Annotated in this window: 72 protein-coding genes and 1 other annotated feature (2 of these 73 only partly in view); of the genes, 19 read left to right on the plus strand and 53 right to left on the minus strand. The window is 41.3% G+C overall.

The window, feature by feature from the left end; genetic code table 11:
• Positions 1 to 386, minus strand: the 5' portion of a protein-coding gene (locus NYE23_RS18010) for a hypothetical protein (protein WP_341079737.1). The gene continues 73 nt to the left of window position 1, outside the view; the window shows 386 of its 459 coding nt (coding positions 1-386); its start codon is at positions 384 to 386; its stop codon lies beyond the left edge, outside the window.
• 35 nt (positions 387 to 421) lie between these two features.
• A complete protein-coding gene (locus NYE23_RS18015; protein WP_341079739.1) occupies positions 422 to 613 on the minus strand; it encodes a hypothetical protein in 192 nt (63 codons plus the stop codon).
• 147 nt (positions 614 to 760) lie between these two features.
• On the opposite strand from NYE23_RS18015, the gene NYE23_RS18020 reads away from it, so the two are divergent.
• Positions 761 to 1228 carry an SRPBCC domain-containing protein gene (locus NYE23_RS18020; protein ID WP_341079741.1) on the plus strand — a complete coding sequence of 156 codons (468 nt, stop codon included), beginning with the start codon at positions 761 to 763 and terminating at the stop codon, positions 1226 to 1228.
• A 36-nt stretch (positions 1229 to 1264) separates the two neighbouring features.
• Here the strand turns inward: NYE23_RS18020 and NYE23_RS18025 are convergent, their stop codons facing one another.
• The gene (locus tag NYE23_RS18025; protein ID WP_035325486.1) at positions 1265 to 1468 is read right to left on the minus strand and encodes a ChaB family protein; all 204 of its coding nucleotides are present in this window, start codon (positions 1466 to 1468) and stop codon (positions 1265 to 1267) included.
• 212 nt (positions 1469 to 1680) lie between these two features.
• Here NYE23_RS18025 and NYE23_RS18030 point away from each other — a divergent pair, with 212 nt between their 5' ends.
• Positions 1681 to 2124, plus strand: a complete 444-nt coding sequence (locus NYE23_RS18030) for a hypothetical protein (RefSeq protein WP_341079743.1) — start codon at positions 1681 to 1683, stop codon at positions 2122 to 2124.
• Positions 2125 to 2133: 9 nt separating this feature from the next.
• On the opposite strand, the gene NYE23_RS18035 is transcribed toward NYE23_RS18030, so the two are convergent.
• The 3 genes from NYE23_RS18035 to NYE23_RS18045 form a co-directional block, all read right to left on the minus strand.
• Positions 2134 to 2463, minus strand: coding sequence for a hypothetical protein (locus tag NYE23_RS18035; RefSeq protein ID WP_341079745.1), 330 nt, complete (start codon positions 2461 to 2463; stop codon positions 2134 to 2136).
• Between the two features lie 36 nt (positions 2464 to 2499).
• Complete coding sequence (locus tag NYE23_RS18040; protein WP_341079747.1) at positions 2500 to 2916, minus strand: hypothetical protein; 417 nt, start codon at positions 2914 to 2916, stop codon at positions 2500 to 2502.
• 248 nt (positions 2917 to 3164) lie between these two features.
• Positions 3165 to 3641 (minus strand): Lrp/AsnC family transcriptional regulator, encoded by a 477-nt coding sequence (locus tag NYE23_RS18045; protein WP_341079749.1) that lies wholly within the window; start codon positions 3639 to 3641, stop codon positions 3165 to 3167.
• Positions 3642 to 3846: 205 nt separating this feature from the next.
• Here NYE23_RS18045 and NYE23_RS18050 point away from each other — a divergent pair, with 205 nt between their 5' ends.
• Positions 3847 to 4779 (plus strand): DMT family transporter, encoded by a 933-nt coding sequence (locus tag NYE23_RS18050; RefSeq protein WP_341079750.1) that lies wholly within the window; start codon positions 3847 to 3849, stop codon positions 4777 to 4779.
• 72 nt (positions 4780 to 4851) lie between these two features.
• Here NYE23_RS18050 and NYE23_RS18055 read toward each other — a convergent pair whose 3' ends face one another.
• From NYE23_RS18055 to NYE23_RS18090, 8 genes are all read right to left on the minus strand, one after another.
• A complete protein-coding gene (locus tag NYE23_RS18055; protein WP_341079751.1) occupies positions 4852 to 6402 on the minus strand; it encodes a BCCT family transporter in 1551 nt (516 codons plus the stop codon).
• 333 nt (positions 6403 to 6735) lie between these two features.
• Positions 6736 to 7827, minus strand: a complete 1092-nt coding sequence (locus tag NYE23_RS18060; protein WP_341079752.1) for a tartrate dehydrogenase — start codon at positions 7825 to 7827, stop codon at positions 6736 to 6738.
• Between the two features lie 18 nt (positions 7828 to 7845).
• Positions 7846 to 9294 (minus strand): aldehyde dehydrogenase family protein, encoded by a 1449-nt coding sequence (locus tag NYE23_RS18065; protein WP_341079753.1) that lies wholly within the window; start codon positions 9292 to 9294, stop codon positions 7846 to 7848.
• On the minus strand, positions 9287 to 10372 hold the full coding sequence (locus NYE23_RS18070; protein ID WP_341079754.1) for an aromatic ring-hydroxylating oxygenase subunit alpha: 1086 nt from the start codon (positions 10370 to 10372) through the stop codon (positions 9287 to 9289). The genes NYE23_RS18065 and NYE23_RS18070 overlap by 8 nt, the downstream gene beginning before the upstream one ends.
• A gap of 32 nt (positions 10373 to 10404) precedes the next feature.
• Entirely contained in the window at positions 10405 to 11424 is a 1020-nt protein-coding gene (locus tag NYE23_RS18075) for an NAD(P)/FAD-dependent oxidoreductase (RefSeq protein WP_341079755.1), read from the minus strand.
• Between the two features lie 402 nt (positions 11425 to 11826).
• Positions 11827 to 12795 carry an acetyl esterase gene (aes, locus tag NYE23_RS18080; RefSeq protein ID WP_341079756.1) on the minus strand — a complete coding sequence of 323 codons (969 nt, stop codon included), beginning with the start codon at positions 12793 to 12795 and terminating at the stop codon, positions 11827 to 11829.
• Positions 12776 to 12928, minus strand: coding sequence for a hypothetical protein (locus NYE23_RS18085; RefSeq protein WP_341079757.1), 153 nt, complete (start codon positions 12926 to 12928; stop codon positions 12776 to 12778). The genes aes and NYE23_RS18085 overlap by 20 nt, the downstream gene beginning before the upstream one ends.
• Before the next feature lie 24 nt (positions 12929 to 12952).
• Positions 12953 to 14515 (minus strand): BCCT family transporter, encoded by a 1563-nt coding sequence (locus NYE23_RS18090; RefSeq protein WP_341079759.1) that lies wholly within the window; start codon positions 14513 to 14515, stop codon positions 12953 to 12955.
• Positions 14516 to 14841: 326 nt separating this feature from the next.
• On the opposite strand from NYE23_RS18090, the gene NYE23_RS18095 reads away from it, so the two are divergent.
• A complete protein-coding gene (locus NYE23_RS18095) occupies positions 14842 to 16230 on the plus strand; it encodes a sigma-54 interaction domain-containing protein (protein ID WP_341079760.1) in 1389 nt (462 codons plus the stop codon).
• A 38-nt stretch (positions 16231 to 16268) separates the two neighbouring features.
• On the opposite strand, the gene NYE23_RS18100 is transcribed toward NYE23_RS18095, so the two are convergent.
• Positions 16269 to 16565, minus strand: a complete 297-nt coding sequence (locus tag NYE23_RS18100) for a hypothetical protein (protein ID WP_341079762.1) — start codon at positions 16563 to 16565, stop codon at positions 16269 to 16271.
• Between the two features lie 270 nt (positions 16566 to 16835).
• On the opposite strand from NYE23_RS18100, the gene NYE23_RS18105 reads away from it, so the two are divergent.
• A complete protein-coding gene (locus NYE23_RS18105; protein WP_035325478.1) occupies positions 16836 to 17276 on the plus strand; it encodes a cell wall hydrolase in 441 nt (146 codons plus the stop codon).
• 558 nt (positions 17277 to 17834) lie between these two features.
• Here NYE23_RS18105 and NYE23_RS18110 read toward each other — a convergent pair.
• The 3 genes from NYE23_RS18110 to spxA form a co-directional block, all read right to left on the minus strand.
• Positions 17835 to 18164 (minus strand): IDEAL domain-containing protein, encoded by a 330-nt coding sequence (locus NYE23_RS18110; RefSeq protein WP_341079764.1) that lies wholly within the window; start codon positions 18162 to 18164, stop codon positions 17835 to 17837.
• Positions 18165 to 18247: 83 nt separating this feature from the next.
• The gene (locus tag NYE23_RS18115; protein WP_341079766.1) at positions 18248 to 18661 is read right to left on the minus strand and encodes an RrF2 family transcriptional regulator; all 414 of its coding nucleotides are present in this window, start codon (positions 18659 to 18661) and stop codon (positions 18248 to 18250) included.
• Between the two features lie 85 nt (positions 18662 to 18746).
• Entirely contained in the window at positions 18747 to 19142 is a 396-nt protein-coding gene (gene spxA / locus NYE23_RS18120; RefSeq protein WP_076260056.1) for a transcriptional regulator SpxA, read from the minus strand.
• A gap of 226 nt (positions 19143 to 19368) precedes the next feature.
• On the opposite strand from spxA, the gene pdxR reads away from it, so the two are divergent.
• The gene (pdxR, locus tag NYE23_RS18125) at positions 19369 to 20802 is read left to right on the plus strand and encodes a MocR-like pyridoxine biosynthesis transcription factor PdxR (RefSeq protein WP_341079768.1); all 1434 of its coding nucleotides are present in this window, start codon (positions 19369 to 19371) and stop codon (positions 20800 to 20802) included.
• 39 nt (positions 20803 to 20841) lie between these two features.
• Here pdxR and NYE23_RS18130 read toward each other — a convergent pair whose 3' ends face one another.
• The 4 genes from NYE23_RS18130 to NYE23_RS18145 all read right to left on the minus strand — a co-directional run bounded on the left by NYE23_RS18130 (position 20842) and on the right by NYE23_RS18145 (position 22478).
• Positions 20842 to 21282, minus strand: a complete 441-nt coding sequence (locus tag NYE23_RS18130) for a GNAT family N-acetyltransferase (protein ID WP_341079770.1) — start codon at positions 21280 to 21282, stop codon at positions 20842 to 20844.
• 155 nt (positions 21283 to 21437) lie between these two features.
• On the minus strand, positions 21438 to 21875 hold the full coding sequence (locus NYE23_RS18135; protein WP_341079772.1) for a YfmQ family protein: 438 nt from the start codon (positions 21873 to 21875) through the stop codon (positions 21438 to 21440).
• A gap of 22 nt (positions 21876 to 21897) precedes the next feature.
• Complete coding sequence (locus NYE23_RS18140; RefSeq protein WP_341079773.1) at positions 21898 to 22089, minus strand: hypothetical protein; 192 nt, start codon at positions 22087 to 22089, stop codon at positions 21898 to 21900.
• Between the two features lie 158 nt (positions 22090 to 22247).
• Positions 22248 to 22478, minus strand: coding sequence for a hypothetical protein (locus NYE23_RS18145; RefSeq protein ID WP_341079774.1), 231 nt, complete (start codon positions 22476 to 22478; stop codon positions 22248 to 22250).
• Between the two features lie 201 nt (positions 22479 to 22679).
• On the opposite strand from NYE23_RS18145, the gene NYE23_RS18150 reads away from it, so the two are divergent.
• Positions 22680 to 23156: a VanZ family protein gene (locus NYE23_RS18150; protein WP_341079775.1), complete on the plus strand. Its 477-nt coding sequence runs from the start codon at positions 22680 to 22682 to the stop codon at positions 23154 to 23156.
• Positions 23157 to 23193: 37 nt separating this feature from the next.
• On the opposite strand, the gene NYE23_RS18155 is transcribed toward NYE23_RS18150, so the two are convergent.
• The 3 genes from NYE23_RS18155 to NYE23_RS18165 form a co-directional block, all read right to left on the minus strand.
• Positions 23194 to 23508 carry a hypothetical protein gene (locus NYE23_RS18155; RefSeq protein WP_341079777.1) on the minus strand — a complete coding sequence of 105 codons (315 nt, stop codon included), beginning with the start codon at positions 23506 to 23508 and terminating at the stop codon, positions 23194 to 23196.
• A gap of 68 nt (positions 23509 to 23576) precedes the next feature.
• Positions 23577 to 24644, minus strand: a complete 1068-nt coding sequence (locus NYE23_RS18160; RefSeq protein WP_341079779.1) for a serine hydrolase domain-containing protein — start codon at positions 24642 to 24644, stop codon at positions 23577 to 23579.
• Between the two features lie 339 nt (positions 24645 to 24983).
• Positions 24984 to 25598 (minus strand): hypothetical protein, encoded by a 615-nt coding sequence (locus NYE23_RS18165; protein WP_341079780.1) that lies wholly within the window; start codon positions 25596 to 25598, stop codon positions 24984 to 24986.
• Positions 25599 to 25759: 161 nt separating this feature from the next.
• On the opposite strand from NYE23_RS18165, the gene NYE23_RS18170 reads away from it, so the two are divergent.
• Positions 25760 to 26215: a YusW family protein gene (locus NYE23_RS18170; protein WP_341079782.1), complete on the plus strand. Its 456-nt coding sequence runs from the start codon at positions 25760 to 25762 to the stop codon at positions 26213 to 26215.
• Positions 26216 to 26357: 142 nt separating this feature from the next.
• Here NYE23_RS18170 and NYE23_RS18175 read toward each other — a convergent pair whose 3' ends face one another.
• From NYE23_RS18175 to NYE23_RS18185, 3 genes are all read right to left on the minus strand, one after another.
• Entirely contained in the window at positions 26358 to 27065 is a 708-nt protein-coding gene (locus NYE23_RS18175) for a DNA alkylation repair protein (RefSeq protein WP_341079784.1), read from the minus strand.
• A 140-nt stretch (positions 27066 to 27205) separates the two neighbouring features.
• Positions 27206 to 27508: a hypothetical protein gene (locus NYE23_RS18180; RefSeq protein ID WP_341079785.1), complete on the minus strand. Its 303-nt coding sequence runs from the start codon at positions 27506 to 27508 to the stop codon at positions 27206 to 27208.
• A 34-nt stretch (positions 27509 to 27542) separates the two neighbouring features.
• Positions 27543 to 28211 carry a hypothetical protein gene (locus tag NYE23_RS18185; RefSeq protein WP_341079787.1) on the minus strand — a complete coding sequence of 223 codons (669 nt, stop codon included), beginning with the start codon at positions 28209 to 28211 and terminating at the stop codon, positions 27543 to 27545.
• Positions 28212 to 28486: 275 nt separating this feature from the next.
• On the opposite strand from NYE23_RS18185, the gene NYE23_RS18190 reads away from it, so the two are divergent.
• The 3 genes from NYE23_RS18190 to NYE23_RS18200 all read left to right on the plus strand — a co-directional run bounded on the left by NYE23_RS18190 (position 28487) and on the right by NYE23_RS18200 (position 31166).
• Positions 28487 to 28741, plus strand: coding sequence for a YiaA/YiaB family inner membrane protein (locus NYE23_RS18190; RefSeq protein ID WP_009335475.1), 255 nt, complete (start codon positions 28487 to 28489; stop codon positions 28739 to 28741).
• A 102-nt stretch (positions 28742 to 28843) separates the two neighbouring features.
• Positions 28844 to 29051, plus strand: a binding site (T-box leader).
• 91 nt (positions 29052 to 29142) lie between these two features.
• Entirely contained in the window at positions 29143 to 30873 is a 1731-nt protein-coding gene (locus NYE23_RS18195; RefSeq protein ID WP_341079788.1) for an aromatic amino acid hydroxylase, read from the plus strand.
• Positions 30870 to 31166, plus strand: coding sequence for a 4a-hydroxytetrahydrobiopterin dehydratase (locus NYE23_RS18200; protein WP_341079789.1), 297 nt, complete (start codon positions 30870 to 30872; stop codon positions 31164 to 31166). The genes NYE23_RS18195 and NYE23_RS18200 overlap by 4 nt, the downstream gene beginning before the upstream one ends.
• 235 nt (positions 31167 to 31401) lie before the next feature.
• Here NYE23_RS18200 and NYE23_RS18205 read toward each other — a convergent pair whose 3' ends face one another.
• On the minus strand, positions 31402 to 32529 hold the full coding sequence (locus tag NYE23_RS18205; RefSeq protein ID WP_341079790.1) for a bifunctional cystathionine gamma-lyase/homocysteine desulfhydrase: 1128 nt from the start codon (positions 32527 to 32529) through the stop codon (positions 31402 to 31404).
• Positions 32526 to 33452, minus strand: coding sequence for a PLP-dependent cysteine synthase family protein (locus tag NYE23_RS18210; RefSeq protein WP_341079791.1), 927 nt, complete (start codon positions 33450 to 33452; stop codon positions 32526 to 32528). The genes NYE23_RS18205 and NYE23_RS18210 overlap by 4 nt, the downstream gene beginning before the upstream one ends.
• A 247-nt stretch (positions 33453 to 33699) precedes the next feature.
• Here NYE23_RS18210 and NYE23_RS18215 point away from each other — a divergent pair, with 247 nt between their 5' ends.
• From NYE23_RS18215 to NYE23_RS18230, 4 genes are all read left to right on the plus strand, one after another.
• Positions 33700 to 34335: a class I SAM-dependent DNA methyltransferase gene (locus NYE23_RS18215; RefSeq protein WP_341079792.1), complete on the plus strand. Its 636-nt coding sequence runs from the start codon at positions 33700 to 33702 to the stop codon at positions 34333 to 34335.
• A 160-nt stretch (positions 34336 to 34495) separates the two neighbouring features.
• Positions 34496 to 34924, plus strand: coding sequence for a MarR family winged helix-turn-helix transcriptional regulator (locus NYE23_RS18220; RefSeq protein ID WP_341079794.1), 429 nt, complete (start codon positions 34496 to 34498; stop codon positions 34922 to 34924).
• Between the two features lie 37 nt (positions 34925 to 34961).
• On the plus strand, positions 34962 to 35597 hold the full coding sequence (locus NYE23_RS18225) for a nitroreductase family protein (RefSeq protein WP_341079795.1): 636 nt from the start codon (positions 34962 to 34964) through the stop codon (positions 35595 to 35597).
• 21 nt (positions 35598 to 35618) lie between these two features.
• Positions 35619 to 35918, plus strand: coding sequence for a putative quinol monooxygenase (locus NYE23_RS18230; RefSeq protein ID WP_341079798.1), 300 nt, complete (start codon positions 35619 to 35621; stop codon positions 35916 to 35918).
• A 56-nt stretch (positions 35919 to 35974) separates the two neighbouring features.
• On the opposite strand, the gene NYE23_RS18235 is transcribed toward NYE23_RS18230, so the two are convergent.
• From NYE23_RS18235 to NYE23_RS18250, 4 genes are all read right to left on the minus strand, one after another.
• A complete protein-coding gene (locus NYE23_RS18235; RefSeq protein ID WP_341079800.1) occupies positions 35975 to 36118 on the minus strand; it encodes a hypothetical protein in 144 nt (47 codons plus the stop codon).
• Between the two features lie 100 nt (positions 36119 to 36218).
• Complete coding sequence (locus NYE23_RS18240) at positions 36219 to 36380, minus strand: hypothetical protein (RefSeq protein WP_169799769.1); 162 nt, start codon at positions 36378 to 36380, stop codon at positions 36219 to 36221.
• Positions 36381 to 36385: 5 nt separating this feature from the next.
• Positions 36386 to 36553, minus strand: coding sequence for a hypothetical protein (locus NYE23_RS18245; protein WP_341079802.1), 168 nt, complete (start codon positions 36551 to 36553; stop codon positions 36386 to 36388).
• A 21-nt stretch (positions 36554 to 36574) separates the two neighbouring features.
• Positions 36575 to 37027 carry a GNAT family N-acetyltransferase gene (locus NYE23_RS18250; protein WP_282173489.1) on the minus strand — a complete coding sequence of 151 codons (453 nt, stop codon included), beginning with the start codon at positions 37025 to 37027 and terminating at the stop codon, positions 36575 to 36577.
• Positions 37028 to 37285: 258 nt separating this feature from the next.
• Between NYE23_RS18250 and NYE23_RS18255 the strand changes: the two genes are divergently transcribed.
• Positions 37286 to 37555, plus strand: coding sequence for a hypothetical protein (locus NYE23_RS18255; protein WP_341079807.1), 270 nt, complete (start codon positions 37286 to 37288; stop codon positions 37553 to 37555).
• A 76-nt stretch (positions 37556 to 37631) separates the two neighbouring features.
• Here the strand turns inward: NYE23_RS18255 and NYE23_RS18260 are convergent, their stop codons facing one another.
• On the minus strand, positions 37632 to 37787 hold the full coding sequence (locus tag NYE23_RS18260) for a DUF1540 domain-containing protein (protein ID WP_163139552.1): 156 nt from the start codon (positions 37785 to 37787) through the stop codon (positions 37632 to 37634).
• Positions 37788 to 37844: 57 nt separating this feature from the next.
• Entirely contained in the window at positions 37845 to 38360 is a 516-nt protein-coding gene (locus NYE23_RS18265) for a GNAT family N-acetyltransferase (protein WP_341079810.1), read from the minus strand.
• A 162-nt stretch (positions 38361 to 38522) separates the two neighbouring features.
• Here NYE23_RS18265 and NYE23_RS18270 point away from each other — a divergent pair, with 162 nt between their 5' ends.
• Entirely contained in the window at positions 38523 to 38870 is a 348-nt protein-coding gene (locus NYE23_RS18270; RefSeq protein ID WP_341079811.1) for a general stress protein, read from the plus strand.
• A 98-nt stretch (positions 38871 to 38968) separates the two neighbouring features.
• Here NYE23_RS18270 and NYE23_RS18275 read toward each other — a convergent pair whose 3' ends face one another.
• From NYE23_RS18275 to NYE23_RS18325, 11 genes are all read right to left on the minus strand, one after another.
• Positions 38969 to 39196 carry a hypothetical protein gene (locus tag NYE23_RS18275; protein ID WP_341079813.1) on the minus strand — a complete coding sequence of 76 codons (228 nt, stop codon included), beginning with the start codon at positions 39194 to 39196 and terminating at the stop codon, positions 38969 to 38971.
• A gap of 317 nt (positions 39197 to 39513) precedes the next feature.
• A complete protein-coding gene (locus NYE23_RS18280; RefSeq protein WP_341079815.1) occupies positions 39514 to 40515 on the minus strand; it encodes an EAL domain-containing protein in 1002 nt (333 codons plus the stop codon).
• 75 nt (positions 40516 to 40590) lie between these two features.
• Complete coding sequence (locus NYE23_RS18285) at positions 40591 to 40866, minus strand: hypothetical protein (protein ID WP_341079817.1); 276 nt, start codon at positions 40864 to 40866, stop codon at positions 40591 to 40593.
• 82 nt (positions 40867 to 40948) lie between these two features.
• Entirely contained in the window at positions 40949 to 41293 is a 345-nt protein-coding gene (locus tag NYE23_RS18290) for a hypothetical protein (protein WP_341079818.1), read from the minus strand.
• A gap of 60 nt (positions 41294 to 41353) precedes the next feature.
• Positions 41354 to 42547: an ABC transporter permease gene (locus NYE23_RS18295; protein ID WP_341079820.1), complete on the minus strand. Its 1194-nt coding sequence runs from the start codon at positions 42545 to 42547 to the stop codon at positions 41354 to 41356.
• Complete coding sequence (locus NYE23_RS18300) at positions 42544 to 43236, minus strand: ABC transporter ATP-binding protein (RefSeq protein ID WP_341079822.1); 693 nt, start codon at positions 43234 to 43236, stop codon at positions 42544 to 42546. The genes NYE23_RS18295 and NYE23_RS18300 overlap by 4 nt, the downstream gene beginning before the upstream one ends.
• Positions 43233 to 44351 (minus strand): efflux RND transporter periplasmic adaptor subunit, encoded by a 1119-nt coding sequence (locus NYE23_RS18305; protein WP_341079823.1) that lies wholly within the window; start codon positions 44349 to 44351, stop codon positions 43233 to 43235. The genes NYE23_RS18300 and NYE23_RS18305 overlap by 4 nt, the downstream gene beginning before the upstream one ends.
• The gene (locus NYE23_RS18310) at positions 44352 to 45017 is read right to left on the minus strand and encodes a Yip1 family protein (RefSeq protein WP_341079824.1); all 666 of its coding nucleotides are present in this window, start codon (positions 45015 to 45017) and stop codon (positions 44352 to 44354) included. It lies immediately after the preceding gene.
• A 101-nt stretch (positions 45018 to 45118) separates the two neighbouring features.
• On the minus strand, positions 45119 to 45850 hold the full coding sequence (locus tag NYE23_RS18315; RefSeq protein WP_341079825.1) for an ABC transporter permease: 732 nt from the start codon (positions 45848 to 45850) through the stop codon (positions 45119 to 45121).
• Positions 45851 to 46561: an ABC transporter permease gene (locus NYE23_RS18320; protein ID WP_341079826.1), complete on the minus strand. Its 711-nt coding sequence runs from the start codon at positions 46559 to 46561 to the stop codon at positions 45851 to 45853.
• On the minus strand, positions 46558 to 47469 hold the full coding sequence (locus NYE23_RS18325; protein ID WP_341079827.1) for an ABC transporter ATP-binding protein: 912 nt from the start codon (positions 47467 to 47469) through the stop codon (positions 46558 to 46560). The genes NYE23_RS18320 and NYE23_RS18325 overlap by 4 nt, the downstream gene beginning before the upstream one ends.
• 131 nt (positions 47470 to 47600) lie before the next feature.
• Here NYE23_RS18325 and NYE23_RS18330 point away from each other — a divergent pair, with 131 nt between their 5' ends.
• Entirely contained in the window at positions 47601 to 47780 is a 180-nt protein-coding gene (locus NYE23_RS18330; RefSeq protein ID WP_341079828.1) for a hypothetical protein, read from the plus strand.
• Between the two features lie 8 nt (positions 47781 to 47788).
• Here NYE23_RS18330 and NYE23_RS18335 read toward each other — a convergent pair whose 3' ends face one another.
• From NYE23_RS18335 to NYE23_RS18360, 6 genes are all read right to left on the minus strand, one after another.
• On the minus strand, positions 47789 to 49156 hold the full coding sequence (locus NYE23_RS18335; RefSeq protein ID WP_341079830.1) for a sensor histidine kinase: 1368 nt from the start codon (positions 49154 to 49156) through the stop codon (positions 47789 to 47791).
• A complete protein-coding gene (locus NYE23_RS18340; RefSeq protein WP_341079832.1) occupies positions 49153 to 49821 on the minus strand; it encodes a response regulator transcription factor in 669 nt (222 codons plus the stop codon). Before NYE23_RS18340 ends, NYE23_RS18335 begins: the two co-directional genes overlap by 4 nt.
• A 158-nt stretch (positions 49822 to 49979) precedes the next feature.
• On the minus strand, positions 49980 to 51434 hold the full coding sequence (locus tag NYE23_RS18345) for a PH domain-containing protein (RefSeq protein WP_341079835.1): 1455 nt from the start codon (positions 51432 to 51434) through the stop codon (positions 49980 to 49982).
• On the minus strand, positions 51431 to 51925 hold the full coding sequence (locus tag NYE23_RS18350) for a PH domain-containing protein (protein ID WP_341079836.1): 495 nt from the start codon (positions 51923 to 51925) through the stop codon (positions 51431 to 51433). Before NYE23_RS18350 ends, NYE23_RS18345 begins: the two co-directional genes overlap by 4 nt.
• A 27-nt stretch (positions 51926 to 51952) precedes the next feature.
• Positions 51953 to 52858 carry an ABC transporter ATP-binding protein gene (locus NYE23_RS18355; RefSeq protein WP_341079837.1) on the minus strand — a complete coding sequence of 302 codons (906 nt, stop codon included), beginning with the start codon at positions 52856 to 52858 and terminating at the stop codon, positions 51953 to 51955.
• A complete protein-coding gene (locus NYE23_RS18360; protein WP_341079838.1) occupies positions 52858 to 53547 on the minus strand; it encodes an ABC transporter permease in 690 nt (229 codons plus the stop codon). Before NYE23_RS18360 ends, NYE23_RS18355 begins: the two co-directional genes overlap by 1 nt.
• A gap of 151 nt (positions 53548 to 53698) precedes the next feature.
• On the opposite strand from NYE23_RS18360, the gene NYE23_RS18365 reads away from it, so the two are divergent.
• Positions 53699 to 53835, plus strand: the beginning of a protein-coding gene (locus NYE23_RS18365; protein WP_341079840.1) for a response regulator transcription factor. Its footprint extends 580 nt past the window's final position; the window shows 137 of its 717 coding nt (coding positions 1-137); it begins with the start codon at positions 53699 to 53701; its stop codon lies beyond the right edge, outside the window.

The raw sequence follows: 53835 nt of genomic DNA on the forward strand, positions 1-53835 counted from the left end.
TATTCACCTTTTTCTTCAGGAAGAGAAAAAGAACGATGGTCATTTAATTCCAATTGAATTTCCTCATCATTTTTCCATAGGGAAACTGATAATTCTTCCACCATAAAATCTTCACTGTCAAACAGCAGATCTATTTTTTGCCCGGCATTATAGGTCAGTGCTTTCTGTTTCTTCGCAAATGATATCATATCATCTGTTTCTTTCTTGATCTGCTTGTTATTTTCTCCTCTCCAATCAACATTTGCTTCCTTTAATTCTGCTGACTGTACACTATCAGTGTTTGAGAGAGTTACAGCTGGCGGAGTGAAATCATATTCTTCCGCTATGCAGCCTGTTAATGCCATAACCAGCCATATACCGGCAGCCAGTTTCCAAAAATATTTCATTTAGCACCCCTATTTTTTAATAATATGGCCTGGATTCAGTCACCGCCGCCTCCGCACCCGCCGCTATCTCCTCCGAAACTATCACAGTTATCCGAGCTGCTGCTATAATCTCCTATATAATGATGGGAGGAGGAATTACCGCTATCATAAGTACGTTTCGTTGGTTTGGAACCACTAAAACCAATGACAATAATAAGAAGCAAACCCATAATAATTATTCCTGACATGTCCATCACCCCTTAATTCTATATACGGATGAAGGTTTATTTAGTTTCAGAAAATTTCAAAAATAAAGCCCCTTATTAATTTCCAGCAAGCTTTGCCGAAAAAACTAGTAAGATGCTTTTGATTAAATAGAAAATGAGGATTTTAAAATGAAAGAAATACTGGTTTACAGATATGAAGATGTCATTCACGCTCCCATTGATCTGGTTTTTAAATACGTTGATGACGATGAAAAAATAAAGCTCTGGAATACCATGCTGATCGAAAACATATATGACAATGAGGAAAATAAACCAATCCCGCAGCCTGGGACTAAGTTTGTCACCGTTCAGAAATTGGATAAAAAAATCCTCAAAATCGATTCCGAGCTGATCGAATATGAGGCTCCCTATAAAGTTGTTATGCACTCTCATTCCAAAGAAGGATTAAGTATTTCAAGGTATCTCTTATCAAGGGAGCATGATGGGACGCGCTTGATTGTAGAAGCAAGCCTGATTCCGAGCAGCCTCTTTTATAAGCTGACAACCAAACTTTTAGGCTGGACGGCTAAATTTGTGTTTGAAGAGCAATACCAGAACTTGAAGAAATATGTTGAGAATGAAGCGGAAGAAGATTGAAAAAAGGTGTCCTCGATGGGGACACCTTTTAACTATTTACTCTTCCTTTTCAACCCATTTATCATCATCATTCTTCTCATATTTCTTCTTCACTGCACTCCAGGCCACCTTAAAGGCCGTTTCTTCTTCGTCATACTCTTCACTTGCAGAATTAAACGCTTCCTTAAAGATTTCCTGAGCGTGATGCGGAAGATTATCTTTAACAGAGTCCGGCAGATCGCTTAGTTTATCGTATGGCATATTTGATTCCTCCCCGCTGCTTTTATGTTTCTTTTTTCCTGATTAGGCGGTTTTTAAACACAAGTACCAATTCTGATATTTATCGGACTTATACAGCATTCCTCATCTCAAAGGTTATGGTGGTAACATTATATTTTCCATTTAAAATGAATTTTGAAACTTTCTACGCGGAGAAATCGTCCATTATTTTACAAACTGAAAGAGGTTATTTCTTGAAAGTGGTAAAGCGGATTATTCTTATAGCTGGTTTACTGATACTGGGTTCTTTTCTGATTGGTCCGAATACAGAGCCTTCAGTGCCTGTTATAAAAGCTGGAAAAGTTGATATTTCTTCAACTCGGGGCTCATACTGCTGGAAGGGGCCATTTTCTGGTACTTGTGTTGATAAAGCACTTTCTTCATCAATGGATATGGCAAGAGAATACAAGCCAGTTGAAGTTGCTCCAAATTCGAAAATAAAGATACACTTAAAAAAAGAACCCATCCAGGGAAGCCTTACGGCAGAACGGTGGACAGACGAAAAAAATAGTCAGACCGCAGAAATAAGCAATGAGGAGTTTATTGTCCCAAACCAAAGCGGCATATACGCTTACCATATATTCGCCCGCTGGAAAAACGGCGATGCCAGCTATGCTTTTTTAATCGAAGTAAAGTAACAGCCAGATCTAAATCACATTGCCATTCAGCGAAATTTTCACATAGTCAATGAAGTCAGGTCTCTTCCAGGCAGTGATGGCATTTCTTTCTCCATTCCGTTCAATCAGACTCTGGAAAAACAAATCTCCTAAATAATATCCCAAACGGCTATAACCAAACCTTTCACCGCCACAGATAGAAAACCATTCAAGAAAAATTGCATCCGCTTGTTTAATAGCAAAATCATTGGCAAATTCCAGCTTGATATCATGCTGATTGAATTCCGCAAATGTCAGCCATTCGTCCCCATCGTCATCGAACGAAAAATAGACAGATGGGGTTAGACCCGGCTCCGTCATTCTCGAAAAGTGGGTAGCAGCCCCCTCCTGATAAAGTCAGATAAGAGGGTTCTCCCACCTGATCTTTGTCCAATCCATCCCCGAAGCATTCGAAATGATATTGTGGCAGACATGTCCAAACTCATGTGCCACTATCGCCTTCAGATGATCTGTCTCCGGAGACAATTTTTCTAAAGCAAATGTAATATTGGGTATAATCATTCGATGTGTAAAAGCATTTGAACCATAGCCGCCCACAATCAGATTAACATCAATTGGGAAGGAAACTTGATATCGGTCTGAATAATTATGAGCCACTTCATCAATTAAAGGAGCAATCTTTACATGAACGGCATCAATAGCAGACATAGAATACTTTGCAATCGATCTCCGGTGTCTTTCTTCTGTGTCCTTGCAATGATACGCAAAATACTCCTTAAAAATTTCTGGATATTTATCATAGTAGCTTCTCAAGAAGCCTGCAGAAGGCTGATAACTGCACTTAAAAAACGGAAAGTATCAATAATCTTCATCGACTAAATCCAATCTTTCACATAAGCCACTAATCCGATCACAGAACCAATTGCTGCGCCAAAAAGCACATAATAACGGGTTTGGAGCTGCGCGATCTTTTTCGTCAACCTAATCCCTCCTGAACTTTATTTCTAGATTCTACGATTATTCCTGGAAAAGGTTTCAAGTTTTTGCTTTTATCATAGATACTATTCGAGTATCGGCAGCACCGTCGAGTCCTTTATCTCCCTCAGCGCAAGACTCGTCTGTATTTTCGTGATCCCCAATTCATTCAGCTTCCTGATAAACATCTCCAGCCCCTTGCGATCCTTGCACGCCACTTTCAAAAGATAATCATACTCCCCTGTTAAACAATGACATTCTAAAACTTCCTTCATGGATTCCAGCGTCTTTTCAAGAGATTCCAGTTTTTCCGCTTGATGCATATTGGTGCTCATAAATACAAAGCATAATAAATCAAAGCCCAGCTTTTCATGGCTTAAGATAGCGACATGCTCCTGGATATACCCTTCCGCTTCCAGCCTCTTAATTCTCGCATGCACAGCCGGAGCCGACAGATTCACCCTTTTCGACAGTTCCAGGTTGCTAATCCGCGCATCCTTTTGAAGCAAATCCAAGATTTTAATATCCAGGTGATCCAGCACCCTGCTTACAATCGACTCCACTTCATCCACCCTTTTCAATTATTCCAAATTCTGTTCAAATCACATATCCAAACTGAATTTTTCACACTTAAATTCTTATATACTTTTAATTATTTCGAATTAACTTCATTATACAAAATTATCTTTTGTTTAATATAAAAAATGTTAAAATTATTCATATAAATAATGTCATTGTGCACAATGGCTCTGAAAAGGGGCTAATGACGTGAAATATTATCTTCTCCTTTTATTAACAAGCTTACTTTGGGGCGGAAATTTTATTGTTGGAAAAACACTTGTGGACCACGCATCTCCTATTACCTTAACCATTTTAAGATGGACCATCGCCATTATCTGTCTCGTTCCTCTTGTCTGGCATAAAGAGAAACGGCTGCTGCCGCCAAAAAAAGCCATTCTGCCATTATTTATGATGGGCATCACAGGCGTAGCTTTGTTTCAGGCTCTGCAATTCATGGCACTTGAAAAAACATCAGCTACGAATGCTGGGTTAATTTCAACCTTGAACATGTTTTCGATTGCTGCCTTCTCTTTCATTTTTCTAAAAGAAAAAATGAATTCACTTCAATTCCTTTCTATGTTTGTTTCATTATTCGGCGTTCTGATTGTCCTCTCAAAAGGGAACTTGGAATTATTATTTTCAATGACATTTAATGCAGGAGATTTCTATATGATGGCAGCTGTAGGTATGTGGGGAATTTATTCTGTCAGCAGCAAATGGGCGATGAGGAACGTCTCACCGATGATGTCAATTCTATACTCTGGCATTTTCGGCCTTCTTGTCTTGCTTCCTTTTAGTGTTTCCAGCTTCACGGTATCGAACATAGATGCTTCTTTTATTCAATCCATTTTATATACCAGCCTGATTTCAACCGTCCTGTGTATGGTCCTTTGGAATATCGGAGTGAATAAACTTGGCCCCAATACCTCTGGATTGTTCTTGAACTTTAATCCCGTTTTTACAGCCGTTTTGGCATTTGCCTTTTTAGGAGAGAAAATGACCTGGATTCAGACTGTGGGCAGTTTCATTGTGATTGCTGGCTGTATTTTATTTACAGTACTGAAAAACAAGCCATTTAAAATACTAATTAGAAAAATGGCAACACGTCCCCCACTACCGGTTAAGCAAAGTCACTTATAGAATACGCAAAAGTGCCTGTCTCTTCACTCCTATGAAGAGACAGGCACTTTTTATATTTAAATTAATTCCAAATTATGCTTTTTTCTTTGTCACCTTTTTTCTAATATCAACTATATGCTCCTGGTGACTTTTATTTACTCTCATCATTTTTAGCTCATCCTTCAATCCTTTATAAGTTGAATAACACATCACAAGCATTAGAATAGCTAATGGAATAGAAGTTGCTACTAAGGCAGATTGCAGCCCTGACAAACCGCCTGTCATAATTAGTACAGCTGATACCGCTGCAATGACAATACCCCAAATGACTTTCGTTGAGTGAGATGGATTCGGATTTCCATTTTCACTGATCATCCCTAATACGAAAACAGCTGAATTGGCAGAAGTAATAAAGAAAACAAGTACTAACACCATTGCTAAAATACTTAAAAATACACTCATTGGAAAATAGTCAAAAAACTTAAACAAAGCAGAGGTTACGTCAGTAGAAACTGCCGTGGCAATAGCGGTCTCCCCCATGTTTTGAATCAGATCAATGGCTGATCCGCCCATTACAGCAAACCAGAAGAAAGCCCCTATGACAGGAATGAAGATAGCCCCAACCATAAACTCCTTGATGGTTCTTCCCTTTGAGATTCTGGCTACGAAGCTGCCGACAAGAGGAGCCCAGGCAATCCACCAGCCAAAATAAAACAGCGTCCAGCTTGCAATCCAAGATCCCTCACTATAAGGTTCTGTCCTAAATGACATCCCAATAAAGTTTTGAGCATAATCCCCTATGCCTTGAACGAAGATTTTTAATATGGATTGAGTCGGTCCCAGGAATAGTATGAAAGCCAATAACACAAATGCCAATGCCATATTGAGGTTTGAAAGGTTCTTCATAGCCCCTTGAAGGCCTGAAACCGTAGAACCCACATATATTAAGCTAACAACCAGAATGATAGCCATTTGAGAATAGAAGCTTACTGGAATACCCCATAGATAATTCATGCCGCTATTCACTTGCAATGTACCAAAGCCCAGTGAAGTTGCTATTCCAATAACAATTGATAAAATAACCATAATATCGATCATTTTGCCAAAAGGCCCTCTAATTTTGTCGCCTATTAAAGGGTAGAATACAGAACTTAAAGATGCAGGGAGCTTTTTGCGGAATTGGAAAAAGGCCAAAGATACTCCTACCACAGCGTAACACGCCCAAGCTGAGACTCCCCAATGAAGATAAACAAACTGCATGGCTAACTTTGCCGACTCTTCTGAAGAACCTTTTCCGAACGGAGGGTCAATATAGTATGAAACAGGCTCTGCTACACCCCAAAATACCAGACTGATGCCAATGGAGGCACTAAACAGCATTCCTACCCATGTAGCTGTTTTATACTCTGGCCTGTCATCGTCTTGACCTAACCTGATATGCCCGAACTTTGAGAGGCCAATATACATGCAAAAAGCAAAAAAGAAAAATACACTGGCCAAAATAAACCAGCCTAAATTATTATAGATAAACTCCAGAGAGTTATTGGAGAAACTCTCTAATTTTTCAGGAGCAAACACCCCAACACTAATCAAAGCCAAGCTTATAGCTAATGAGGAATAAAAGACAGTTCTTTTACTGTTCATATCAACACTCCTTGTCAGATATTGAATTTTCAGTAATTTAAATGTAAGCGGTTTCCAATCTCTTCAAAAAAAGCAAGAGCATACAGCAGAGAAATTTTACGATTAAAACCCACACTTGTGGAAGGTAAATCAAACTGGCGCGCAAAAAATGGCAATCTCTTTCGGTCAGTTTTTGGAAAAATCGATCACTCCGCGGCACCAGCATTCTCGTATATATAAGGTGGCAATGAGTTTAAGGCAGCCTGCTAATAAAAGTAAAGTATAAAACAATTAGGGGAAAAATCAACCTAAACCATAGGAAGAATACCATCTTCCTATGGTTTCTGCTGACTATTAAACGTGTAATTTTTCTGATGAAATCCGGTCCTCCATGATATCAATAATCCTGTTTCCTACTTCTGCAGTAGAAGCAGCACCACCCATATCTGGTGTAAGTGTTCCGTCCTCTGTCAGCAATTCCTCAATCGCACGCAGCACTTGTTTACCATATTCCTCATACCCGAAGAAATCCAGCATCTGGCTGGCAGACCAAATGGAAGCCAGCGGGTTGGCAATCCCCTTTCCTGCAATATCAGGAGCAGAGCCATGAATAGGCTCGAACATGGACGGATATTCTCTTTCAGGATTAATATTGGCCCCGGCAGCAAGCCCAATTCCTCCCGCAATGGCAGCCCCCAGGTCTGTTAAGATATCTCCAAATAAGTTGGATGTGACGACCACTTCAAATCTCTTTGGATCCTTAACCATCAGCATGGCAGCGGCATCGACCAGATAGGAGGCAGTTTTCACATCAGGGTACTCAGCGCCTACTTCTTCAAAAACCTGATCCCAGAAAACCATTGAATAATTCAATGCATTTGCTTTCGATATGCTTGTAAGAGACCTGCCCTCTTTGCGGGCTGTTTCAAACGCATACCGGATGATTCTTTCCGTTCCTTTACGGGAAAACACGCTGTTTTGAAGTACAACTTCATTCGGCTTCCCCTTAAACAGCCATTCACCCGCACCAGCATACTCTCCTTCGGTATTTTCGCGTATAAATAGCATATTGATATCTTCCCGTTTTACATCCACTAAGGAAGTTTTTGCCCCTTTCAGCAATTGGACAGGCCGGATATTCACATATTGCTGAAACTCTTTGCGGATTCTTAAAAGCAAATCCCATAATGAGATATGGTCAGGGACGCCGGGAAACCCGACGGCCCCCAAGTAAATGGCGTCAAACTCTTTCAATGTCTCTATGCCATTGTCATCCATCATCTGTCCATGCTTTGTATAAAATTCACATCCCCATGGAAAATAAGTGAAATCAAAGCGGAAACCTGAATCAATTTCCGCCACTTTATTCAATACCTTGATCCCTTCGCCAATCACTTCAGGTCCGATTCCATCTCCTGCGATCACCGCAATCTTATAATTTTTCACAGAAATCTCCCTTCACCTTCAGTTATTATTCCAGACAATTAATTTCATTTCAGTCATTTCTTCTATTGCATATTTGATGCCTTCCCGTCCGGTGCCGCTGTCCTTTACACCGCCATATGGCATTTGATCAACACGGTAGGTTGGAACATCATTGATTATGACTCCCCCAACATGCAGCTCCTGTGAAGCGTATAGGGCGTGCTTCACATTGTTTGTGTAAATGCCCGCCTGCAGCCCAAACCGCGAATTGTTGACTTGCTCAATGGCTTCCTCAATGGAGCTGAACTTATTTACAACGACAACGGGGGCAAAAGCCTCCTGGCAGGATACTTTTAAATCATGTTCGGCATTTGTAATGATCGTAGGCTCAAGTACTCCATTGCGAAGGCTTCCACCAGCCGTAATCTCTGCGCTGCTGCTCTTTGTTTCCTCAATCCAGCCCAGTACTCGATCAGCCTCTCCTTTTGAAATTAAAGAAGAAATATACGTATCCGGCTCAAGCGGATCGCCAACCTTCAGCTGCTTTGCGGCCATAGTAAACTTTTCTGCGAACTCTTCATACACATCTTCATGTGCATAGATTCGCTGAAGCGAAATACAAACCTGCCCCTGATTTGAAAAAGCCCCCATAATGCAGCGGTCAATGATTCGATCAACCTCCGCATCTTTATCAATAATCAATGCTGAGTTAGAGCCCAGCTCCAATGTTGTTTTCTTTAAGCCTGCCCTGTTTCGGATCCCAATCCCCACTTCCGGACTGCCGGTGAAGGTGACCATGCTGACGAGGCCATTTCTGACAATTTCTTCTCCCACTACACTTCCAGGACCAGTCACAACGTTTAACACCCCTGGCGGAAGCCCTGCCTCTTCAAATAACTCTGCTATAAACAATGCCGAGAGCGGCGTCTGCGAGGCTGGCTTTAATACCACTGTATTGCCTGCTGCAATCGCTGGACCTACCTTATGAGCTACAAGATTCATAGGGAAGTTAAAAGGAGTGATGGCTCCTATGACCCCAATCGGTTCCCTTAATGTATAGCCGATCCGGCCAACACCGCCTGATGCAGCATCGAAAGGAATTGTTTCACCATGAATGCGCTTCGCTTCCTCAGCGGAAAATTTATAGGTTTCGATCGTTCTGGCCACTTCCGCTTTTGAAAACATGATCGGTTTGGAAGACTCACGAGTAATGATCTCTGCCGCTTCATCCGCTTTTTCAGTCAATAGAGTAACCACTTTTTCTAAAATCTCCGCTCTCTTAAAGGCAGGCATTTTTGCCATCAACTGTCTGGATTCATACGCAGCCTCAATGGCCTTTTCAGTCTGTTCTTTGCTGGCCATTGCGATTTGGGCAATTTCTTCCCCGGAATAAGGTGAATAAAGGGATGTGTAACGGTCTGCTTCCACTTTTTTTCCATTAATCATTAAATATTTCTTAGTTGGCTGAACTCCGGTTAATTTACTCATTTAGGGCCTCCAATACCATTTCATGAAATTGAACAATTGCCTTTTCTGAAGACGAATATCTGCCTTTATTGAACGCTCGTGAACGGAAGCCAATTTGCTCCAATTCCACCAGCTCAATATCCTCTGAACGGACCTGCTCCGCAAATGTCACTAAGTCCTTCTCTGCCTGGGACAGATTTTCATCGCGGAAGTAATAAGTATAGACAGCCATGGATGTCTCATGATCAATCGGAATGATTTGAATGGTTGCCATATTGCCCGGTCCAGGGTAAATGGTCAGCATCAGATTTGGCCAAAGCCAGTAGAATTGGCCGCCTTGCATTTCCGCTTCATCTAAATTAACCGTTCCATACTTTTTATCCGGCTTTACAACCGTTCCTTGCATGGAATAGTTCTCACACGTAATAATCTGATAATCATTCATATCCAGTGCCGCCACGAAGCTTGGATGAGCAACATGGCAATGGTCACACTCCAAGTAGTTATCCATAAAGGCCTTCCAGTTTGCCTTAAATGTACGTGTTTTTTGGCTGGTTCTTTTTAGCTCACTCAAAAATGTATTCTTGCTTAATCTTTCGAAGAAATCTCCATATGACTCGCTTAATGGCTTTGCATTGTCATCCAAATTCACAAAGATGAGTGATTCTAAAATTTCCATTCTTACTGAACGCAGACAGGCATCCTTTACACAAGCCTCGTCTTCTCCTTTGAAGTTAGGAGCTTTATTCAGCTGGCCATCAAGCTTGAATGTCCACCCATGATAAGCACATTGAAGGATCTTCTTATTTCCGGCTTCATTTTTTTCAAGCTTTGTCGCCCGATGCGGACAAACATTGTAAAAAGCACGAACGACTTCATCTTTCCCGCGGTTAACGATAATCGGCTCACCCGCCACCTCCGCAGTAAAGAAGTCTCCGGCCTTTTCCACCTGGCTAACATGCCCAACGAGCTGCCAGGACTTTGCAAAAATAAGGTCCATCTCTTTTTCTAATACTTTCGGATCTGTGTATTTATCATAGGTTAATGTTCTTTCAAACGTACGGTTTGTTGCATTTTGCACTTTATTGTAAGCAGTCATGATATATCTCCTCTTAAATGAATTTTTATAAATTAAATGGCTGAACCGGTTTTTTCCTTATTCGCCATAATGCTTGTACTATGGAGCGGCTGTACTTTTGAAGCTGGGTCAATATAAACCTTTGCATTGCTGACAGCAGTCGGCGCCTCCCCAAAGCCGCTGGCAATCAGCTTTACTTTGCCTTCATAGGTGCAGATGTCGCCTGCTGCATAAATCCCGGCAATATTCGTTTCCATTTTAGAGTTTACTAAGATCGCATTTTTCTCTATTTCCAAACCCCAATCTTTAATAGGACCCAGAGAAGATACAAATCCAAAATTCACTAGTATATCATCTGCCGGAATGAGCCTTGTTTCTCCGCTGTTTGTGTTTTCCACCATCACGTTTTCTATTTCATCTGCTCCAGCCAGTTCCAGTGGGATATAAGGCGTCAGCACTTCCACTTTGGAATCTTTCAATTTTTCCACACTATGCTCATGAGCCCGGAACTTATCTCTCCTGTGAATCAGTGTTACTTGTTCGGCTATCGGCTCGAGCATCAATGCCCAGTCAACAGCCGAATCTCCGCCGCCAAAGATGACCACCTTTTTGCCGGCAAATTGCTTTAAGTCTTTAACAAAGTAATGAAGGTTTTTGTTTTCATATTTTTTCTCGCTGTCGATATTTAATTTTCTTGGCTGAAAAGCACCGTTTCCCGCGGTAATGATCACTGCCTTTGAATAATGGGTGCCTTTATTTGTTGTGATTGCAAATGACCGGTCAGACAGGCGGGAGATGCTTTCAACTGATTCTCCTAAACAAATGCGTGGTTCAAAGAGATTCATTTGCTTTAATAAATTATCTACAAGTTCTTGCGCTTTTACCTTTGGAAAACCAGCGATGTCATAAATATATTTTTCTGGATATAACGCTGATAGTTGGCCGCCAAGCTGCGGCAGGCTCTCGATCACTTTCACGGAAGCCTGGCGCATCCCCGCATAAAAAGCGGTAAATAAACCAACTGGTCCTCCGCCAATAATGGTGATATCGAGAACATCTGGGGTATTTCCCATTCCCTAACCTCCTTTTGTCGTTCTATACTCCTTTTCAATGCAAGTACTGTGCCAATAGTGCAAACCCTTGAAAATAAGCAAAAAATTTAAAATTCACTGAAAAGGGTTGCAAATTGAGTTAAAACGAACTCAATTAGCAGATATATCCGAACCAAAAATGACTCAATAGGGAGTTCAACGAATGAAAATGCCTCCATACACAAAAAAATTAACCGGTAGCGGATAAAATTGAGGCAAAATCAACTCACTAGGAGAAAATCACCGAATGATCAAGGGGTATCACCAAAGATACCTAAAGGTGAAAAAAAATAGAGATGTTCTTTTTTATGAACATCTCGCTTCACTATTATTTATTTAAGCTAATGACCTTGACCGTGCCATTTCTTTAGCAGCTTCCAAAGGCTACAATTCAACTAATGATTTATAGAAATTCCCACCATGTTGAATTGCATCTATGGATTCCTGAAGAATACGGGAATGGTGTAAGAAAGCATGTACGACGCCTTTAAATTCTTCTAATTCTGCTTTTACATTATGATAGGTTAATATATCGTATAATAATTTACTGTCATCTTGAAGTGGATCTAAATCTCCATAAGCAATATAACAAGGAGGCACTCCTTTCGTTAAATTGTTTGAAAAACAGTCAAAATAGCGTAAATCTGCATTTTCGTCGCCTATATACATTTTTGTATATGCACTTAAATCCTTACGACTTAACCCATCATAATCCCCCCCAAATAAACGCATTGATTTCGAATCAGTCAACCCATAAGAACCGTAATAAAGAAGTAAGCAACGTATATAGGATACATCCTTCTTTTTATCTCTTAAATATAAAGATGCAGCTAAGGCTAAATTGGCTCCACCTGAGTCTCCTGCAAGGGCAATATCATTCTGATCGATATCATATTCTTCTGAATTAGCACGTAACCACTCGACTATGAAAGCACACTCTTTCACTTGTGTGGGGTATTTAAATTCGGGAGCTAAATGATAGTCAATCCCTATGACAACTGATTCAGTTTCTTCCATTACTAAGCGCATAATCTTACTATGTGTGTCAAGATTCCCTACTACAAACCCGCCACCATGGATATAAAGAATCGCCCCTTTCCCAGTTCTGCGCATTGGGTAGTGAAAACGAATGGGGATAGATCCGTAAGGTCCTTCTACCTCTATATCAATGGTACTTTTCGGTTCTGGACCACCTTCGTTCCAAAACTCTCTTTCCTTAATATAGTTTTCACGCATTTCTTCAAATGTTACATCCGTTGAAAATGCATCCTTAACAAGTTCATTTTGTATTGTTAATGTTTCGAGCATTTTAGGATTCATCATTTTGTAAGCATTATATTTGTTCGTTTCCATCTTTGTGGTCTCCTTCAATGTTGCTTTTCTCAAAAAATAGCAATTTTACATTCCACGCGATAAAAAGCAGCATTCCGATTTGCAAGACTTTTTCAGCGATAAGTTCCCAGCCATGCAAATAATATAACTCCATTGTTAATTCCTCCCCGACATAAATTTATATTTGTGGTTTATCTTGCATTAGTTGTTTAATGAATGCAGTTATCATTAAGATAAAGAAAAACAGATAAGGGTAGGATAACGTAGTAGCCAAAGACTTCACTGCATTTAATGCATCATTACCACCTAAAGTAGTAGCAAAAATACCCGTTAAAGCAATAATGGTCATGAGTAAAACCCATACTGCACTTCTAACAGGATCTGCCTCTTTCCCTTCTATATCTGTCATTCTTGCTAATGATAAAGCTGCACTTGTCACTGTTGTGGAAATAAACATTATCAATAATACGATTGTTGCAATAGAGGTTAATTTTGGCCAAGGCATCGTCTGCAAAATAGCAAAGAAGGTCATATCTGGACTTTCCATAGCATGCTTAGCTATTTTTCCCGCTCCCAAAACGGCATCTAAAAGAGCAATTCCGCCAAAGGCAGCATGCCAAATCAACATAAACATCACCGGTATTGTCATAGTGGCGAAGGCAAATTGACGAATCGTTCTGCCTTTTGAAATAGAGGCGATAAATACTCCCATAAAAGGCGTCCATGAAATCCACCACATATTATTGGCAACATCCCATGTAGTCGAATAGGTAGGGTCATTACTAAATAAAAACATGTCGAAATTTCTTGGGATAAGCTGATCAATATAGGTTCCCAGCAATTGGACAACTTGATTTAATATGTAACGTGTTGGTCCAAATAATATGGCAATCAACAAAATCAAAATGGCTAAATAGACATTCCAATCTCCTAAGACTTGCATTCCCTTACCGACTTTCTTCGTTGTTGCCGCAAAAAAACACACAATAAGCAAAATAATTAATACCAGATAAGGAAGGACACTCTGAAGGGAACTGCCAATGTTCATCACTTGCTTCATCCCGGTAGATATTTGCACACTTCCTAACCCCATTGTGGCTGCAATCGTCATCGCTGAGCATACAATAGCTAAAATATTCATCGTGTTTTTAGTTGCAGGCACCCATTTTCTCCTGCCAAAACTTTTTTCAATGACATCACCAGGTAAATAGCGAATGTTATGTTTGGAGACAAAGTAAGCCATCACTAAACCCACAACACTAAAAATAGCCCATACAGAAACACCCCAATGGTAAAGAGCTGTCCCCATTGCTTCTCTTGCAGCTTCCATTTTATTTGGAGCTTCCGTACTGTTGGGTGCTAGATAATAAGCATAGAGTGGCTCATTTACACCAAAATAAATAATCCCAATCCCAATAGAGGATGTAAACAGCATTGCTAACCACGAAAAAACACTATAATCCGGCTTTGCATTTTTACCGCCTATGATGATATTTCCGTATCTAGAAATTCCTAATACAACTAGAAACCCCATACATAAAACAGGAATTAACATGGCAGTCCAGCCATACTGAGTGGCAAAAAGTGACTGAATAAACGTCATAATTTTCGCAAGTGCACTTGGGCTAATTAACGAAAAGATAGAAAATAATGCAGTAATTAAAGCAGAAATAATGAAAATAGCAGTGAAAATCTTTGTTTTTTTTACAATACTCTCTTTTACGATCGTTTCTCCTTGCATAATCTCATCTCCTATATATTTAAGTGCACTATTTTGAAATCCACCGATGCCATAAATCTATTTTTCCGTACACAAAGATGATAATTGAAAGCCTACCAGTGGAAGGCTTTCAATCATACTCAATGAGGCCTGGTCCAGCTCCCATTCCTGACCTCCTTTCTATTGTTCTATATACTTTTTAATGCAAGTACTATGCCAATAGTGTTAAACACTTATAAACTTAATAAAAAATTTAAAATTTACTGATAAATAGTAAATGTTGAGTTAAAATAAACTCTATTAGCAGGTTTCGTGGACCAATAATGACTCAGGAGGGACTCTTTCCAATGAAAATGCCAGCAAATACAGGCAATGTAGAAATGACACTGGAGACCTTGTTAAAAATTCTCGATTATTCATCGGATGAAATCTTCGTATTGGATGGTGAGATGCGAATTCTATATGTAAACAAGGTATGTGAGAGGCATTACGGACTTAAACCAAGGGATATCATTGGAAAATATAATGTGGAACTTTTTGAAAAAGGCTACTGGAAACCTTCTATTGTACCTGAGGTCTATCGGCGGAAAGAACCGTGCTACATGAGACAGCAGACCTATATCGGGGCAGAGCTGATGACTACGGCCATTCCAATCTTAAATAACAAAAATGAAATTGAACTGGTCGTCATCACATCTACAGAAATACAAAAAATGAAAATAATGAATGCGATAGAGGATCAAATTGAGTCAAAATCAACTCAGCAGGATGAAGATGAGGAAATCACCATTGTGACCAATAGCGGGGAGATTAAAGCAATATTGGAGTTTTGCAAAAAAGTAGCGCCAACCGATTCAAATATTCTGATTCTCGGTGAATCCGGAACTGGAAAAGGTGCCTTCTCTCAATATATTCACAAAGTCAGCAATCGGAATAAACGCCCCTTTCTTGCTATTAACTGTGCGGCCATCCCGGAAGAATTATTGGAGTCAGAACTATTTGGCTACTCAAAAGGCGCCTTCACCGGGGCAAATAAGTTAGGAAAACAAGGATTAATAGAAGCAGCGGACGGCGGTACCATCTTCCTGGACGAAATCGGCGAAATGCCCCTATCCGTGCAGGCTAAGCTTCTCCAGCTTATTCAGGAAAAACAGTTTATCCCTGTAGGAAGCAGCGAAATGAAGAAAGTTGATGTCCGCATCATCGCGGCTACCAATCAGAATCTGCAGGCTATGATTGAGAACAAGTTATTTAGAGAAGACTTGTTTTATCGCTTAAATGTCATTGACATTCACCTGCCGCCATTAAGGGAAAGGAGAGAAGATATCATCCCGCTTACTTACAATTTCCTGAATAAATTCAATCAAAAATATAATGATAATAAAGTTATTTCTGAAGAATGTCTAAATATCCTTACTCACTATTCCTGGCCGGGAAATGTGCGTCAGCTTGAAAACCTGATTGAAAGATTAGTCATCATCAGCAACTCTATTATTCAGATTGCAGATCTCCCTGACATGATCAAGGAAAGCACTAATCAAGCAGTCTGCCCCTCTCATTACACTACTCTGGATAAGGCTTTGGATGAGACCAAAAGAAACCTGGTGAGACGATCCTATCAGATTCATAAATCCTCCAGAAAAGTAGCAAGCGACCTTGGCATCAGCCAAACAAAAGCAGTTAGGCTGATTAAAGAGTATTGCGGGACAGAGGGACAGGTTCATCGTCCCAGCTGAAAATTGGGGACAGAATACCTGTCCCCTTGTCCCACATCTTAATGCGGAATTGAATGCATGGCCAAATAAATAGCCATAAATACACTCAGCCCGCACAGCAAAATCAAACTCACATAAAAAACCTTTCTCCATAATCCGCCTAAGTAGTATACACTTACTAAAAGGTAATAGATTGATGCACTCCCAAAAATAAACAGAAGAAATTCTTTTGTTTCTTTCATTGAAGGCAATGGTGCAGTCACATTTGTTAAAGCCAAACCTCCAAAAATAAACAAACCTATCCTGTATAATAATTTTTTCAGATTCCCTTGTTTTTCATCTCTTTGATTTTTCATGATTCCCTCCCCTTTTAACTGAATACGAATAACCAGATGAAAAGTTTCCCTGTTTCCCTGCATAATTGAACATGCGATGACATATAAATTAGCAATCTCATATCACTGAAACTTTAAGGTGCAGGACAATAACGGGTCATATATCCAAAAAATGGGGGTGCTGAACGCGAGGCGATTTGCACCCCCAATTAATATTTTCCCGGCTTAAAACTGAAGCTGTTAACATGTTTGCAGAATTTCTTAATACAATTCCTTTAGAGGTGATAAAAAGTGCCAAGAGTACAATATACCGACAGCGATGTGGCTTTAATGGCAAGAATGATGAGGGCAGAGGCCGAAGGTGAAGGAAAACTGGGGATGCTGATGGTGGGAAATGTAATCGTTAACCGGCGAAAAGCTAATTGCCTCGATTTTGAAGGCTTAAGGACCATCCCGCAAGTCATTTTCCAGGTGCAGGGAGGAAATTATTCTTTTGAAGCTGTACAGAAAGGAAATGTCTTTTACAACAGGGCACGAAGTGTGGAAAAGAGGTTGGCCAAACAAACCTTAGATTATTGGAGACAGCATCCCTCCAAGTTTGCTCTCTGGTATTTCAATCCGTACGCTGCATGTCCGCCAACATGGTACGATCAGCCGTTCTCAGGGCAATTTAAACAGCATTGCTATTATGAGCCTAAGGCAAATACATGTGAAGGCGCTTATATTTGGTGACATGACCCCCACATCCTTGTGGGGGATATTTGACTTCCTTTAGTGTATGTAAATCCCAAAAAGAAAGCTCGTAGTCATTATCCACTTCCTCAAGAGTAACCAGCAAATAATCCGCTTCCCCCTCTACAGGCGTTTTAATGTCTCCTCGACCTGATTCAGCCTGCTGACGCCTGAGGATTTCCATAAATGAGGAAGCCACTCTTAAAACGGAAGTGTGCGCTGACTTACCATAATACGTCGCCTCAGAACAACATCCGGTATATTGAAACTCACAAGGATACTGGTAAATCCACGGCTGTGATAGTACTCCAGCATATTCTGCCGATCTTTCTGATTGCGGTTTGAATTTCATAGAATAAGGTGGCAATCCGTCTCAGCTAGAGCGTAATCTACAATTGTTTTTTAATTATATTAGGCCCCCGCGTCGGCAATAGCACCTTGTAATAGCTTTGAAGGAACACAGCATTATTATCCTAATCAATCACAACCGGGTTGGGCTAAAAAAAGTGCCTGCATCCACCTGCTGATAAGCAGACTGACACAGGCACTTCCCTTGATTTATTTAACATCCTTCACAAGCTCTCTCATTGAGTTCAGCTTCGAGGTCAATTCAAAGAACCATTCTTCATCTCCAGTGGAAAGAGCAAGATCAATCAGGAAATGAATCTGTTCCTTGTTGGCCACTTTTACTGCCGGGATTTTCTTAACCTGTTTGCTCTGCAGCGGAATGACTTTGCCTTCAATGGTTTTATTATCACTCGAAATCACCTTTGTCTTAATAATTCCTTCTTCAAGGTTCTCGATATAGCCAATGATCAGTTCCCCTTCACGGGATTTCCCCTTAACCCAATCTCCCGTTTTTAAAATGGCATTATGGTTGGACATCATTTCTTTCACCTTCTTCGAAGAGTTTTTTAAAACTGTAACATTTTTTATTACATTTTAGCTGCTGAAAGCCTGGAAGCTCCCAATTATATTTCCTTATGGATGAGATCAACGATATCTTTTAAGGTATAATGCTTCAAATATTCACCCAAATGTTCCTCTGCACCTAAAAAGATGCTGATCAGAACTCTTTGCATATTCGCACCCACAACACACGCTTCATTGGAATCCGGACACTTCGGCTGAAGTGCACCTTCAGATGTAATCTTATAAATATCCCAAAGATTCACTTCACTTAAATCCCGGGCAAAAATAAATCCGCCGCCCGTTCCCTCTTTTGATTTAATAAATCCATGTTTTTTTAATAAACTCAGGACTTTTCGGATGCGGACCGGATGGACACCTGCACTTTCAGAAATCGCATCGCTCGTTGACATGCGATCCAGCTGCAGAGCGAGATAAGTTAGACTGTGAATGGCAAGAGTAAAATCGCTATTCATGGCCGGCCTCCTATATTTTCTGCTGTTATACTGTAATGTTAAGTTTTACAGATTAGCTTGTCAAGAATTCACAGGATGGCGCTGTCTAGTTAGCCAATCTTTGCAGTTCATTGTATGAAAACGTACGGAATTTCCGTGGAAGGAAGCTGCGGATTTCGTCCTCGTTAAAACCGACCTGCAGTCTTTTCTCATCCAAAATAATCGGTCTGCGCAGCATTTGCGGGTTATCAATGATTAATTGATATAACTCTTTCAGCGGCATGGAATCAATATTTACGTTCAGCTCCTGGTAAGCTTTTGATTTGGTAGAGATAATCTCCTCGGTTCCATTTTCTGTAAGGCGAAGAATCGATTTGATTTCATCAACGGTAAGCGGATCGGTTACAATATTCCGTTCGACATACTCAATTTGATGCTCCTCAAGCCATGCACGGGCTTTCCGGCAGGAACCGCAGCTTGATGATAAGAATAAATTCACCATTTAAAAACACTCCCTCTATTGTATTCGTCTTTATAAAAATGTAATAATAAAAATTACAGTTAATACACCACTAATTTGCATTCATTTATGCTGCAGGATATACTGTAATAATAATATTTACAGTTAGAAAAGTCAACATGAACTTTTACTCAATCCTGCAGCCGATAATTTTTCTAAGAGCTGATATAATATTACATAACTCATTTTTTATAAAAGGATGTTTCAATTGGATTGGAAACCTGATAGAAAATCAAAAACACCTATTTATAAACAGCTGGCGATGTATATAGAAAACGGAATAGCAGATGGCACCTTCCCCCCAGACAAACCGCTGCCCTCAGAAAGAGGATTAGCAAAACAGTTTGATATCAATAGAAGCACGGTTGTTGCTGCATATGATGAACTGGAGTCAGACGGGATCGTTGAACGAAATCGGGGAAGCGGTACGATGGTCAGCAAGGATATTTGGGGAATGGCGAAAAGACGTATTCCAAGCTGGAACCGGTATATTGAAGCAGGCTCCTTTTTGCCCAACTTGCCAGTCACACAAAGGATCCATAAAGAACTCGCAGAGACAAAACTGATCAACCTGGCCAGCGGGGAACTCTCTCACGACCTCTTTCCTTTGGCTTCGCTAAGAGAGATTACTTCCAATCGCTCTTTTATCGGGACACTGGGGTACGATCACCCGCAGGGAAATGAAATTCTGAGAAATACACTGGCTGATCATGTAAAAGAGTTCCGGGACATCGAGACCAGCCCTTCTTCCATACTTATTACATCCGGTGCCCAGCAGGCCCTGCACCTTGTTGTCCAATGCCTCTTAAAACCCGGGGACTCTGTTGCCATCGAGGATCCATCTTATCACTACAGCCTGCCAATCTTTAAATCAGCCGGAGTCAAAACTTATTATTTAAAGACAGGCAAGGATGGAATAAATCCTGATGATATTATAGCCTTATATAAAAAGCATCGAATAAAGATGATCTTTTTAAATCCTATTTTTCAAAACCCAACAGGCACATTGCTTCCTGAAGACAGGCGCAGAAAAATCCTTGAATTGTCCTCTGAATACGGGATTCCGGTGGTGGAGGATGATCCTTACAGCCTAACACCCTTTACCGGCGAAAAAATGAATACACTCAAATCCCTGGATCGCAATGGCATTGTTTTATATATTAGTTCCTTGACCAAAATTGTCGCTTCCGGGCTTAGAATCGGCTGGATCATTGGCCCCAGATCGGTAATTGAGCGGTTATCAGATGCCAAGCAGCAGGTGGATTTCGGCCATGGAAGCTATTCACAATGGGTTGCGAATGATTTTATTGAGTCCGCAGAATTTGAGTCACATTTAAAATTTCTGACCAGGCAATTAGAACAGCGGAGAAACTCAATTGTTTCAAACCTGGATCACTTCCTGGAAGACCAAGTGGAATTTAGTACACCGCAAGGCGGAATCCATCTTTGGTGCCGGATCAAAAAAGAGCACAATGAAAATCAGCTGCTTGAAGAGTCAATAAAACAGGGTGTCATATATGTTCCCGGAACAACCATGGGATCCGGGAAAGGGTTCGTTCGTTTTACGTTTGGCAGGGAAAATGAAGAAAACATCCATGAAGGGATTAAGCGGTTTGCTGAGGCTCTGATAAATCTCGAATAATGAAAAAACGCCTGGTTTTCAGGCGTTTTTTCATTTTCATTAAATACTTAATTCATAATGATAATATTGCTCATCTCGCTTAAACCCGATTTTTTCATAGAGTCTTTGTGCAGAGAAATTATCAGGAGCCGTACTCAGGCAGAGACTTACCGCCCCAGTTTCAGCAGCGAGACCTTTTGCCTTGTCTATGAGCATTTCCCCTATTCCCTGTTTTCTTGCCTCTGCATCCACATACAAGTCATTCAGAATCCAGGCCCTTCTCATAGATATAGATGAAAAAGTTGGGTAAAGCTGAGTAAATCCAAGATACTTTCCTTCCTTTTTCACCACATATATGACAGAGTCCTCCTTCTCTAAGCGTTCTTTTATGTAATCGGCTGCTGCTTCCAAATCGGGTGCCTGGCTGTAAAATACACGGTATAAATTAAATAAAGCGGAAACTCCCTCTAGATCCTTCATTGAAGCTTGATAGATTTCCATCTTCATAACCACCTTTATAACTTTAATTAAGTAATTATATAAATATTAACAAATGTTTGTAAACTCAATATATCCATGTATTGAAAAAAGCCCCAATCTCTTAGGGCTTACCTTCCACACACCAAGGATCCAGGCATCTATTTGATATTCTTATTTCAACTGGCCTTGACTGCCAGGGAACTGCTTTGAAGGCTATCAGAAATCAGGCTATATGCGATGACCTTTTTCCTTCGCTGTTTGACCACTTCAATACGGTCCTTATAACTAAATATGAACAGCCTGTTATCTCTGTCCAGAAACTCGATAACTATCGGGATTCCGCAGTTCTCCGGCTGTAAAAAAAGCTGTTCGTTCCCAGGGTGGATATAATGTTTCTTAATAAATATTCCTTCATTGAACTGATTGATAATCTGAAGTTTCTCCTCATCTTCCAGTCTATTATCACCAATTGTGACTGTAACCTCTTTTACATCAAGCCTGGAGTGAGTTTCAAATTTCCGGATCAGCCAATTAACCGTGCTGGTCGGCATACAGGTCAGCACGATTTTCAGAAGACTAACGAGAATAAGTGGAACCAATACTGCCCATGTCATCTTTCTTCATCCCCATCTGTATTTAGATCCGCCAAATATAAATTCCTAGAGAAGCTAATCCGATAAAAATAATTACCACATATATTAAGGTTAAATTGGTGGTATTCCGTTTAGTTGAATTTCCATAGTTCTCGTCAGCCTTGCCTGTCAGCAGCAAAGTTGAAACCACAGCAAACACTAAGATAATTAGTACCAGTCCAAGCATTACTCCCATGCTGCGCACCTCTTCTTTTACATTTTAATAAACTAGTATAACTAAATAATATCGCAAAAGAGCCAACAATTAACCATCCACTTAATTATGAAATTAACCATCCACTTTCACCATATAAAAATGCCGCTCCCAGCTTATAATAGGCACGGCATTGAATTCTACTTATCAGGCATAAAAAAGACTGCGAAACCATTTCCTCCATGCTCTAATTTCTTATAAATCTGTTCAACCACTTCCAATGCTCTTTCATTAGAGTCATATTCCCCCAGCACTCTGCTCCAATATACAAAAAAACTCCTGCTTATTATTCCTTCCACAGCATTCGCTTTAACGGCTATCTCCTTCACATTGACTAAGCTTCTCTTATTTTGCGTCTTTACCCAAAGCATTCATATCCTCCTAATGGTTCTTTTTTAAATCTATAAAATGCACCTTTTCTGCGTAAATATTACTTTTAATCTACTGAGATGATTTCATAAAATATCCCTTATTTCTACTTTACATTATAATAGCTGGCAGTTAGTTTTTTGAGTGAAATCTGGAAAAATTATGATATTATTATCTAATACTATTTTTAAGCGGTGATAATTATGAAGAAAATAATAAGCTTGATCATGGGAATAAGCTTTCTTTCTTACTTATGTGCCTTAACAGTATTACTCTTCTTTATATCGAGAGGTTTTTGGTCAGACATGCAATTAGTGGAATATATGAAAATTTCCTCAAACCTTATGCCCTTTAAAACCATTAATGGGTATATATTGGCTATTTCCAATGGAAGCATGAATCTAATCATTCCAATAAAAAACCTTGCTGGCAATGTGGCTGCATTTTTGCCAATGGGAATTTTTCTGCCCTATTTTATTAAAAGGCTAAACAGACTTAAGTCCTTTACAATTACCATGACAGTCATGATCATTAGCGTGGAAATTATTCAGCTGGCCACAAGAAGTGGCAGTTTGGATATTGATGATTTTATTCTAAATATGATCGGAGCATTAATAGGGTTTGGTTTATGGAAAGCGATGACAAATCGGAAAGCAAGGAAAAATGCTGTGAACGTATAATAAATGCCTGTCTAACTGGTTTAGACAGACATTTTCATTACTGTGTTTTTTTAAGAATTAATCTAATCAGCAGCAGCCCATTTATGGCCAGCATAATTACTGCCACTATCGTTAAAAGGGCAATATCAGGCGCAAAGACAGAGATGGAATGCCAAGGAGAAGATGTGCTAAATGTGAAAAGAGGGATTAACGCTGCTGACAGGCCAATAAATAGCAAACCTAAGAAAAGTCCTGTTCCCTTTTGAAAATATTTCCGGGTTCTGAATCTTGTCCCTGATAATATTGAAAGTATAACCAGCAGCAGGATACATCCCAGCATAATGAATTGTATGGTCACACTTTGATTAGGCACTTTTTCAGGCTCATCGTCATTTAGTAGACTAATAATATGATTCTTCAGATAGAAAAGTCCATCTTCCTCTAAATATGATTCTTATTTGTCAGAATCACGCCGCCCCAGCCGGTTCCCGGAATACAAAAGACTTCTGAATGTGAATCAGGGGTAGAACCAGAATGCCAGATTATTTCTTTGGGAGTATCCGGGTTGGACATGCGGATCCCTAAACCATAATATCGGTCTTCACCTGTCTGAACCTGCGGTGACTTAAACAGATCCAAAGTTTTATCACTGATAAAATGATCCGGCCCTTTCCCGCTCAATAATTTTACAAATTGAACCATATCTGCAGAACTGGCCGTAATGTATCCGTAAGGTGCACCAGCATCATCATAGGCCACGGAACTTTTCACCGGAAATCCAAACCAGGATTGATACCCCCTCAGGTAGCTCTTCTCATAAGCTCCCTCTTTATTGGCCGCAGCATATTTCATCCCTAAGGGCTCAAAAATCTGCTGTTCCATGTACTCGGCATAGGACATTCCCGTCAGTTCTTCAATCATCGCACCCAGGATTAAGAAATTGGCATTGCTGTATTGATGCTTCTCACCAGGTACTGAAGTCAGCTTTTCTTCTGCCAGTTTCTTGACTTGATGCTTAACAGCCTTACTGCCTGTTAACTCTTTATCAGATAGTGCAAGCCCGTCATAGGTGCTGAACCCGCTTGTCTGCGCGAGCAATTGCTCCACTGTTATTTCGGCAGCTTTCTCATTGTTCAGTTTAAACCAGGGAAGATATTCTTGAATGCTGGCATCCAGGCGGATGGTTCCATTATCAGCTAATTTCATAATGGCCATTGCCGTTAATGATTTGCTTATAGAGCCAATCGTAAAAGGAGTTTGTTCTGTAACCTCCTCCTCTGATTCTCCAGTAACCCCCCATGATTTTGAAAAAAATAGTTCATTATTATGGATGATGGCAACTGAAGCCCCTGGAACTTTATAGTCTTCCAGGTAATCTTTAATTGCCTTCTCAATTTTTGCTTCGATGTCTTCTTCAGCTGAAGCCGAATTTTCAAGCAAATAACTAAATAAAGTGAACAAGAAAAGAACCAATATTATCTTTAATAAACTGGACGGCATGACTGCCATATAACCTCTCCCTCTACCAATGTTCTTGATCAACGGTTTGTCCTGCTGCTGGAATGCTAAAAATCATCTATGGGCACATTCCCTTTCTAGATTTCATCTTACCTGTATTTGGAAATGTCTATAATGAGCCTCAGCTTTATTTTCAAATAGGACTTGAGATGTAATAGAAGATTGGACTCTTTTCATCAAGATGGATAACGTAAGGAATAAATGGTGAATTTAGAGGGTAAATACGGCCAAGCGCACTTTACAAGCTGGGTTCCAAAGATGGGAGCTATAGCTGACTTGGTCAGGCTATATTAAGTACAATAAGAGCTGCTATCTAATAAAGGATAAGACTTATAATCTTATCCCCGATACTTCCTTATCTATTAATGCAGGTAATTCTAAAATGGATTTTAAATTAGGACTTTTTTTATAAGGCAGCATATCAATGCTTCCAATTTTAGTAGCAACATCATACTCTCCAATAATGGTGTCTAATAATATAAAGGCAGCATTTTCCCATTCTTCAAAATCAGAATCATAGCCTCTGAGATATAAAACAATGTCTAAAGTATCACCATTTTTTCTGTAAGTGAAATAGACATCATCAGGTCCTAAACGTATATCCTCATATTCTATAGTGGATATATCATCAACAGTACTTTTTTGGCGAAAGGCAATTATTTTAAAGCCTGCAAGCTGGGGTGCATTTTCAACAAGGTCAATGACATCTGGAAAGGCAGACAAGATGCCATCAGCGCTTATTATAAACTCTCTCTTTCCTTCGATAAGATCTGCACTAAATTCAAATGCTAAATCTTCATTTATCTTAGATAACTGTTTACTTAGTTTATTGAACAATGAATTTAAATTTCCTTCATCCAATAGATAATAGCCTTGTGAATTCTTTTCAAACCAGGTCCAGAACTCAGTAACTGTATAGTTTCTTCCAAAGATTTTTTTGAACATATTGTCCATCCTTTATGAGTAATTTAAATCATTATACTTAAAGAAAAGTTAAATTTAAATTAAAATTTTGGAAAACGCAAATACCACTAAGGATTAATTTAAGATTGGTTCAGTAAAATTTTGGGTACATTAAAATCAGCACCGTGATCAAGGAGGACTTTATGAAACTGAAATTTATAATCTCGGCATCTCTATCTGCATTATTGCTTTCAGCCTGCAATGATGACAAGGTAGAAAATCCGCCTGAAAAGGCACCTGCTGAAAACCAAAATAATGAAACATCCAATGAGGCTGCATTTAATTTTACGAATTTCGATCTTGAGGTGGAGTACAAAGATAATAAAACCATTGATGTGGATTATGAAAATGAAAAAAACGGAATGGAAGCCGCATATCAGGATGACCTTGCTGATCAGAATTTAACTTCGGATGAAGCGATGGAGAAGCTGACTCCAATTTTTGAGGAGCTTTCGTTTGATCAAAATACAGAAGATCAAAAGGTCATTAACCAGGTTAAAGACGCATTTTCAGTAGATGACAATTACCAAAAATTCGAATTGGAAGTAAAATTCCCAGATGGAACGGAAAAAGAATATTCAGAAACGAAAACTCAGTAAAAAACAAATGAGCTCAGAAGCATTGCCTCCTGAGCTCATTTGACGTGCCTCAGCTTTACCAGATCATCTTCTCACTCACCTGAAAACTGCTGCATTAGTTTTTTCAGGCGACTTTTCCCCAGTCTTTTGTTCAAAGCTATTCTCAACATATACAAGTCTTCCGCTTAAGCCCAACCCGTCCCTTTGATTCCACCTTCTCAATATATTCCTTGGCTAAAGGCACTTTACAGGCTGTGTTTCCGACATCCACATGCACTTTTCCGATATGTTCAGCAATATTCTTCGCTTCCTCGTTCAACTCTGGTACATAAGAGCCCACTGAGATAACAAAACCGTTCATTACATACCTTACTCGGTTTTTTTCATCATGAATGGTATTTTTAACTTGTGTCAATAATGCTCTTATCTCACTGACATCAAGCTCGTCATCAGGTGTGATCGATATATAATTAGAATACGTGTTCCAGCCGCAGACCGAAACCATTTCATCCTCAGATTTGATCCACTCCCGGGCCAAATCAAGAGCATACTCACTTTCCGCAGCCACTTGGGCCACTGTATACTCCGCAATCATGTACCAATATGCCTTTTCAGCCCATCCCTGTAAAGTCTCTTTTGTCATTAGCTCCGGATTGACAGATAGTCCAGCCAGATACATCGCATCATGATTTCCTGATTCATATAATTGAAGTGCCAGCCCTTGATCCTTCTTTACAAACTTCACCAGCTTTTTCAAATCTCCAACCTTCACACCAAAAAAAGGCTCCTTCGCCCCGTGATTCTTAAAAGTCCGCTTCGTCTGCTCTGTACCAAGCTCTTCAAGCTTTTGCATGATTTCTTCATAAGTCATAATCCTCACCCTTTCATCCAATTGCTTCCTATACATTATTGGCCTTGAGCTTTTACTTTAAGCCGAATTTTATATGTTCGTTAAGAAACTGAATATCAAAGGGTCTGCAGCCAGCCTGCATGGTCATTACCCTGTACTTTTTAACCCTCACCGTAGTATTCAGCAAAATAGAAGAATCCATATTTTCTTACTAAATAATTTCTCAACTTTCCTTGAGTCGCTTTTTCAACAGGAGGTTCCGTTAATGTATAAGCTTTAGCATTTAACTCAGCAAACCTATCCCGATCCACCTCATTATGAAAGTCGTCTTCAATAACCTCTGAACCGATGGCAGCTGCAGGATATCCGCTGAAAAAGACGTGGGTTCTTAATGCCATGTTTGGAGTTGAATGAAGCAGAATCAGCAGTACTCCCAAAACCGCTAATGGTTTCAGTTTTTTCATAAGTGCTCCTTCATGCGCACGCAATCCGGCTTTTTTATCCTGCCAATATAGAAAGAAGTCCAAGCTGTTTGATGAAAAATAGGATAACAGCCGTGAGCGGAATAACCCTTATGCGCTGAAAATGATTTTTAGGCAAAACAATCCACAAAAACACTGCTAACAGCAAAACAAATCCTTTTGGGATGGAGTAAGTATAGATAAAGCTAAACCCTTCACCAATAAGCAGGCTGATCGGCACAGCAGCACAAAACGCTGCAAGCCACCCTGCCCCTCTCGCAAACCATACAGTATAGCCGCAAACAAGAGAAAGCAAAGCAATGCTCCCCCAATAGATAAATTGGGATTTTGGAAAAAATCCGAACAGAATCATAGAATACAAATAGTAAGCGGACAGCATCGCAGAAAAGAACACTAAAACATGCAGACCAGCAGCCATTGGCGTTCGGCTCCAGGCTGCAAACAAAGAAGCTGCTGCTATCCAGAATCCAAGGTCAGAGCCAATTAACCCCAAAGCTGAACCATCTGCGTATTTGGCTATGAGCCCTAACATTGCTCCCAAAGCGAACACCGCTAGAGCAGTACCTATTAACCTCTTGACAGTTAAATGGTGGCTTGTTTCAGCCTTTTCCTCTTCCAAACCTTTCACCAGCACATTTCTAAGGAAAAGCAGAATCAGTCCTGGGATACCTATATTGGCTAACAAATCTTTACCTCCCTAAAGCCAATATTAAAATCAAACTGTAGTCTCTCTCTTTATTTAAACTTTTTTACACAAACATTTCATCTTAAATATGTGAATTTTCAACAAAAATCTAAAACAGTAAAAAACACCCATAAATTTATGTTGCGTTTTTTTACAAAAAAGGGTAATTTTATATAATATAGAATAAATTGTTACATCTTTTGTATTGGATTGTAAACTTACAGCTTCAAGGAGAGAACGAGAAAATATGTTAAGAAAAAAGGGGATTAAAACATATGCAAAAGTATAGAAGGAGAAACACGCCAGCCTTTACATTTTTAGCATACTTTACACTGATTGCCGGCGTTGGGCTGTTTCTGATCGGACTTTACAATGCTGATATGGAGCTTAATGAAAAAGGGTATTACATTGCCGTCATGCTTCTGGTGGCGGTCGGGTCCATTCTGACTCAGAAAGTGACAAGGGACAATGCCGAAGATGCGGAAATCATGGCAGAGCAGGAGCGCAGATCAGCTAAAATTGAGCAATAATACTCAAGCTCAGAAAGGCTTCTGGGCTTTTTCTTTTGATTAAATTTAAAAGGTATTGACTTTAATACTTAAAAGCGTTTAAGATATAAAGCATCCTAATACTTAAATGCGTTGAAGGAATTGAAGTAGTGGTATCCTCCCTGTTGCAGAGAGCTGGTGGTGCTGAAAACCAGTACAAAGGGGATCACGAATTACGTTTCTGGAGCATCTTATTTCTATTCTGAAATAAGACGGTTTAGCCGTTATTCTGTGAAGTGGTAAGTTCTATACTTACAATCAGGGTGGTACCGCGAATAAATTCGTCCCTGCTGAATGAACATTCAGCAGGGATTTTTTATACTCAAAAACTTTCGCACTTAAAAGCGTTTAAGCGTAAAACTCAATAAAAGGAGACATACCAAATGAAGAAATCGATACCTCTGCACTTACGTCCATTTACAGCCCAGCAGTATTACAATGCTTACAGCCCCATTGATCATGCGGTTTGGAGATATGTGATGAGGCAAAACCATCATTTCCTTGAGGACATCGCCCATGATGCATTCACTTCAGGCCTGAAGTCGTCCGGCATTTCCATCGACAGCATTCCACGGGTAAGTGAAATGAACGATCATTTAGATAAAATCGGCTGGGGAGCTGTCATTGTCGACGGATTGATTCCCGGCACAGCATTTTTTGATTTTCAAGCGCATGGCATTCTTCCAATTGCAACGGATATACGCCAGAAGACCAATATCGAATACACACCAGCTCCTGACATTCTCCATGAGGCGGCGGGGCATGCGCCGATTTTATTTGATGAAACCTACTCAGAGTTTGTTAAATTAATAGGGAATATTGGAGCTAACGCTTTTGCGACAAAAGAAGAACATGATGTGTTTGAGGCAACCAGGCATTTATCTATTGTCATGGAAAGTCCAGCTTCAACTGAAGAAGAAATTGAAGCAGCCAAACAGCGATTAAAGGAAAAACAGCAGCACGTAAAAGGACTTTCTGAAGCTGAGCAAATCTCCAGGATTTTCTGGTGGACGGTCGAATTTGGACTGATTGGCGAACTGCAAAAGCCCAAGATCTTTGGTGCAGGACTGCTGTCATCTGTTGGCGAAAGCAAACATTGCCTGTCCGATCAGGTGAAGAAACGCCGGTTCACAATTGAAGATGCTATTAACACCAGCTATGACGTTACATCTATGCAGACCCAGCTATTTGTTTGCGAAAGCTTTGAACAATTGATAGAAGAAGTGACGAGATTCAGCGAGTCGATGGCCTTCAGGCAAGGCGGAACAGCGGCTATCGAAAAAGCGATTGCTTCAAGCCAGGTTGCGCACATCGAACTCAATTCAGGCATTCAAATTACTGGTCTTTTCACTGATATCATGAAGGATGCAGAAGGTGAAGCCATCTTTGTCAAAACGACAGGTCCGAGTGCCCTTTCGATTCAAAATGAACAAATTAATGATCATGGTCCTGATGTTCACAATGACGGCTTCGGAGCACCGATCGGAAAATTGGCTGGAGACATTAAGCTTGAGAATCAAACGGAACAGAGCCTGAAAAAACTTGGCATCGAGATGAATAAAATGATGCAAATCACCTTCGAAAGCGGAGTAGAAATTTCCGGCCATGTGACGAATCTTTTATTTAATCATGGTTCCCTTGTTTTAATATCACTTGAAGAATGTCTCGTCAAAAAGGGAGATGAAATCTTGTTCCACCCCACTTGGGGCACATATGATTTAGCTGTGGGCAGCCGGATTGTTTCTGCACGTCCAATCGCAGCCGATTACGCTGCATATCACGGGGAATCTTTTATGAATGAAGAAAGCCCAAAAGAAGGAACAGCCCTAACCCCTCTGGAAGAATTATATGCGGAAGTAAGACAAATCCGGGAAACGAATTTCCCACAGGATGTCCTTCTTCACAGTGTTATCGGGAAGATTCTCCATGAGTTTCCGGAAGAATGGCTGCTTCAGCTGGAAGTTCTGGAGCTGCTTGAAAAGCATGACAAAGAATCGCCTTTAAAAAAACTGCTCCTGGACCAGCTTGAAATGTTAAGTCAGGAAGAACGCTATGTCCGCCTGATTCAAAACGGACTCGATGTCATCTATGATCGGAGGCATGTCACGGTATGACAAAAATAAGCGAACAAGAAATAGCCCGGAATCTATCCATCCTGCCGGACTGGAAAAGAAAAGACAGCAAATGGATTGAACGGCGCTATCGCTTCAAAGAATATTTGGACGGTATCTCCTTCGTAAATAAAATTGCATCCCTTGCTGAAAACGAAAATCATCATCCTTTTATCGCCATTCAATACAAAATGGTGATCGTCTCCCTCACTTCCTGGAGTGAAAATGGGCTGACAGGTCTGGATTTTAAGCTAGCCCGGCAGATAGATGATGTTTACCTTACAGACCATAATTAAGAAATTAAGTGCCTGCTGAAGATAACGGGCGCTTACTTTTCCCTTGCATCAAGTGGATATTCATATTGCTTTAATGTATGATGTTAGGCTTTGGAGGGTTCTAGGCATCGAAATTTCTTGTACGGGAAAGTTGTTAGCAGGTCACTTATAAAGTCAGAAGAGCGTTAAGAGGTTAATCATTTTCATAAAAAATACTCAAGCCCCATTTAGATTTTAAACAAAATGGGGCTTTTCCTTATAGCGCCGACCGCAAATCCTCAATTAAGTCTTCGGCATCCTCCAGGCCAACTGAAATCCGAACCAGGCCATCTGTAATTCCCAGTTCCAGACGGCGTTCTCTCGGTATCGATGCATGCGTCATTTTGGCCGGAAGGGAAATCAGGCTTTCAACTGCGCCCAAACTTTCTGCCAGGGTAAAGTATCTTACTTTTTTCAGCACCTCTTCTGCCTTTTCACCGGTTCCGGCATCAAAGGAAATCATTCCGCCAAAGCCCCGTGCCTGCTTCGAGTGAATATCATGGCCTTTATGATCTTTAAATCCTGGATAATAAACCTTTGAAACCTGCGGATGATCGGCAAGAAAATGTGCCACCCTTTTCGCATTTTCTTCAATTTCCTCCATCCGAATGGCCAGTGTCCGAATCCCCCTGATTAATAGCCAGCTATCCTGAGGCCCCAAAACAGCACCGATTGAATTTTGGATAAAGTGCATATCTGCTGCAAGCTGTTCGGAATTCACCACAACCAGCCCAGCAACAACATCACTATGTCCGCCTATATATTTGGTGGCACTATGCAGGACAATATCAGCTCCCAGTTCAATTGGATTCTGCCAGTAAGGTGTACTAAAGGTATTATCCACAATCATAAGCAAATTCTTGGATTTGGCCAGCTTAGAGATTCCAGCCAAGTCTGTAATCTTCAGCAATGGATTCGTTGGCGTCTCAACATAGATTGCCTTTGTATTTTCCTTTATCGCAGCCTCTACAGCAGCCAAATCACTTGTATCGACAAAGGTTACATCTACATTATATTTCGTCAAAATCTTTGTCACTAACCGATAGGACCCGCCATACACATCATCAGTGAAAATAACATGATCTCCTGTTGAAAATAAGTGCATTACAGAAGAGATAGCCGCCATGCCGGAACCGAAAGCAAAGCCTCGGTATCCGCCTTCCAGATCCTTTATTAGTTCCTCAAGAGCATGCCGGGTCGGATTCCCTGTTCTTGCGTACTCATAAACAAAATTGCCCACACCATCTTGTTTAAACGTACTGGCATGGTGGACAGGTATGGAGACGGCACCTGTATGTTCATCTCTGGAGATGCCCCCGTGAATCATTTGTGTTTTCTTTCTCATTGTTCATCCTCCTCATAAATAGATTTACTTAAATACCGCTCACTGCTGTCAGGAAAAATGGTGAGAATATTCGTGCCAGGCGGAGCATTTTCAGCTTCTCTCAGTACTGCTTCGAAAGCCGCTCCTGACGAACTTCCAACTAAGTATCCTTGAAGCAATGCCAGCTCCTTTACTCGTTTGAAGGCATCTTTATCTGAGATGGTATGAATGGCGTCAAATAAGCCTATTTCCATATACGGGGGCAAAAACTCCATCCCGATTCCCTCGGTTCGATGCGGCCCTGCCTTTCCGCCATTTAAAATGGAGCCTTCAGGTTCAACGATAACTGTCTTTATCTTTGGATTCTTTTCTTTAAGATATCTGGCGCAGCCCATGAACGTACCGCCAGTCCCTGCTCCAGCTGCAAAAATATCAATCTTCCCATCTAACTCTTCGTAGATCTCAGGTCCCAATGTTTCATAATACGTTAGCGGGTTATTCTCATTGCTGAATTGCTGAGGACTATATGAATTAGGAATCTTCTTCAGCAGTTCCTTCGCCTTCTTAATAGCACCTTCCATGCCTTTTTCAGTTGGCGTATTAACCACTTCTGCCCCTAACGCCTTCATTAGTTCCTGCTTTTCAATGCTGAATTTTTGAGGTACAACACAGATGATTTTGATCTTCTTTCCAATAGCAGCCAGCGCTAAGCCGATCCCTGTACTCCCTGCAGTCGGTTCAATTACTGCGCCGTCTTCCTGGAGAAGTCCATCCTTAATCGCTGTCTGAATCAGCTTCTGTCCTAACCGGTCCTTTACACTGCCGCCCGGGTTAAAATATTCAAGCTTTGCAAAAACATTTACTCCTTGCGGAATAGCATAGTGTTTGATTTTCACAAGAGGGGTATGCCCAATAAGTTCTTTCACGCTGCTGTAATAATTCATCGTCAGCACCTCTGTTTTTCAGAAAGAATGTTACTCTTTTTCATTGCGTTTTTTTGATATTATTACGCTCTTTTTAATTCTTATTATTCCTACTTGTATAATATGTTTTAAGTATGTTTTTTGTCAATTATCACCTAAAAAATCAGCTTTCATCTGAGAATTAAGGCAGATTGCAAAGTTGCCAAGTGAGTCATTAATTCATACTATACCAATATGTATTATATGAATTAGAAGGAGTGATTTTACAATGGGACGTGAATTTGTAGAGTTGTTTGACCATTGGGCAGAATCCTATGATGAGACTGTGGCCGGTAAAGACCTTGAATATCAGGAGGTGTTTATGAATTATGAACAGATTCTTCATAAAGTAGCCGATCTTGTTCATGGGAATATAGTGGAATTCGGTACAGGTACAGGCAACTTAACTCAAATGCTTCTGGAGAAAGGCTATTCAGTAGTCGGAGTTGAACCTTCTGCTGCCATGAGGAAAATAGCAAGTAAAAAAATGCCTCATCTCACAATATTGGATGGTGACTTCTTAAGCTTTCAATTGAATGGCCCTATAGATGCTTTCGTCAGCACCTACGCATTCCATCATTTAGAAGACAGCGAAAAAGCCAATGCCATCTCTAAATACAGCGCCCTCCTTACAACTGGCGGAAAAGTTGTTTTTGCCGATACTGTCTTTCGCAGCAAGGACGAAAGAGAGATTTATATCCAGGAAGCTAAAAACAAACATTATCTCAGCCTGGCCCAAGACCTGGAAACAGAATACTATTCAACCATCCCCATTTTAGAAAGCATGTTTCATTCCAATGGATTCTCTGTTGAGTTTAAGCAGCTAAATCGATATGTGTGGCTGATAGATGCAGAGAAACTTTAGGAAAACGATTCTCAATGACTGGAAACCCTGCTGATCCATAAGCTATTCAGCAGGATTTTCTCTGCCTTAAGCATCCAGTTTGACTTATAAAATATTTTACAGTATATTAATTGACGTATCAATAATTGACATATCAATTATCTAAAAGGCGGGGGATGCTGTGTTCAGATGTACTAAGCAAGAAGAATTAATTGCGGCACGGCTGTTTGAGCTCAATAAGCAGACAATGCCGAAGTTTGAACGCTGTACAGGCATCAGCCAGTCGCGGCTTGAGATTCTTCGCGAGCTTTTTGAAGCGGAAGAAATTACGCAGCGTGAGCTTCAGAAAAAAGTGAATATCGATCATGCGGCTGTCACAAGACACCTCAAGCAGCTTGAAGAAAAAGGCATGGTAATCCGCAGGAAAAATCCTGAAGATAACCGTTTTACTTACGTCAGACTGACAGAGGAAGGCAAAACTAAGATTGCTGCTTACTGTGAAGAAAAGCAACGGTTTATTTCCAAAATCCTGAACGGCTTTTCGGAGCTTGAGCGAAGCACACTATTAAATATGCTCACTCGCATCCAGGAAAATGTAGATAATATGTAATTTTATCATCCAGAAAAAACATAAAGGAGAGTTCATCATGAATAAAACCATTATCAATGACTTTAAAGAAATCGTCACAGGCCGCCGTTCCATTCGTAATTATGACCCAACTGTGAAAATCAGCAGAGAAGAAATGGCTAAAATCCTGGAGGAAGCCTCTTTAGCTCCTTCATCTGTAAACCTTCAGCCATGGCGTTTTGTAGTAATCGATTCAAAAGAAGGCAAAGAAACACTGGCACCACTTGCAAAATTCAATCAAAGGCAGGTAGAGACATCAGCCGCTGTCGTTGCCGTCTTTGTTGATATGAAAAGTGAAGCGTTTATTGAAAAAATTTATGATACTGCTGTAGAAAAAGGATATATGCCTGCTGATGTAAGAGACAAGCAGGTGCCAGCCATCAAAGGTTTAGTGGAAAATATGACATTCGAGCAAAAGAAAGAAATGAACCTGATCGATGCCGGTCTTGTATCCATGCAGCTAATGCTTGCAGCACGTGCTCATGGCTATGATACAAATCCAATTGGCGGATATGAAAAAGACCGAATTGCCGAAGCTTTTGATTTGGACAAAGAACGCTACTACACTGTCATGCTAATCTCAATCGGGAAATCCGCTGATCAAGGCTACAAATCGGTCCGCCTGCCTGTTGAAGATATCACGGAGTGGAAATAACTCACAAAGGAGAAATGCAACATGATCATTATTCATGCTGGCTTCCAAATACAAACTGATAAAGAAAAGGATTTTCTTGCCGAAATTCGTCCGCTTATCGATGCCTCTAGAGCAGAGGAAGGAAATGTATCTTATGACCTTTTGAAGGATACAGAAAAAGCAGGATCTTATACTATGGTGGAATTGTGGAAGGATATGGACGCTGTGAAGTTCCACAACCAGACTGAACACTTTACATCCTTTACGGCAACAGCTCCTCAATATTTTGCTGTACCTCCTCAGGTGAAAGTATATGATGCGCAGCCTGTAGATAAAAAATAAATTATAGACAAAAAGACGCTTGGGAAAGGAGATTCCTAAGCGTTTTTTTATCGTTGTTATTCCTTTTGATTTTCTTTCTGATCATGATAAGCAATGAGAATGACTTCTTCTCCCTTTTCCTCACTTAAGCGTTTTTCCAGATTATGCACCTGCTGCAGATCCCCGTCGGACAAATTTGCAAATTGATATTCTTTATTCATTTTTAATCACCTTTCCGTTGTAAGATACCTAAAGTTTGTGTTTACCAAGCATTTTTATACACATAAAAAGCCCGGGAATCTTCCCCGGACTTCCTTCTTCCTATTTAATCCCCAAAATGGCAATTGTTATGACAGCTAACACCAGGCTCAGCAGCAGCGACATGCCCCAATGCTTCTTTTCCGTCATCTTGAATAACACATTCATTACGGAACTGATTGCCAGAAAGATAAAGAAAACAAATAAAAAAATCATAAATTCCATAACTCTTAACCTGCCTTCTTCCCTGTTTTCGCCAGGAAATAAGAAGAGCTTCCCATCATCATCCCTCCGAAGATCCCCATGAAACTGCCGGCGATTGCCCAATTGGCAGACAGAAAGATGCCGGACATAAGTAAAATCAGCCCTCCGAAAAACAGGGTCATTCCCACTTTCATTCTGCATCTCCCCTCTGTTACTCAGTCTAAATCTTTAACAACCGCCATTTCCTTCCCAAATCGGTGGCCATGATCTGCAAATCCCAAACTTGCATAAAGATGGTGTGCCCCAAGATTCTCCGGATGGTAGCCTACTGCAAGTTTTTTAGCATTCGGCAATTTCGCCATCTCAGCAATCATCAGTTCTGTCGCTTTTTTGCCTATTCCCCTGCCTTGGTGTTCCTTATCAACCATAATCCGGTAAATCCAGTATGCATCCAATTCTTCTAAACATGTATTAAACATTAAGAAGCCGACAGCTTTATCTTCTAAGTAAATCACATACGGTCTAAGCGCTGTTTCAAATTTAGATTGCGCAATGGAAACAGCATTTGGCTCCATATAAGCTCTTTGTTCCTCTGAAAGCTCCAATAAACAGCAGTCATACCAATTGTCTGCTGTTACTTCTTCAATTTTCACTTTGCCAGTATTCAAAATAAATTTCCCCTTTTCTCATTTTTGGGGAAACGCTGTTTTTAATTAGGCGTTCTCCCATTATTTTGATCCATAATAACTAAAGTTTTATTTAGCATATTGAACGCCTCCTTTTACTAAATTATCAGAAAAAAATAAGACCCACTCATTATACTATATTATTCCAGTAAATGCGCACATCCCGATTACAGTTATTTTTTCTATGGAAAGGCCATATATAATATATTGATTCAGCAAAAAAGGGGAGGATGCGATCATATGCCAGCGAAGCAAATTCGTTTACTAAGAATTCAAAGCCTTGCTCACGACATTATGCTAGAAATGAACTCAAAGGAAGACCATAAGAAGAATGAATCATACAGAACAGTCATTGATCACTTATCACGTGCGATTGGGGAACTTTCTGATCCATCGGGTGATTATTCATTGGATTATGTAGAAGAAAAAGTAGCTACTGCCCATTATAAGATCTTTAAGAACATGAAAAAACTGACTCCGCTTCGAAAAACAAAAGAATCAGCATGGTAAATTTTTTTGAATGAAACTGATAATTATTATCAATAATAAATAGCAGGGAGGTAACCAGATCGGTTACCCTTTTGGCTTACATTTCCGGCTCAAATGTTTTACAGTCTGTTTCTTTGCTGTTGGAAGCGTGCTTGCCTTTATGGCTGACAACATAAATAGCTTCTGCAGCGCACTTATTTCCCTGTTCCCAATAAGTGCAGTTATTTACTTCACAAAGAACATCTTTAGCCATGTATATCACCTCCTGGCCATATTTTCTTCAAATCAGGATGGTGATATACATGGCCCTTTATTTACCTGAATTCCATTCTTCCTTCAAAATCGCATAATAATATTCATCCCACCACTCATCCCCATGTGGAATGCACTTTTTGAAAAAGCCTTCCCGCCTCATGCCGATTTTCTCCATCACACGGTAAGACGGCGGGTTCTCGGGCTGGCAGGTTGCAATAATCCGGTGAACGCCAAGTTCTTCAAAGCCATATTTCAGCACTGCATATGCTGCTTCTGATGCATAGCCTTTATTATAAAACTTCGGATTAAACACCCAGCCAATCTCAAAGGTATGATCGCCAAAATATTTATGAAACCCAATATGGCCGATCAGAACCTCCCCATCTATAAAAACAGGGAAATGTTCTGCTTTCTCTATATTCTTGCGGATAAACTCTTTTGCAGCCTCTTCTGTAAATACACCTTCCGGAATATATCTCATTACTTCCGGGTTTGATGTATACTCATAAACTGCCTGCCAGTCTTCTGATTTAAACTTTCTAACGGTTAATCTCTTTGTTTTAATGTCCATCATCTTTCCCCTTATTAAAAGTTATAAGAAAAGTATTCTTCGTTTTTGAGAATATCCCCTCTAATTTCTGGAATATTCCATCATGAACCCTCCTTAATGTTTATTCACTATATAAAAAGTGTAAATAACATATATGTCTCAAATAGATAAGGAGAGGTTTAAATGGCATTAGTAAAAGAGTTTAACACAATTAATGAAGCTGTTCAGGCAGCCAATTCTTTGCATGGCAGAGGTGTCGCAGAAAATGAAGTGTTCGTTCTTGCGCATGATGATAGCATAACAGATACAGTAGCCGACCACTCTGAAGCTAAAAAAATTGGCGTGGATGAAACTGGGCTGGGTACAGCTTTCAAAAACATGTTCCAAAGCCAGGGAGATGAACTTCGTACTAAAATGGAGGAAATTGGACTATCTCAAACTGAAGCTGAATCATATGAAAAAACACTCGATGAAGGCAAAATTCTGCTGATTTGCAAAGATGATAACCAAAGTAGCTTCTTAGGATACTAAATCATAATAAATTTAACTGGTGCAAAGGGTAATCACCCTTTGCTTTTTCTTCGCAAAAACAGCATCCGTTTCGGATGCTGTTTTCAGGTGAGGTTTATTTATTGATTGTTATTTTCTTCAGAAGGCTCTTCATCCATATCCGGTTCTTCTTCATCCATATTTTCTTCACTAGGCTCTTCCGTTACATCTGGTTCCTGGTTATCTTCTTGATTTTCCATTTCCATGTTTTCCTCATCTTCCGGAGGCGGGTCCTGCTCAGAAGCACATCCTGCTAGCAATAATCCTGCTCCCAATGGAATTGATAGTAGTAGATTTTTATATTTCATGTGATGTCATCTCCTTTTGCAGTAATATGTTTCTATTCAGACTATTCCCCTGAGTCTGCAATATAAACATGAGTGGAAGGTTACATATATTGCGGATAGATTACATAAAAATTTTTCAGTTCTTATACGACAAAACATGAAAAACCTCTGGCCCTGATCCAGGAAGAACTTCAAAAAAAGCTGAACGCACATAAATTTTTCTATCCGCACAGAAAAAATTTTAAGTGCATATATTTTTCAGCTATCCGCACATAAATCTTTCCAGATAGAAAAAAACAATAAGAGTTTGGTTTTGCAAAATACAGTCATTTTCTTCATTACTTTACTGATACCTTATCTTTTTTTGCTATCGGCGCAGGTTTTCCAAACAAATATCCCTGAAAAAGCTGGTATCCCTTGCTCCGAAGCCAATCAAAATCCTCCCGGGTTTCAATCCCTTCAGCAAGCGGGACTGACCCCATCTTCAATGCCTGCTGTAAAAAAGCTTCCGCTGTTTTCTGTTTTTCTGGATCTGTTGACACGCCCTGAACATATTTCATATCCAGCTTCATATAATGCGGCTTCAGCTCGCTCAATAACTCGACCGTGCTGAACCCGGCTCCCACATCATCCAGTGCATACTGGAATCCTTTTTCCCTATAATAAGCGAGGATCCTTTTCAAATGATCCGTATCCTCCACTTTATCCGTTTCCACTACCTCAAATACGAGCTGATTCGGATCGACTCCTAATCGTTTCGCAAGCTGTACCGTTGATTTCAGGCAGAACTCCGGTGAGTAAATGCTTGTAGGAATAAAATTGATGAATGCCTTTTTATCAATAAACGAAGCAAACCTGACCGCCGTCATCCGGCACAAACGATCGAGCGCATACAATCTCCCGCGCTTTCTGGCTGCACCAAATATCTCTCCCGGAAAAATCACCGACCCATCCTCCCGGTAAAATCTCGCCAGCATTTCATAAGCAAACACTTCTTCATCTCCTGTTAAAATAGGCTGTGCATGACAGGTGACCAGCCCATTGGCAATCACTTCATCAATCCACCGGCTATCCAGGATCTCAGCAGCCTCCGCAATGGGGCGCCACCCTTCATCGCCCGACCTGAAGCTGACACTTTCAGCCTCCATATGATCCCTGCAAAAATCAAGAAAATCCCGCATGCCATTTTCCTTCAGCACGAACCGGTCTGATTCAGCTTCCACCAAAACACCTTTTCGCTCCAAATGATCTGCCACACTTGAAAACATTCGGCAATTTAGTTCTCCACCTGCCATTACCTCAAAGCGCAAATCCTCTACCATACAAGCATTACAGCTCATCCTAAGCCCATCCTTATTATGTAATAGTTCTATTTTACTACATTACCGGATTGCTTATAGGTAAAACGCATTGAATCAGTTTTTAAAATAAAAAGAATGAATGATTAATGCAACAAGATAGTCGTGATTGTTGTCCTCCACATTGATTTCCTGAACCCCGCTAATGATATGACTTTGTTTTAATCTGCCAAGCACGGCTGATTCTCCAGATAAGGTAATGGCTGACATAACCGATGACGCAGAGGATATATAAGAAACGTCATGAAGTCTGTATTCAATAGCTTCTTTTAATTTTGCTGCATTCTTTAATGTGATTACTGTATGGGCTTCTCCTATTTGCGTTCCGTTCATATAGATCGTCCATTGATCCTGTTGGCTTATCCACTTTTTACGATACCAGCGTACATCATACAAATCTTGGTCAATGCGCACTTCAAAAGACAAATACCAAATTTAAACCGAAGCTATCTCCTAAAGCATACTGCCATCTCTGAGGAAAATACCGCTTTACGTATCCTCTCAGATTTTGTCCTTTAAAAAGCGGCTTTTCAAACATTAACGAATTCTGGATATGATAAAATGACCAGTCATCATTGGATTTCGGCTGATAAGCCCGTTCCCTGTCTGCAAATCTTTTACTAATGAAAAAAATAACGACAGATGCAGCAGGAAACAAAAAGGCAGCCGCAAACATAGCGGGTTCAAATGCGTCAAATACCAAATATCGCGCAAGCAAGGTTAATATAAACAAAACAAAAATAATATTTAATTGAATCATTATGTTCACCTCAAATAAAAGACTACCTCCAGCCTCAGCCGAAGATAGCCTCTTTAATAATCACTCATAGCGCAAAGATTCAATTGGACTCAGCCTTGAAGCTTTATTGGCCGGAAGCAGTCCGAAGATAATCCCGATCGCCATTGAGAAGAATAGGGCTCCGGCGACGACCTGCCATGAAATGAGCGATGGCCATCCGGCAAAGAATGAAATCAGGGATGCCGAACCCCAGCCCAGCAGGATTCCCAGCACTCCGCCGATCAAGGTCAGGGTGACAGATTCGATTAGAAACTGTCCCATAATTTGTCCCCTGGTCGCTCCGAGTGCTTTGCGGATGCCGATTTCCCTTGTTCTTTCTGTTACAGAGACGAGCATTATATTCATGACGCCAATTCCGCCGACAAACAGCGAGATGCCGGCGATACTGCCGATGATTAACGTCATGACCTTTGTAATCTGGCCGATTCCTTCTGCCATTTCTTCCATGTTGATGACCATATAAGATTCTTCTGTATTATGCATCTTATTAAGTAAGCTGGCAGCCTTCTTTCCAGCCGTCTGAAGCTGATCAGCGGATTCAGCCTGAAGTGTCACCTGGGTAAAGTCACTCTTCCCATAAATAGTCTGCCATGTTTTCGTAGGCACGTAGATCTCCAGAACACCGAATGAAAAGAGCCCTGTCGGCTTTTCCATGACGCCAATAATCTCAATCGGCTGGTTCCCAATCCGGATCACTTCGCCAACAGGCGACTGGCCGTCAAAGAGCTCCTCCTGCATGGAAAAACTGACAAGCCCCACCCTGCGTCCGCCAAGGAAATCCGCAGCCGTGAAGGATCGCCCTTTTTCCAGGTCCACATTGTTCAGCTCAAAAAAGGCAGGACCTACTCCTGTTGTTGAAGTCTCTGCAGTCTGTTCTCCATATGAAGCCTGTGAAAACTGTGAGCTTGAAGCAACTACCCGTTTAATCTCGGGAATCTGCTCCAGTGCTTTGATATCTTCCCCATCAAAAGGAGCTTCATTAAATATGTTCGGGTTTGCCTGAATTTCCTCCTCTGAAGGCTGATATAATAATTCCACTGTATTGCCCGGGCCTGTCAGCTGCGTTTTAAGCATCGCTTCTCCGCCCTGGCCGATGGCAACCACAATGATGACCGCCCCAACACCAATAATGATCCCAATCATGGTTAAAACCGATCGCATTTTATGCGCCTTTAATGAGCTGAGCGCCATTTTGATATTTTCTAAAAAACTCATACAGGCGCCCCCCTCCGGGAAGGTTCAGCGTTCACAATCAGCCCGTCCCTCACCATAATCGTGTGATGAGCATATTCTGCTATCTCAGGTTCATGTGTCACCATTACAATCGTTGATCCTTCATGGTTCAGCTCACTGAACAGATCCATAATGGAGGCACTTGTTTTCGTATCAAGTGCACCTGTCGGTTCATCCGCCAAGATGATTTTCGGCTCGTTCACAATCGCCCGGGCGATGGCAACCCGCTGCTTCTGCCCTCCTGATAAGGCATTCGGCAGATGCTCCATCCGATCAGCAAGGCCCACTTTAACCAGCGCTGCTTCCGCCCGTTCCAATCGTTCCTTTTTGGCAAGTCCGCTATAAATCATAGGCAGCTCCACATTTTGAATAGCCGTCAGCCTCGGAAGCAGATGAAACTGCTGAAACACAAACCCGATCGACTGATTTCTGACCTTGGCCAGCTCTGCTTCCGAGTAATGGGATATATTCTCTCCATCCAGTTCATATATTCCTTCTGTCGGCAGATCGAGGCATCCAATAATATTCATAAGTGTGGATTTGCCCGATCCGGATGGCCCCATAATGGCTACAGAATCACCTTGCTCAATGCTTAGGTTAATTCCTTTTAATACTTCAATACTTTCTTTTCCCGCCTGATAGGACTTGGTTATGCCTGTTAAGTTGATCATTCCGCATCCACTTCCACGCCGTCTTTCAGCTGATCTGATGGATTCGTAATAATCAAATCCTTCTCTTCAAGTCCGCCTGTGATCTCGATTTTATTCCCGGAAGCAACACCAGTCTCCACTTCCTGTTTATAACTTTTCTGATCCCTGACCACGAATACATATACACTGCTGTCTCCCGTTACCACTGCGTTTGCAGGAACAGTGAGTGTCTTCTTCTTATCCGTTTCGATTTCCATTATGAGCTGAAAACCCGGTCTCAGGGACATCTCCTTTGCCGAAATCTCCACCCGATACTGCGGCGCACTATTTTCCGCAGGGTTTATTCCCTGATTCTCTTCAGGCATATCAGCCACTTCGCTGACTTCACCTTTCCATTCCTTGTCAGGAATCGCATCGGAACGGAGGGTCACTTTTTGCCCCTCATTGACCTTCAGTGAATCGAATTCTGAAAGCAGGCCCGATGCTAAGGTCGCTTTCAGATCCCCAATATAAATGACTGGTTTTCCTGCCGAAGATGGGTCGGATGACGTTGCTTTGTTCAACTGGAGCACCACTCCATCCATGGTGCTCTTAATCTCTAATTCTTCCAGGCGTTTTTCAATATCCTTCTTCTGCAGAAGCACCTGGCTTAATTCCAGATTCGCCAATCGCTTTTCCAGCTTAAGCTGATCCCTTTCAGGCTGTATCTGTTTTTCAGCCTCTTTTTTTCCAGCCTGTTTGTGCAGCTCTTTTTCCTTATCGCCCAGCTCATCTTCCTGTTTTTCAAGCTGATTGATTTTTAAATAACCTGATTCAGCCTGGAGTTTAACTTTTTCCAGTTCCAGGGCTAAAGCATGCTCATCAAACCTGGCCAGAACCTCTCCTTTTTTGACTGAATCCCCTTCTTCCACAAGGAACTCCTTTATTTCTCCTTTTTCGGGAGAAGCATATATCTTCTGTTCATTTACCAGCTTCACTGTTCCGGGAATCATTATCTGTTCTGTTATTTCCTCCTGCACCGGATGGGCGGTTTTTACTTCAGGCCCTTTTGCGAACGCCTGTCTGTAGATGCTCACGCCAGCCATCAGCAACACCACAGCCGTCACTCCGATGGCAATCCAAACTTTTTTTTTCATTTAAACACCAGTCATTCCTGAGACGGTATTGCTGAGTAAAGCAAACAGAATGCCAATAATGAAGAACGCAATCGCAATGCCCCAAGCCCAGCCTTTTGATAATCCTGCCACCCGCTGCAGCCCTATCGCCGTGATAACCGACTGCCAAATGCTGAATAATTCAATAGAACCTAAGATTCCCGGCTTCTCACTATTCGTCAGTCCTGCTAAACTAGTAATAAAAATTTCCGGATTTCCGCCGATCGCGGCTCTCAAAGCCATGTTAAGGATAAGACCCAAACCGCCAATCACAATAATATGGACATTCATAGAGAATAACTGTTTAAACGTCGCATCAGATCCAGCAATCTTAGTGAAAATCATATAGATAGCACTTGAAATCAGCGCCACAAATACCGGTGTGAATATACCTGTAATTGCAACTCCGCCCCTGGCAAACATCATCACCATTTCGGCTTCCGCGTCGCTCATCCCTTCGAGGCCCAGATAAGAAGCATCCATCGACATTGCCATTAAAAACATGCCGATCGAATAAATAATACTCACCAATATGAGCGGCACCCAAATCCTAGGATTCTGGCGGATCCGGTCAAACTGCTCCCCCGGACTCCATATCATCCCTAGCAAACTCGGTTTTGCACTGCTCGTTTTTACTTCCTGTTCCATATAGAACACTCCTATTCTAGTTAAAAATAATTCCACTATGCATTACGGAATCATATAGAAAAGGTTTCAAAAAATTACATTTTTATCCTGAAAAATTATACCTACACAGCCTTCCGCTGAAAATAAAAATAGCCGCACAGATAAAACAGTAAAAAGAATCCCCCGATCACAGTCATAAGCTGCTCCCATGGAATAAAGAAAATGTCACCGCTCTCTGTCGCTGGATACATCATGGCAAATGGCTGTGCCCACGGATAATAGGGACCCACTTTCTCGGAATTCATCGCCAGAATGGATGGCAGCGTAAAAACAACGTTGACCGCAAAAGGCGCAGCAAAGCTTTTGAACCAGACGGACATCCACAGCTGCAGCGCGACTAATGGGAACGCTGCGACCCAGCCTCCCAGTATGCTCTTCCAGACAATCGCCGCCGGAAAAGGATCAGCTATGCCTTTATATAATCCTGCTCCTGCAATAGCGGCCAAATAAAATAACTGGATAAACAAAACCAATAACAGGATCAGAACATATTTAGCCGCAAACACTTTCCCCCTTGTGACTGGCAGCGCCAGCAGCTGCTTCCAGCCCCCGGCCTGATGCTCATACCTGCAGACAAGGCTTGCCAGGACTCCCGTTACTAACGGCAAAAAGAGAACCGCATAAGGCAAATTCATATAAATCAAAAGCATATACCATTCGTTCATCATCCCCGCTGCATCAGCTGTGTCTGCCCCAATCCCGGCACCTATCCCAATCAGCGGCCCTACTAGAAGGATGCCGATAATGTTTGATTTGCGCAGTTTAAACCATTCCGATTTCAAAATAGTAAGCATCTATTTCACATCCCTTCTCACAAAATCAATCATGCCGGCTGCGTATAATAATAAGCCCGCTCCGGCGCCAAGCAAGACGTTGATGATTGGTTCCTCCCAGTCATTCAGCAGCAGCGGCCATTTCCAGATCAGCCAATCCGGTAAGGCATGGCCAGCATAAGTCAAAATCACACCCAGAATGCCCAGGGTGATTGGCACACCCTGGTTCACACTCACGGTCGCTGCCCATAGCTGCAGCGCCAAAACAGGCAATGCCGCAAAAAAAGGATAAAAGCTATATTTAAGCAGTCCGGCATACGCAATCTCACCGCCCAAATCCAGAGAGATTCCAAAAGCAAGCGTGAACAGCAGCAAAAGCACAGAAGAAATCAGGAGCAGAAGTGACAGCACCGTGAATTTTGATAAATACACCCTCATTTTCGAAACCGGCAGTGCCATCAGCTGTTTCCAGGCGTTCGTTTCATTTTCAATACTTGACATAAAAGATGTCAGAATGACGATGCCCAGCACAATCGCCAGCGGTGTGAACGAATGGATATTGTCCAGATAATACCCCCAGCGGTCATCATTCTGTCCGAACAAGTAATCCTTGCGCACCCCGTAATTGACCATCTGCATGGCTACTACCCCAATTGGACCCAGGACGGTCAGAAACCAAATTCCTTTCCGCTTGATTTTCATAAATTCGGCGGACAGCAACTTTCCCATCATCCAGCCTGCTCCTCTCTTGTCATTTGCAGGAATATGTCTTCCAATGACCGCTTTTCTTCTTCCACCCGATAAACGGAAAATCCATCTGCCACAAGTCCGCGTACAGCTTCAGCCACTTTTTCATCCGACAGCTGGGGCAGCGAAATGATGCCATTATCCAAACCAGCCTTCATTCCTCTTCCCAGCAGGGAGCGCCAGGCTTTATCGCTCTCGCTGACCTTTAATAGTACAGATTGCTGTGCAAACATGCGCATCGCTTCAATAGAATCCTGAAATATCATTTTCCCTTTTGTCACAATGCCAACTGTTGTCGCCATCTGGTCAATCTCCGATAATAGATGGCTTGAGATCAGCACGGTCATCCCGCATTCCGATGGCAGGCTTTTAATTAAATTGCGGATCTCAATAATTCCTGAAGGGTCTAAACCGTTTGTCGGCTCATCGAGAATCAGCAGTTCCGGGTTATTCAGCAGCGAGGCAGCAATCCCAAGCCTCTGCTTCATCCCCAGTGAGAAGCCCTTTACTTTTTTATCCCCGGCAGCTGTCAGCCGGACAATTCCCAGTACTTCATCGATTCTCTGTTTCGGCACACCCAATATTTTTCTTATGGCTTCCAGATTTTCTTTTGCCGTTAAATGCGGATAATAGGATGGTGACTCCACAAGCGAGCCCATACGTCTCAATATATTTAACCTTTCTTTCTTTAAATCTTTTTGAAAAATTTCAATTCTGCCTGAAGTGGGCTTCATCAGGCCCAACAGCATCCGGATCGTCGTTGTTTTCCCTGCCCCATTCGGTCCCAGAAATCCGTAGATCTCTCCTTTAGGTATTTTCATTTCCAGTCCTGACACAGCTTTCTCCTGACCAAAATGCTTTGATAAATTTTCTGTTCTTACGATATACTCCATTCCTCTCACCTCAAATTCCATCTTATCCGGCGAAGGTTAAAACAAAGGTGGAGGGAAGTTTAAAATTCGTTTAAAAAATGACACTTTTCCCCTCTGCTATGCGTCTAATACAGCAGAGAGGAGTAAACATAATGACGTTTAAAAAACTGTTTAACATTGGGTACGCGGTATTCCTGCTTGCCTTCTTACTCGTATATTTCTTTATTCCGCATACTTATGGCTGGGTTGTCCTGGTTACTCTGGCTATTCTTTTTGGCATCTATCAATTGATTATCTTATGGAAACTGAAGCCAAAAAGGAGCACCTCCTGAGGCTGCTCCTAATGTTTTCTAATGATTTTAATCACTGTACCACTGTCACCGGACTCAATATCCCACTCAAGTTTCATACCCTTTACCATCATATCCACAATGGATAAGCCAATCCCTGCTCCCTTTTCATTGGAACTGTTTTTCAGCCCATTTCCATAATCGGTAAAAACAATGACATCGCACACTTCGGTGGATTCTGTCGCCACTTCAAGAAAAAGCCCATCCTTCGCATGCCGCAGCACATTTTGCAGAATGTTATCAAAAATACGGCCCAGCCACATTGGATCGGCCTGCCATTTCTTCTCAAATGGCTCTAACTCGATGTTCACTTCAAAGCCTTCCTTCTCAAAGACAGGATACCAGGACGCCATATTTTCACGAACAAACCGGACTGCATCCAGCTCGATCAGCTCCTGCTTATGCTTGCTAGCCATTAAAAGCGTGTAGCTCATTAAATTTTCTATCAGTCTATCAATATTGACGATTGATGTTTCCAGTGCTTTGACAGCCTGTTTCCCTTCAGGAGACAAATCTTCCTTTGCGATCGAGTAGGTTTGCGCATTGATTTTCGTCAAAGGCGTGCGCAGATCATGTGAAAGATTAGCAATCAGCTCCCTCCTAAGCTGCTCTTCCTCCTGCTCGCGCTGCTTGCTTTCTTTAAGCTCCTCGACCATTTCATTAAAGGTCTTCTCCAGCTGGCCAATTTCATCATTCTTTTGCACATCAATACCGATCGGCAGGCTGTCCATATCCCGTCTTTCCATTGCCTCCTGGAGATGAAGCAGCCTTTTGCGAATGCCCCGGAAAAATAAAAAGGAGACGATGATAAACAGGGTAATGATCAAAAGCAGACCCGCTCCTAAGAAGATTCCGTATTTTTCTGCTACCTTCACCATCGGCGGAAGAAACAAATTCCGCGGTATTTCCAGAACGATAAAACCATTTTTTTCATCACCGCCAATAAAGCTAATGACTGTAAAGGGGTCTCCGCCATACCTCTCCTTAATAAACTTCGCTGTATAGGCAGGCGTCCACTGAGCAGGCAGATTCCCCTTCACATCCAGCTGCTCCATCAGATTTCCCATTTCATCTACCCAAAACATCGAAGCATCAGGATACGTCTTTTTCCATTCAGCAAACAGACTGCTTATGGATTCACTTGAGCTATTTTCCAATGCTTTTGCATCCGCATGCCATTTTTCTTCAATCTGCTTAGGATCCGTTTCATTTTGGTTTTGTTTCTGTTCCCCTAAGATGTCTTCCTGAAGACCCATAGCCAGCATAGCCACGAGTAAATAAGCTGCCTGAAACAGAAATAAGGCAACCAGAATAATTGCCATATACCTCGCCTGCAGCGATTGAAAAAATCTTTTCATATCTTCACCCTGTAGCCGATTCCGCGAATGGTCTCAATGATTTCAGGACGTGAAGGATTCTTCTCGAGCTTTTCACGAAGATAGCGGATATGAACCATCATTGTTTTGTCGCCCTCCATGTATTGTTCTCCCCAAACGCCTTCATAAAGCTGCTCTTTTGTCAGAATCTGATTCAGATGACGAATGAAGAACTGAAAGAGCTGGTACTGCTTGCCTGTCAATTGAATTTCACGGTCTGCCTCCCGGTCGATAATCCGCATATCCTTTGTATGTACCTGCAAGTGGTGAAGCTCCAACACCTGATCATTCTTTTGAAATCGCCTTAACAATACTTCAATCCTCGCGGCAAGCTCATCCGGCTGGAAAGGCTTTGTCAAATAATCATCCGCAAAGCTCAGGCCCTCCAGCTTATCCTCCACCGCCGCCCTTGCCGAAAGCATAAGTACCGGCATGTCATTCTTTACTTTCTTAATTCGCTTCCCTATCGAAAACCCGTCAAGCCCGGGAAGCATCACATCCAAAATCGCAATATCCGCATCAGAAAGATACCCTTCCATCCCTTCCCCGGTCTGTAGCCAGATCACCTCATGGCCTCTTTCCCCTAAATCATTTTTCAGCCAGCTGCCAATATCGCTTTCATCTTCTATGTATAAGATTCGCGCCATACTCTCCACCCTTAAACTTATCTTTTTTAATCTGCTATTTCAGGAGATTTTGCTATGCAAGAACATCCGCCCTTACATACGAATGCTTCTCTACATGATTATCTTTTATTTACTACTTACGAAAGCTAATCCCAGAGGTTTCAATTTTATGGAAAAAACTATTTAATTTTCACTTCATCTATTCGGCTCTTATACCAGGTATGGAAGAATGAAGCCCATTCTGCCGGCACATTCTCCATGCCGGCATGCTGAACAGGCTTTCCGCGGTTTACAGTCTGTATAGAGGCCAGACCAAACATTTTTTGCCAGCGTGTTGCCGTTACTTCTGCCTCAATGATTTTACTGCGTTTGGAGATAAAGACCCGTGTACCAATAATCCCGGTCTTAAATTGGATAAAAGAGCCATTGATTAAGTACCGTGCATTTGCATATCCAGCTGCCCTTGCAAATACAACCAGAATGAATAGAATGACAGAAGTCGCTATCCAGGTTTCCCCAAACCCCAGAAATTCAGGCTTATAATAAAAAAGGGCTGCTGCCGAGATGAACCATAGCCAGCTTGGCGATAATAAGCTTGCCCATAAAGCCTTTTTGGGAAGCGGGACCATGGACTGTGAAACCTCATAAGCCGGTAAAATCTCCTCTGCTAACTTATAGGCCCGATCCACAGGCAGAAAAGGAAATAGTGAATTTACACCTTCCTTCTCCTCTCCCTCCATAATATCACCTGCTGCCGCCAGCTTTACTTCAGCCACTCCAGCCAAACGTTTCATAGCATTTTGCTTAATTTCGATGGCCTGAACCCGGTCTTTTGAAATGGAGAAAGAGGTTTCTTCCAAAAAACCCTTGGTGATATAAATCCGTTTTTCATCAGATAATATTTCATATTTCCCATACTTTATATACGTCCGTAGGAAGCCTGCCAGTACTGATAAAAGCAGAAAAAAGATGAGTGCGGCAGCCTGCACCTGCCACGATGAAAAATACGCTTTCAAAAAGTCCAGTCCTCTTTCTTCCATATCAATAAATTCTGAAGCTTTTGTATAAATGGAAGCAACAAGAGACAGCAGTACAAGGAAACTCAGCGAAGTAAATGCTGCTTTTATAAGATCTTTTTTTTCAGGTGAGAAATGCAGTTTTCTTCCGCTCATATCCGGCATTTCTGTTTCTGTTTCCGCTGAAACCATCTCCTCCAGCCAGGCAGCTTCCTTTAAGGAAATCACCTTGAACTCAATTGCAGACTCAATACCCTCCATTCCTGTTTCAAGTGTAAGAGATGTAACACCAAATAGCCGGTGAAGAATGGACGTATGCCTATGGGTATTCTGAACTTTAGAAAATGGCACAGTCTGCTTAGAACGGACAAAGACTCCTTTAGATAAATGAAATTCAGCATCGGCAACCATATACTTATTTGAAAGCCATTTTAAAAAAATTGATATTCCAGCCAAAGTAAGAAACGGAAGAAAAAGCTTCCTCCCCCATACAATTAAAAAGAATTGTGAATCGGCTTTCATCACAAATAAAAACAGAGCGATAAATGCTGCATTTCTAAGTAATTGAATAAGTCCAAATAACATATGAAGCGGATGATATCTTCTGGCTTGCTTCATTCGTCTTCTTCCTTTATTTTTGCATATTTGGCTATCAGATTTCTTAATGAGACCGCCTCACCTTCCGGCAGAGCCGGAATCGTGTGAGAGGACCCCATTGTCCCCATGGTCACTGAATATAGCCCGTATCTCCTCATAATGGGACCCTGTACGGTTTCAACCGATTGTACTTTTGTCATCGGAATCAGCAGATGCTTTTCCTGCCATACCCCTGACTTCATCTGTACATATTCTTCATCCACATCAAAGCGCCAGCTTTTATACTTGATAAACGGTGATATAAAAGACCAAATTGCAGCTGGGATCGAGACAGCCAATAAGATGATTAGAACCCAGCTGATCCATTCCTTCCATGAGAATAAATCATCCAGATAAAACAAAACTCCAAGAACAGCAAATCCAATGGTATTCTGGATCACCTCAGAGATGATCCATACCCGGATAGCCCTTGGAGATATCCGGTTTTGAGGCTCCTTAATATTTACAAGCATACAACTCTCCTATCTGTTTTCCATATATTATTCATTTAAAAAGATTTCTTCGAGAGAAGGCTCTTCAACTTCCACCCGCAGAACATCCGTCTTGCATTGTGTGAACGCCCTTATCATTTCAGCAATCTTTTTCTCATCACTGACCGCGATCACTGTATGTGCATCCCCGTGTTCAAGCAGACTGCCAGCTGACTCAAGCCACTGCTTAAGCTTCGCTCGTTCCTGCATTGGCACATTGGAGTGTTTTATCTTGACCGTTATGGTTGACCGGTAAAATGCCTGCAGCTCTTCCATCGTTCCAATCTTATCAATGATTCCATCCCGCATAATGGCAATCCGCGAGCAAATCTTCTCCACTTCATCCAGATTATGAGATGTCATGAAGATTGTCTTTCCTTGCTTTTGAAACTCTCTAATGAGCCGGTGAATAAGAATGGCGGATTCTGCATCCATCCCCGATGTAGGTTCGTCAAGAAATACCAGCTCAGGATTATGAATAATTGCTTGAGCAATCCCGAGTTTCTTTTTCATGCCAAAGGAGAATTTGCCTGCTTTCTTATTGGCATGAGATAAGAGATCCACACTTCTCAGAACCTCCATGCATTTTTCTTTCGTAGCCCTGGCGCCCGACAGCTCTGAGAAAAAACGCAAATGATCCAGAGCGGTCCATGACCCATAGAAAGATGAATAATCCGGCATAACCCCCACTCTTTTCATCATTTTGCTATCTGGACCTTCTATCCCGAGGAGTGAATACGTTCCGCTACTCGGAGAAATGATGCCTGTCAGCATATTAATAAAGGTGGACTTTCCTGCACCGTTACGCCCCAGAAATCCAAATATCTCTCCTTTTCTTACGGTTAAATCTATCCCCATGACCACCTGTTGGGCACCATAGGATTTTGAGAGTTGTTTCGCTTCGATAACATTCATCAGCACTCCCTCCTTTTAAAAACAGCATTTGCAGCCAGCATCATCATACCAGCCAATCCCAATATGACTAGAAATGTAAAATCATCCCGCTCCAAGTAGTAGAATGGAACAAAATATTTCATCCAATTTACCCAGCCGTTTGGTGTAAAAACAGTCCAAAAGCCAAACGCCGGCAGCAGAAGCCCAAGGATATTGCCCAGAAACATGGTATATCCCGGCCTTGGAATGAGAACGGACAACAGCAAAGCCAAAGCCGCCTGATATGTCACCAGACTCAGCGTCTGAGAAAAGATGAATAGATCGAACTTCATGGAAAAAATACTGATAAGCAAAAAGGACACCGTAATGCAGCCAAACCAGAACATCCATATCCCGAGGAATTTCCCGAATAATATAGCTGATCGCGACACCCTGGTCACAAGAAACCTCATGGTGCGTTCGTGGACCTCTCTATTTATTGTGTCGTGTGATAAACCGAATACAAATAATTGGCCAAGAAGCAAAATGACACTTAAAAGGCCAATTGTGTGGATATCCTCGGCCTCACCTGCAGTCAGATCCGCACCCAATGCTATGAAATTGGAAAATTTCGCGGCATAATACGAAACTGCAAATAGTATAGCGATTATAATAATCGATTTAATACTTTTAAAAAGGCTTATAAACTCTCTCTTGCACATCATAAACATGAACCTTGCTCCCTTCAGCCTGATATGACTAAAGTATAAATGCTGAAGCTTAACCTATCTGAAATAATACCTTAATTTTTCCTTAATTCCTATATTTTTGGAAGTTGAATGATAAGATAAGTGTTGAACGTATTAGATTAGGAGAATAGTGATGCAAAATTCAAAATTACTGCTTGTAGATGATGAGCAAGCCATTCTGCAAATGCTAGCCACGATTTTGCAGCGTGAACAGTTTAAAAATATCGATACCGCCTCTACCGCTGCTGAAGCACTGGAGCTTTGCCGTGC

The organism is Cytobacillus sp. FSL H8-0458 (assembly GCF_038002165.1).
GTDB lineage: Bacteria > Bacillota > Bacilli > Bacillales > Cytobacillaceae > Cytobacillus.

What these genes read in the sequence shown, in the direction of transcription:
- NYE23_RS18015 (WP_341079739.1), bottom strand. Translation starts at nt 613, where the DNA reads ATGTCAGGAATAATTATTATGGGTTTGCTTCTTATTATTGTCATTGGT.
- NYE23_RS18020 (WP_341079741.1), top strand. Translation starts at nt 761, where the DNA reads ATGAAAGAAATACTGGTTTACAGATATGAAGATGTCATTCACGCTCCC.
- NYE23_RS18025 (WP_035325486.1), bottom strand. Translation starts at nt 1,468, where the DNA reads ATGCCATACGATAAACTAAGCGATCTGCCGGACTCTGTTAAAGATAAT.
- NYE23_RS18035 (WP_341079745.1), bottom strand. Translation starts at nt 2,463, where the DNA reads ATGACGGAGCCGGGTCTAACCCCATCTGTCTATTTTTCGTTCGATGAC.
- NYE23_RS18055 (WP_341079751.1), bottom strand. Translation starts at nt 6,402, where the DNA reads ATGAACAGTAAAAGAACTGTCTTTTATTCCTCATTAGCTATAAGCTTG.
- NYE23_RS18065 (WP_341079753.1), bottom strand. Translation starts at nt 9,294, where the DNA reads ATGAGTAAATTAACCGGAGTTCAGCCAACTAAGAAATATTTAATGATT.
- NYE23_RS18070 (WP_341079754.1), bottom strand. Translation starts at nt 10,372, where the DNA reads ATGACTGCTTACAATAAAGTGCAAAATGCAACAAACCGTACGTTTGAA.
- NYE23_RS18075 (WP_341079755.1), bottom strand. Translation starts at nt 11,424, where the DNA reads ATGGGAAATACCCCAGATGTTCTCGATATCACCATTATTGGCGGAGGA.
- aes (WP_341079756.1), bottom strand. Translation starts at nt 12,795, where the DNA reads ATGGAAACGAACAAATATAATGCTTACAAAATGATGAATCCTAAAATG.
- NYE23_RS18085 (WP_341079757.1), bottom strand. Translation starts at nt 12,928, where the DNA reads ATGGAGTTATATTATTTGCATGGCTGGGAACTTATCGCTGAAAAAGTC.
- NYE23_RS18090 (WP_341079759.1), bottom strand. Translation starts at nt 14,515, where the DNA reads ATGCAAGGAGAAACGATCGTAAAAGAGAGTATTGTAAAAAAAACAAAG.
- NYE23_RS18095 (WP_341079760.1), top strand. Translation starts at nt 14,842, where the DNA reads ATGAAAATGCCAGCAAATACAGGCAATGTAGAAATGACACTGGAGACC.
- NYE23_RS18100 (WP_341079762.1), bottom strand. Translation starts at nt 16,565, where the DNA reads ATGAAAAATCAAAGAGATGAAAAACAAGGGAATCTGAAAAAATTATTA.
- NYE23_RS18110 (WP_341079764.1), bottom strand. Translation starts at nt 18,164, where the DNA reads ATGATGTCCAACCATAATGCCATTTTAAAAACGGGAGATTGGGTTAAG.
- NYE23_RS18115 (WP_341079766.1), bottom strand. Translation starts at nt 18,661, where the DNA reads ATGAATAGCGATTTTACTCTTGCCATTCACAGTCTAACTTATCTCGCT.
- spxA (WP_076260056.1), bottom strand. Translation starts at nt 19,142, where the DNA reads ATGGTGAATTTATTCTTATCATCAAGCTGCGGTTCCTGCCGGAAAGCC.
- NYE23_RS18130 (WP_341079770.1), bottom strand. Translation starts at nt 21,282, where the DNA reads ATGGAAATCTATCAAGCTTCAATGAAGGATCTAGAGGGAGTTTCCGCT.
- NYE23_RS18135 (WP_341079772.1), bottom strand. Translation starts at nt 21,875, where the DNA reads ATGACATGGGCAGTATTGGTTCCACTTATTCTCGTTAGTCTTCTGAAA.
- NYE23_RS18140 (WP_341079773.1), bottom strand. Translation starts at nt 22,089, where the DNA reads ATGGGAGTAATGCTTGGACTGGTACTAATTATCTTAGTGTTTGCTGTG.
- NYE23_RS18145 (WP_341079774.1), bottom strand. Translation starts at nt 22,478, where the DNA reads ATGCTTTGGGTAAAGACGCAAAATAAGAGAAGCTTAGTCAATGTGAAG.
- NYE23_RS18150 (WP_341079775.1), top strand. Translation starts at nt 22,680, where the DNA reads ATGAAGAAAATAATAAGCTTGATCATGGGAATAAGCTTTCTTTCTTAC.
- NYE23_RS18160 (WP_341079779.1), bottom strand. Translation starts at nt 24,644, where the DNA reads ATGGCAGTCATGCCGTCCAGTTTATTAAAGATAATATTGGTTCTTTTC.
- NYE23_RS18165 (WP_341079780.1), bottom strand. Translation starts at nt 25,598, where the DNA reads ATGTTCAAAAAAATCTTTGGAAGAAACTATACAGTTACTGAGTTCTGG.
- NYE23_RS18170 (WP_341079782.1), top strand. Translation starts at nt 25,760, where the DNA reads ATGAAACTGAAATTTATAATCTCGGCATCTCTATCTGCATTATTGCTT.
- NYE23_RS18175 (WP_341079784.1), bottom strand. Translation starts at nt 27,065, where the DNA reads ATGACTTATGAAGAAATCATGCAAAAGCTTGAAGAGCTTGGTACAGAG.
- NYE23_RS18180 (WP_341079785.1), bottom strand. Translation starts at nt 27,508, where the DNA reads ATGAAAAAACTGAAACCATTAGCGGTTTTGGGAGTACTGCTGATTCTG.
- NYE23_RS18190 (WP_009335475.1), top strand. Translation starts at nt 28,487, where the DNA reads ATGCAAAAGTATAGAAGGAGAAACACGCCAGCCTTTACATTTTTAGCA.
- NYE23_RS18195 (WP_341079788.1), top strand. Translation starts at nt 29,143, where the DNA reads ATGAAGAAATCGATACCTCTGCACTTACGTCCATTTACAGCCCAGCAG.
- NYE23_RS18200 (WP_341079789.1), top strand. Translation starts at nt 30,870, where the DNA reads ATGACAAAAATAAGCGAACAAGAAATAGCCCGGAATCTATCCATCCTG.
- NYE23_RS18205 (WP_341079790.1), bottom strand. Translation starts at nt 32,529, where the DNA reads ATGAGAAAGAAAACACAAATGATTCACGGGGGCATCTCCAGAGATGAA.
- NYE23_RS18210 (WP_341079791.1), bottom strand. Translation starts at nt 33,452, where the DNA reads ATGAATTATTACAGCAGCGTGAAAGAACTTATTGGGCATACCCCTCTT.
- NYE23_RS18215 (WP_341079792.1), top strand. Translation starts at nt 33,700, where the DNA reads ATGGGACGTGAATTTGTAGAGTTGTTTGACCATTGGGCAGAATCCTAT.
- NYE23_RS18225 (WP_341079795.1), top strand. Translation starts at nt 34,962, where the DNA reads ATGAATAAAACCATTATCAATGACTTTAAAGAAATCGTCACAGGCCGC.
- NYE23_RS18230 (WP_341079798.1), top strand. Translation starts at nt 35,619, where the DNA reads ATGATCATTATTCATGCTGGCTTCCAAATACAAACTGATAAAGAAAAG.
- NYE23_RS18235 (WP_341079800.1), bottom strand. Translation starts at nt 36,118, where the DNA reads ATGAATAAAGAATATCAATTTGCAAATTTGTCCGACGGGGATCTGCAG.
- NYE23_RS18240 (WP_169799769.1), bottom strand. Translation starts at nt 36,380, where the DNA reads ATGGAATTTATGATTTTTTTATTTGTTTTCTTTATCTTTCTGGCAATC.
- NYE23_RS18245 (WP_341079802.1), bottom strand. Translation starts at nt 36,553, where the DNA reads ATGAAAGTGGGAATGACCCTGTTTTTCGGAGGGCTGATTTTACTTATG.
- NYE23_RS18255 (WP_341079807.1), top strand. Translation starts at nt 37,286, where the DNA reads ATGCCAGCGAAGCAAATTCGTTTACTAAGAATTCAAAGCCTTGCTCAC.
- NYE23_RS18260 (WP_163139552.1), bottom strand. Translation starts at nt 37,787, where the DNA reads ATGGCTAAAGATGTTCTTTGTGAAGTAAATAACTGCACTTATTGGGAA.
- NYE23_RS18265 (WP_341079810.1), bottom strand. Translation starts at nt 38,360, where the DNA reads ATGGACATTAAAACAAAGAGATTAACCGTTAGAAAGTTTAAATCAGAA.
- NYE23_RS18270 (WP_341079811.1), top strand. Translation starts at nt 38,523, where the DNA reads ATGGCATTAGTAAAAGAGTTTAACACAATTAATGAAGCTGTTCAGGCA.
- NYE23_RS18275 (WP_341079813.1), bottom strand. Translation starts at nt 39,196, where the DNA reads ATGAAATATAAAAATCTACTACTATCAATTCCATTGGGAGCAGGATTA.
- NYE23_RS18280 (WP_341079815.1), bottom strand. Translation starts at nt 40,515, where the DNA reads ATGAGCTGTAATGCTTGTATGGTAGAGGATTTGCGCTTTGAGGTAATG.
- NYE23_RS18285 (WP_341079817.1), bottom strand. Translation starts at nt 40,866, where the DNA reads ATGAACGGAACGCAAATAGGAGAAGCCCATACAGTAATCACATTAAAG.
- NYE23_RS18290 (WP_341079818.1), bottom strand. Translation starts at nt 41,293, where the DNA reads ATGATTCAATTAAATATTATTTTTGTTTTGTTTATATTAACCTTGCTT.
- NYE23_RS18295 (WP_341079820.1), bottom strand. Translation starts at nt 42,547, where the DNA reads ATGAGTTTTTTAGAAAATATCAAAATGGCGCTCAGCTCATTAAAGGCG.
- NYE23_RS18300 (WP_341079822.1), bottom strand. Translation starts at nt 43,236, where the DNA reads ATGATCAACTTAACAGGCATAACCAAGTCCTATCAGGCGGGAAAAGAA.
- NYE23_RS18305 (WP_341079823.1), bottom strand. Translation starts at nt 44,351, where the DNA reads ATGAAAAAAAAAGTTTGGATTGCCATCGGAGTGACGGCTGTGGTGTTG.
- NYE23_RS18310 (WP_341079824.1), bottom strand. Translation starts at nt 45,017, where the DNA reads ATGGAACAGGAAGTAAAAACGAGCAGTGCAAAACCGAGTTTGCTAGGG.
- NYE23_RS18315 (WP_341079825.1), bottom strand. Translation starts at nt 45,850, where the DNA reads ATGCTTACTATTTTGAAATCGGAATGGTTTAAACTGCGCAAATCAAAC.
- NYE23_RS18320 (WP_341079826.1), bottom strand. Translation starts at nt 46,561, where the DNA reads ATGATGGGAAAGTTGCTGTCCGCCGAATTTATGAAAATCAAGCGGAAA.
- NYE23_RS18325 (WP_341079827.1), bottom strand. Translation starts at nt 47,469, where the DNA reads ATGGAGTATATCGTAAGAACAGAAAATTTATCAAAGCATTTTGGTCAG.
- NYE23_RS18330 (WP_341079828.1), top strand. Translation starts at nt 47,601, where the DNA reads ATGACGTTTAAAAAACTGTTTAACATTGGGTACGCGGTATTCCTGCTT.
- NYE23_RS18335 (WP_341079830.1), bottom strand. Translation starts at nt 49,156, where the DNA reads ATGAAAAGATTTTTTCAATCGCTGCAGGCGAGGTATATGGCAATTATT.
- NYE23_RS18340 (WP_341079832.1), bottom strand. Translation starts at nt 49,821, where the DNA reads ATGGCGCGAATCTTATACATAGAAGATGAAAGCGATATTGGCAGCTGG.
- NYE23_RS18345 (WP_341079835.1), bottom strand. Translation starts at nt 51,434, where the DNA reads ATGAAGCAAGCCAGAAGATATCATCCGCTTCATATGTTATTTGGACTT.
- NYE23_RS18350 (WP_341079836.1), bottom strand. Translation starts at nt 51,925, where the DNA reads ATGCTTGTAAATATTAAGGAGCCTCAAAACCGGATATCTCCAAGGGCT.
- NYE23_RS18355 (WP_341079837.1), bottom strand. Translation starts at nt 52,858, where the DNA reads ATGAATGTTATCGAAGCGAAACAACTCTCAAAATCCTATGGTGCCCAA.
- NYE23_RS18360 (WP_341079838.1), bottom strand. Translation starts at nt 53,547, where the DNA reads ATGTTTATGATGTGCAAGAGAGAGTTTATAAGCCTTTTTAAAAGTATT.